General features: G+C 73.2%; 50 protein-coding genes, 1 other RNA gene, 4 pseudogenes and 1 riboswitch (2 of these 56 only partly in view). Of the genes and pseudogenes, 26 read left to right on the top strand and 29 right to left on the bottom strand.

Going from position 1 to position 56,375, the window contains the following annotated elements; genetic code table 11:
- The 8 genes and pseudogenes from ACFYW7_RS03695 to ACFYW7_RS03660 all read right to left on the bottom strand — a co-directional run.
- Window positions 1–49, bottom strand: partial view of a hypothetical protein gene (locus ACFYW7_RS03695; protein WP_389497407.1) — the start only. 1,625 nt of this gene lie to the left of the window's left edge; only the first 49 of its 1,674 coding nucleotides appear in the window; it begins with the start codon at window positions 47–49; its stop codon lies off the left edge, out of view.
- 10 nt (window positions 50–59) lie between these two features.
- Window positions 60–632 (bottom strand): hypothetical protein, encoded by a 573-nt coding sequence (locus ACFYW7_RS03690; protein WP_389497405.1) that lies wholly within the window; start codon window positions 630–632, stop codon window positions 60–62.
- A gap of 72 nt (window positions 633–704) precedes the next feature.
- On the bottom strand, window positions 705–1,388 hold the full coding sequence (locus tag ACFYW7_RS03685; protein ID WP_389497403.1) for an NPCBM/NEW2 domain-containing protein: 684 nt from the start codon (window positions 1,386–1,388) through the stop codon (window positions 705–707).
- 387 nt (window positions 1,389–1,775) lie between these two features.
- Window positions 1,776–2,189, bottom strand: an RNA gene (rnpB, locus tag ACFYW7_RS03680) — RNase P RNA component class A.
- A gap of 115 nt (window positions 2,190–2,304) precedes the next feature.
- Window positions 2,305–3,084, bottom strand: a pseudogene (locus tag ACFYW7_RS03675) (DMT family transporter); the annotation flags it as partial.
- 73 nt (window positions 3,085–3,157) lie between these two features.
- Window positions 3,158–3,976, bottom strand: a complete 819-nt coding sequence (locus ACFYW7_RS03670; RefSeq protein WP_389497401.1) for an AraC family ligand binding domain-containing protein — start codon at window positions 3,974–3,976, stop codon at window positions 3,158–3,160.
- A 321-nt stretch (window positions 3,977–4,297) separates the two neighbouring features.
- Entirely contained in the window at window positions 4,298–4,360 is a 63-nt protein-coding gene (locus ACFYW7_RS03665) for a hypothetical protein (protein ID WP_389498550.1), read from the bottom strand.
- A 25-nt stretch (window positions 4,361–4,385) separates the two neighbouring features.
- Window positions 4,386–4,643 (bottom strand): annotated as a pseudogene (locus tag ACFYW7_RS03660) (RNB domain-containing ribonuclease); the annotation flags it as partial.
- 183 nt (window positions 4,644–4,826) lie between these two features.
- Between ACFYW7_RS03660 and yaaA the strand changes: the two are divergent.
- Complete coding sequence (yaaA, locus tag ACFYW7_RS03655; protein ID WP_389497399.1) at window positions 4,827–5,627, top strand: peroxide stress protein YaaA; 801 nt, start codon at window positions 4,827–4,829, stop codon at window positions 5,625–5,627.
- Window positions 5,628–6,024: 397 nt separating this feature from the next.
- A complete protein-coding gene (locus tag ACFYW7_RS03650) occupies window positions 6,025–6,669 on the top strand; it encodes a bifunctional 4-hydroxy-2-oxoglutarate aldolase/2-dehydro-3-deoxy-phosphogluconate aldolase (RefSeq protein ID WP_389497397.1) in 645 nt (214 codons plus the stop codon).
- A 160-nt stretch (window positions 6,670–6,829) separates the two neighbouring features.
- On the opposite strand, the gene ACFYW7_RS03645 is transcribed toward ACFYW7_RS03650, so the two are convergent.
- Window positions 6,830–7,240 carry a zinc-binding dehydrogenase gene (locus ACFYW7_RS03645; RefSeq protein WP_389497395.1) on the bottom strand — a complete coding sequence of 137 codons (411 nt, stop codon included), beginning with the start codon at window positions 7,238–7,240 and terminating at the stop codon, window positions 6,830–6,832.
- Between the two features lie 140 nt (window positions 7,241–7,380).
- On the opposite strand from ACFYW7_RS03645, the gene ACFYW7_RS03640 reads away from it, so the two are divergent.
- A complete protein-coding gene (locus ACFYW7_RS03640; RefSeq protein ID WP_389497393.1) occupies window positions 7,381–7,593 on the top strand; it encodes a hypothetical protein in 213 nt (70 codons plus the stop codon).
- Between the two features lie 21 nt (window positions 7,594–7,614).
- On the opposite strand, the gene ACFYW7_RS03635 is transcribed toward ACFYW7_RS03640, so the two are convergent.
- From ACFYW7_RS03635 to ACFYW7_RS03625, 3 genes are read right to left on the bottom strand one after another with little or no spacing between them, the layout of a single operon-like run.
- Entirely contained in the window at window positions 7,615–9,051 is a 1,437-nt protein-coding gene (locus tag ACFYW7_RS03635; RefSeq protein ID WP_389497391.1) for a bifunctional RNase H/acid phosphatase, read from the bottom strand.
- 12 nt (window positions 9,052–9,063) lie between these two features.
- Window positions 9,064–9,807, bottom strand: coding sequence for a zinc ribbon domain-containing protein (locus ACFYW7_RS03630; RefSeq protein WP_389498548.1), 744 nt, complete (start codon window positions 9,805–9,807; stop codon window positions 9,064–9,066).
- On the bottom strand, window positions 9,804–10,664 hold the full coding sequence (locus tag ACFYW7_RS03625) for a Nif3-like dinuclear metal center hexameric protein (protein WP_389497389.1): 861 nt from the start codon (window positions 10,662–10,664) through the stop codon (window positions 9,804–9,806). Before ACFYW7_RS03625 ends, ACFYW7_RS03630 begins: the two co-directional genes overlap by 4 nt.
- 244 nt (window positions 10,665–10,908) lie before the next feature.
- On the opposite strand from ACFYW7_RS03625, the pseudogene ACFYW7_RS03620 reads away from it, so the two are divergent.
- The 3 genes and pseudogenes from ACFYW7_RS03620 to ACFYW7_RS03610 all read left to right on the top strand — a co-directional run.
- Window positions 10,909–12,066, top strand: a pseudogene (locus ACFYW7_RS03620) (hypothetical protein); the annotation flags it as partial.
- A 1,279-nt stretch (window positions 12,067–13,345) separates the two neighbouring features.
- The gene (locus ACFYW7_RS03615) at window positions 13,346–13,528 is read left to right on the top strand and encodes a hypothetical protein (protein ID WP_389498617.1); all 183 of its coding nucleotides are present in this window, start codon (window positions 13,346–13,348) and stop codon (window positions 13,526–13,528) included.
- Window positions 13,529–13,676: 148 nt separating this feature from the next.
- A complete protein-coding gene (locus tag ACFYW7_RS03610; protein WP_389497387.1) occupies window positions 13,677–13,913 on the top strand; it encodes a helix-turn-helix transcriptional regulator in 237 nt (78 codons plus the stop codon).
- Here the strand turns inward: ACFYW7_RS03610 and ACFYW7_RS03605 are convergent.
- The 3 genes from ACFYW7_RS03605 to ACFYW7_RS03595 all read right to left on the bottom strand — a co-directional run bounded on the left by ACFYW7_RS03605 (window position 13,882) and on the right by ACFYW7_RS03595 (window position 17,060).
- Window positions 13,882–14,838: a 3-oxoacyl-ACP reductase gene (locus tag ACFYW7_RS03605; RefSeq protein WP_389497385.1), complete on the bottom strand. Its 957-nt coding sequence runs from the start codon at window positions 14,836–14,838 to the stop codon at window positions 13,882–13,884. The two genes, ACFYW7_RS03610 and ACFYW7_RS03605, sit on opposite strands and share 32 nt — an antisense overlap.
- Window positions 14,839–15,091: 253 nt before the next feature.
- The gene (locus tag ACFYW7_RS03600) at window positions 15,092–16,168 is read right to left on the bottom strand and encodes a Zn-dependent alcohol dehydrogenase (RefSeq protein WP_389497383.1); all 1,077 of its coding nucleotides are present in this window, start codon (window positions 16,166–16,168) and stop codon (window positions 15,092–15,094) included.
- 34 nt (window positions 16,169–16,202) lie between these two features.
- Window positions 16,203–17,060, bottom strand: coding sequence for a MaoC/PaaZ C-terminal domain-containing protein (locus ACFYW7_RS03595; RefSeq protein ID WP_389497381.1), 858 nt, complete (start codon window positions 17,058–17,060; stop codon window positions 16,203–16,205).
- 662 nt (window positions 17,061–17,722) lie between these two features.
- Between ACFYW7_RS03595 and ACFYW7_RS03590 the strand changes: the two genes are divergently transcribed.
- Window positions 17,723–19,021 carry a sensor histidine kinase gene (locus ACFYW7_RS03590; protein ID WP_389497379.1) on the top strand — a complete coding sequence of 433 codons (1,299 nt, stop codon included), beginning with the start codon at window positions 17,723–17,725 and terminating at the stop codon, window positions 19,019–19,021.
- An 85-nt stretch (window positions 19,022–19,106) separates the two neighbouring features.
- A complete protein-coding gene (locus ACFYW7_RS03585) occupies window positions 19,107–19,739 on the top strand; it encodes a response regulator (protein WP_389498546.1) in 633 nt (210 codons plus the stop codon).
- A gap of 191 nt (window positions 19,740–19,930) precedes the next feature.
- Here ACFYW7_RS03585 and ACFYW7_RS03580 read toward each other — a convergent pair.
- From ACFYW7_RS03580 to ACFYW7_RS03565, 4 genes and pseudogenes are all read right to left on the bottom strand, one after another.
- Window positions 19,931–20,300: pseudogene (locus ACFYW7_RS03580) on the bottom strand (sigma factor); the annotation flags it as partial.
- Window positions 20,301–20,351: 51 nt separating this feature from the next.
- Window positions 20,352–21,770, bottom strand: a complete 1,419-nt coding sequence (locus ACFYW7_RS03575; protein WP_389497377.1) for an MFS transporter — start codon at window positions 21,768–21,770, stop codon at window positions 20,352–20,354.
- Window positions 21,771–22,082: 312 nt separating this feature from the next.
- A complete protein-coding gene (locus ACFYW7_RS03570; RefSeq protein WP_389497374.1) occupies window positions 22,083–23,276 on the bottom strand; it encodes a lipid-transfer protein in 1,194 nt (397 codons plus the stop codon).
- Between the two features lie 6 nt (window positions 23,277–23,282).
- Complete coding sequence (locus ACFYW7_RS03565; protein ID WP_389497371.1) at window positions 23,283–25,712, bottom strand: acyl-CoA dehydrogenase; 2,430 nt, start codon at window positions 25,710–25,712, stop codon at window positions 23,283–23,285.
- Between the two features lie 296 nt (window positions 25,713–26,008).
- Between ACFYW7_RS03565 and ACFYW7_RS03560 the strand changes: the two genes are divergently transcribed.
- The 5 genes from ACFYW7_RS03560 (at window position 26,009) to ACFYW7_RS03540 (ending at window position 31,828) form a co-directional block, all read left to right on the top strand.
- Complete coding sequence (locus tag ACFYW7_RS03560; RefSeq protein ID WP_389497369.1) at window positions 26,009–27,754, top strand: MFS transporter; 1,746 nt, start codon at window positions 26,009–26,011, stop codon at window positions 27,752–27,754.
- 305 nt (window positions 27,755–28,059) lie between these two features.
- Window positions 28,060–28,710 (top strand): class I SAM-dependent methyltransferase, encoded by a 651-nt coding sequence (locus ACFYW7_RS03555; protein ID WP_389497367.1) that lies wholly within the window; start codon window positions 28,060–28,062, stop codon window positions 28,708–28,710.
- A 22-nt stretch (window positions 28,711–28,732) separates the two neighbouring features.
- The gene (locus ACFYW7_RS03550; protein WP_389497365.1) at window positions 28,733–29,710 is read left to right on the top strand and encodes an N-acetylmuramoyl-L-alanine amidase; all 978 of its coding nucleotides are present in this window, start codon (window positions 28,733–28,735) and stop codon (window positions 29,708–29,710) included.
- 207 nt (window positions 29,711–29,917) lie between these two features.
- On the top strand, window positions 29,918–30,691 hold the full coding sequence (locus ACFYW7_RS03545; protein WP_389497363.1) for a hypothetical protein: 774 nt from the start codon (window positions 29,918–29,920) through the stop codon (window positions 30,689–30,691).
- A 126-nt stretch (window positions 30,692–30,817) separates the two neighbouring features.
- Window positions 30,818–31,828, top strand: a complete 1,011-nt coding sequence (locus ACFYW7_RS03540) for an LLM class F420-dependent oxidoreductase (protein ID WP_389497361.1) — start codon at window positions 30,818–30,820, stop codon at window positions 31,826–31,828.
- 182 nt (window positions 31,829–32,010) lie between these two features.
- Here the strand turns inward: ACFYW7_RS03540 and ACFYW7_RS03535 are convergent, their stop codons facing one another.
- The gene (locus ACFYW7_RS03535) at window positions 32,011–32,571 is read right to left on the bottom strand and encodes a hypothetical protein (RefSeq protein WP_389497359.1); all 561 of its coding nucleotides are present in this window, start codon (window positions 32,569–32,571) and stop codon (window positions 32,011–32,013) included.
- A gap of 160 nt (window positions 32,572–32,731) precedes the next feature.
- Here ACFYW7_RS03535 and ACFYW7_RS03530 point away from each other — a divergent pair, with 160 nt between their 5' ends.
- Window positions 32,732–33,025, top strand: a complete 294-nt coding sequence (locus tag ACFYW7_RS03530) for a hypothetical protein (protein WP_389497357.1) — start codon at window positions 32,732–32,734, stop codon at window positions 33,023–33,025.
- Between the two features lie 64 nt (window positions 33,026–33,089).
- Here the strand turns inward: ACFYW7_RS03530 and ACFYW7_RS03525 are convergent, their stop codons facing one another.
- The 3 genes from ACFYW7_RS03525 to ACFYW7_RS03515 are packed head-to-tail and all read right to left on the bottom strand — an operon-like array spanning window position 33,090 to window position 36,381.
- Window positions 33,090–34,169, bottom strand: coding sequence for a prenyltransferase (locus tag ACFYW7_RS03525; RefSeq protein WP_389497355.1), 1,080 nt, complete (start codon window positions 34,167–34,169; stop codon window positions 33,090–33,092).
- Window positions 34,166–34,936 (bottom strand): class I SAM-dependent methyltransferase, encoded by a 771-nt coding sequence (locus ACFYW7_RS03520; protein WP_389497354.1) that lies wholly within the window; start codon window positions 34,934–34,936, stop codon window positions 34,166–34,168. Before ACFYW7_RS03520 ends, ACFYW7_RS03525 begins: the two co-directional genes overlap by 4 nt.
- A complete protein-coding gene (locus tag ACFYW7_RS03515; RefSeq protein WP_389497352.1) occupies window positions 34,930–36,381 on the bottom strand; it encodes a glycosyltransferase family 4 protein in 1,452 nt (483 codons plus the stop codon). The genes ACFYW7_RS03520 and ACFYW7_RS03515 overlap by 7 nt, the downstream gene beginning before the upstream one ends.
- Before the next feature lie 241 nt (window positions 36,382–36,622).
- Between ACFYW7_RS03515 and ACFYW7_RS03510 the strand changes: the two genes are divergently transcribed.
- Complete coding sequence (locus ACFYW7_RS03510) at window positions 36,623–37,324, top strand: TetR family transcriptional regulator (protein ID WP_389497350.1); 702 nt, start codon at window positions 36,623–36,625, stop codon at window positions 37,322–37,324.
- Window positions 37,325–37,578: 254 nt separating this feature from the next.
- Here the strand turns inward: ACFYW7_RS03510 and ACFYW7_RS03505 are convergent, their stop codons facing one another.
- The 3 genes from ACFYW7_RS03505 to ACFYW7_RS03495 all read right to left on the bottom strand — a co-directional run bounded on the left by ACFYW7_RS03505 (window position 37,579) and on the right by ACFYW7_RS03495 (window position 40,214).
- Complete coding sequence (locus ACFYW7_RS03505) at window positions 37,579–38,442, bottom strand: tetratricopeptide repeat protein (protein WP_389497348.1); 864 nt, start codon at window positions 38,440–38,442, stop codon at window positions 37,579–37,581.
- Between the two features lie 78 nt (window positions 38,443–38,520).
- Window positions 38,521–38,754 (bottom strand): ferredoxin, encoded by a 234-nt coding sequence (locus tag ACFYW7_RS03500; RefSeq protein ID WP_389497346.1) that lies wholly within the window; start codon window positions 38,752–38,754, stop codon window positions 38,521–38,523.
- Window positions 38,755–38,756: 2 nt separating this feature from the next.
- A complete protein-coding gene (locus ACFYW7_RS03495) occupies window positions 38,757–40,214 on the bottom strand; it encodes an aldehyde dehydrogenase (RefSeq protein ID WP_389497344.1) in 1,458 nt (485 codons plus the stop codon).
- 208 nt (window positions 40,215–40,422) lie between these two features.
- On the opposite strand from ACFYW7_RS03495, the gene ACFYW7_RS03490 reads away from it, so the two are divergent.
- Window positions 40,423–41,502 carry an MBL fold metallo-hydrolase gene (locus tag ACFYW7_RS03490; RefSeq protein ID WP_389497342.1) on the top strand — a complete coding sequence of 360 codons (1,080 nt, stop codon included), beginning with the start codon at window positions 40,423–40,425 and terminating at the stop codon, window positions 41,500–41,502.
- A 73-nt stretch (window positions 41,503–41,575) separates the two neighbouring features.
- Here the strand turns inward: ACFYW7_RS03490 and ACFYW7_RS03485 are convergent, their stop codons facing one another.
- A complete protein-coding gene (locus ACFYW7_RS03485; protein WP_389497340.1) occupies window positions 41,576–42,238 on the bottom strand; it encodes a phosphotransferase in 663 nt (220 codons plus the stop codon).
- A gap of 113 nt (window positions 42,239–42,351) precedes the next feature.
- Window positions 42,352–42,415: riboswitch (cobalamin riboswitch) on the top strand.
- A 133-nt stretch (window positions 42,416–42,548) separates the two neighbouring features.
- Here ACFYW7_RS03485 and ACFYW7_RS03480 point away from each other — a divergent pair.
- The 7 genes from ACFYW7_RS03480 to ACFYW7_RS03450 all read left to right on the top strand — a co-directional run bounded on the left by ACFYW7_RS03480 (window position 42,549) and on the right by ACFYW7_RS03450 (window position 50,148).
- Window positions 42,549–43,778 carry a prenyltransferase/squalene oxidase repeat-containing protein gene (locus tag ACFYW7_RS03480; protein ID WP_389497338.1) on the top strand — a complete coding sequence of 410 codons (1,230 nt, stop codon included), beginning with the start codon at window positions 42,549–42,551 and terminating at the stop codon, window positions 43,776–43,778.
- Window positions 43,775–44,443 carry an SCO2322 family protein gene (locus tag ACFYW7_RS03475; RefSeq protein WP_389497336.1) on the top strand — a complete coding sequence of 223 codons (669 nt, stop codon included), beginning with the start codon at window positions 43,775–43,777 and terminating at the stop codon, window positions 44,441–44,443. The genes ACFYW7_RS03480 and ACFYW7_RS03475 overlap by 4 nt, the downstream gene beginning before the upstream one ends.
- Window positions 44,444–44,453: 10 nt before the next feature.
- Window positions 44,454–45,731, top strand: a complete 1,278-nt coding sequence (locus tag ACFYW7_RS03470; protein WP_389497333.1) for an energy-coupling factor transporter transmembrane component T — start codon at window positions 44,454–44,456, stop codon at window positions 45,729–45,731.
- Window positions 45,728–47,434: an ABC transporter ATP-binding protein gene (locus tag ACFYW7_RS03465; protein ID WP_389497330.1), complete on the top strand. Its 1,707-nt coding sequence runs from the start codon at window positions 45,728–45,730 to the stop codon at window positions 47,432–47,434. The genes ACFYW7_RS03470 and ACFYW7_RS03465 overlap by 4 nt, the downstream gene beginning before the upstream one ends.
- A complete protein-coding gene (locus tag ACFYW7_RS03460) occupies window positions 47,431–48,279 on the top strand; it encodes an ECF transporter S component (protein WP_389497328.1) in 849 nt (282 codons plus the stop codon). The genes ACFYW7_RS03465 and ACFYW7_RS03460 overlap by 4 nt, the downstream gene beginning before the upstream one ends.
- 375 nt (window positions 48,280–48,654) lie before the next feature.
- The gene (locus tag ACFYW7_RS03455) at window positions 48,655–49,074 is read left to right on the top strand and encodes a transglycosylase SLT domain-containing protein (RefSeq protein WP_389497326.1); all 420 of its coding nucleotides are present in this window, start codon (window positions 48,655–48,657) and stop codon (window positions 49,072–49,074) included.
- A gap of 387 nt (window positions 49,075–49,461) precedes the next feature.
- Entirely contained in the window at window positions 49,462–50,148 is a 687-nt protein-coding gene (locus tag ACFYW7_RS03450) for a YoaK family protein (RefSeq protein WP_389497324.1), read from the top strand.
- Between the two features lie 38 nt (window positions 50,149–50,186).
- Here ACFYW7_RS03450 and ACFYW7_RS03445 read toward each other — a convergent pair whose 3' ends face one another.
- Complete coding sequence (locus ACFYW7_RS03445) at window positions 50,187–51,356, bottom strand: steroid 3-ketoacyl-CoA thiolase (protein WP_389497322.1); 1,170 nt, start codon at window positions 51,354–51,356, stop codon at window positions 50,187–50,189.
- Window positions 51,357–51,720: 364 nt separating this feature from the next.
- Between ACFYW7_RS03445 and ACFYW7_RS03440 the strand changes: the two genes are divergently transcribed.
- Window positions 51,721–52,965 carry a cytochrome P450 gene (locus ACFYW7_RS03440; protein ID WP_389497320.1) on the top strand — a complete coding sequence of 415 codons (1,245 nt, stop codon included), beginning with the start codon at window positions 51,721–51,723 and terminating at the stop codon, window positions 52,963–52,965.
- Window positions 52,966–53,131: 166 nt separating this feature from the next.
- On the opposite strand, the gene ACFYW7_RS03435 is transcribed toward ACFYW7_RS03440, so the two are convergent.
- Complete coding sequence (locus ACFYW7_RS03435; RefSeq protein WP_389497318.1) at window positions 53,132–55,171, bottom strand: phosphatase PAP2 family protein; 2,040 nt, start codon at window positions 55,169–55,171, stop codon at window positions 53,132–53,134.
- A gap of 764 nt (window positions 55,172–55,935) precedes the next feature.
- On the opposite strand from ACFYW7_RS03435, the gene ACFYW7_RS03430 reads away from it, so the two are divergent.
- Both ACFYW7_RS03430 and ACFYW7_RS03425 read left to right on the top strand, forming a co-directional pair.
- Window positions 55,936–56,169, top strand: coding sequence for a hypothetical protein (locus tag ACFYW7_RS03430; RefSeq protein ID WP_389497316.1), 234 nt, complete (start codon window positions 55,936–55,938; stop codon window positions 56,167–56,169).
- Between the two features lie 33 nt (window positions 56,170–56,202).
- Window positions 56,203–56,375 carry the beginning of an O-methyltransferase gene (locus tag ACFYW7_RS03425; protein WP_389497314.1) on the top strand. It continues 499 nt past the right edge of the window, so the window shows 173 of its 672 coding nt (coding positions 1–173); its start codon is at window positions 56,203–56,205; its stop codon lies beyond the right edge, outside the window.

Here is a 56,375-nt window from a genome sequence, read left to right as displayed (position 1 = left end):
ACTCCTTGCCCAGTGCGGTCAGGACGACGACGTCGGCGGCTGGGTGCATGGGCGTTCCCTCACTCCGTCCGGCGCGGTTCCCGGCCCGTGCCGAGGTCCGCGTAGGTCGATATCTGGGCGGCCAGCACGACGACGGCCGCGCACTCGACGAGGGAGAGCGCCAGCAGTGCCGGGGAGACCGGGCCCGTTGTCCAGAAGACGGTCAGCGCGGCCAGCGAGGCGCCGCAGAAGGTCAGCAGGTCGACGAGGAGCTGGAGCACCTTGCGGGACCGGCGGCGGCCGTCGCTGCGGTGTGCCACCTCCCAGCCGAAGCATTCCTGCCGCTCCGGTGTCACGGCCGCGAGACGGTGTGTCAGTTCCGTGCTCACGTAGCGGCCGATGGCCGAGATCTTCTCGTCGTTGACCAGGTAGGTCCAGCCGAGGACGAGACAGACCGGAGGCAGGATCAGCAGCAGGCCGGCGCGCATCGGGCTCTGCAGGGTCGCGGCGACGACCGCGGTCACGGCGGCCAGCGTCGCGTAGAGGAGATTGTCCCGGAAGCCGATGCGGGCCCGCTGCTCGTCCTTCACCTGCGCGTACTCGATCAAGAGCAACTGGCTCACGGTGACGCCCTGTTCGTCGTTTCCGGGCATGGCCCCTCCTTCACGCGGTCACGTTCCTGCTCTCTGAGGATGCGACGGCCCGCGGCACGTGAAACGGCCGTGTCAGGACAGCGTCGCGTCGCCCAGACCGCCGTAGAAGTAGGTCGCCGTCTCCTCACCGGGCTTGGTCATCACGCAGGTGAGGCGGATCTGGTCCTGCCCGGAGATGTCCACCGAGAGGTCCTTGACGTCGCTGGAGCGGATGGACAGCGGCTTGCCGATCGGATTGCCCGCCGCGTTGCTGACCTGGACCGAACCCACCGATCCGATCGCGTTGGGCGAGTCGGCCAGGATGCCCACCTTCGCGGTCAGCCGCTCGTAGCCGCTGGTGCTGTAGACGGCGCTCCCGCCGGCGCTCGTGCACGAGAGCCGGACGCTCTTCGCGTAGTGCGTTCCGCCCATGGTCACGGGCTCGACGGCCGTGTCGCCGTCCCCGTCGATCACGTCCCGCTCCGCGAGGTAGACGGAGGAACCGGGGGCGGGCGCCTCCCCGTCCGACGACACCTGCGCGGTGTCGTCGGGCGTCGGCGTGGCCTCGCCGGTCGGGTCGGTCGTGGGCGCCGCGGTGACCGTCGCCGTCGCGGTGACGGTCACCTCCGGCTTCGGGCTGTCCGCCTGGACGACCGTCTGCCGCCCGCCGAAGAACCCCGCCGCGATCGTGGCGGCACAGATGCAGAGCAGTTCGAACCACTTCGGAATGACACCGAACCGGCGTCGAGCGCGCCGTTCCTGTTTGGTGAGATCCATTCCCGCCCCCTATGTGTCGATCGTTCCGGCCGGGGCCGGGAGCCGACGTCGTCGCGTGCCTCAGAACCTCGTTCGAGGTCCGTGAAGGAAAAAGCGATGGCGGACGTCGGCGTGCGATGGGTACGGAGGCGTCCTCGGTCCGCCGAGTGCACGTGTCCCCCTGGCAGCACAGCGCGCTCGACAGTTCCTCGGCCTCACACCCGCAACCACAGTAGGGAGCGGCCGGGCGAATATGCCTGAAGTACGAAGTTCCTGTTGTCAGCACGGAAGCGCGAGGCATTCGGAGGGCACCCGGTCCGAGCGAGCGCTCTTGCCCCGCGCCCCTTCACGCCCCCTCGGGCAGCACGGATCGCGGTGCCGGCGCACCACGATCGGGGGTGGGAGCGGCAGACGAGTCGGGCTGTACGCCGGGTTCTGTCGCCCGGTCGCCTCGCGGCGGCCGGGGAGACGGCCATCCATCTAGGACCGGCGTTGCCGCCGGCCTCGTGCGGTCTACCCGCGGACTCGGGCGGGCAGCCCTCGAACGTCCGCGCAGAGCCGCCTTCTCTTCCGAGGAGGCGGCTCCTCTTGACCTTGCTCCAAGTGGGGTTTACCTAGCCGCCTGAGTCGCCTCAGGCGCTGGTGGTCTCTTACACCACCGTTTCACCCTTACCGGGAACCGGAGTTCTCGGCGGTCTACTTTCTGTGGCACTGTCCCGCGGGTCACCCCGGGTGGCCGTTAGCCACCACCTTGCCCTGTGGAGCCCGGACGTTCCTCGGGAAGGTCCACAAGAACCTCCACGCGGCCGTCCGCCCGGCTCGTCTGCCGTGTCGACCATGCTACCGGGCGCGAGTCCCTCTTCGGTCCCGCGGCCGTGGCGAGCACCGAGCCCGCGAGGATCAGGGTGAAGGCGGCCAGGACCCCCGCCGTGAGGCGCTCGTCCAGGAAGGCCGCGCCCGCCGCCACCGCCACCGCCGGGTTGAGGTAGGTGATGACCGTCGACCGGGTCGGGCCGACCTCCTTGATCAGTTCCAGGAAGGCCACGAAGGCCAGCGCCGTGCAGACGGCCCCCAGGCCGGCCAGGGCGGCCAGGACCTCGGTCGACGGGGTCGTGGCGGGCCAGGTGGCCGCCGCGCCGGGGGCGTAGACCAGGGCGGTCAGGATCAGGCAGGGGGTGATGAGCTGGAGGGTCGGGACGTCCTTCAGGCGGCGGGCGGCTATCAGGGGGGCCGTGGCGTAGCCGATCACCGTCAGCAGGACCTCGACCAGGGAGCGGGCGTCGCCGCCGGTCAGGTGCGGGACGGTGAGGACACCGACGCCGGCCAGTCCGAGGGCCAGTCCGGTCACCCGGCGGGCGCCGAGCCGTTCCGTCTCGCCGAAGAAGCGGGCCAGCAGCACCCCCACGATCGGGACGCCGGCGATCAGCAGACCGGCCGTCGAGCTGGACAGGTGACGCTCGGCGTCGGTGAGGGTGAACCAGGGCACCATGATCTCGATGCACGCGAAGGCCAGCATCGGACGCCAGTGGGCCCGTACGGTCCGGGCCAGGCCGCCCTGACGGAGCGCGAAGGGCAGGAGCAGGGCGGCGCCCAGCGCACAGCGCGTGAACACCACCATGGACGGGGACAGGTCGTCCACCGCCACTTTGATCATCAGGTAGGGGATGCCCCAGACCACTCCCATCAGGGAGAACAGGAACCAGCCGCGTGCAGTCATACGGGCAGTCTCGGGCGTCGGACGGCGGAAAGTCTTGAACGCTGTTGCGCCGCGGGAGGGGCGGCCGGGTGCCCTACGACCGGGGGAGCACGCTCGCGCGGTACGCGGCCGGGGTCACCCCGAGCACCCGGCGGAACCAGCGGGTCAGGTGCGCCTGGTCGGCGAAGCCCACGCGTCCGGCGACCTCGGCGGGACGCAGTCCGGACTCCAGGAGCCGGCGGGCCCGGTGCACCCGGTGCTGGGCAAGCCAGGCGTACGGCGGGATGCCCGTCGCCGTGCGGAAGGCGCGCAGGAGCTGGTAGTGGGACAGGCCCAGTTCCGCGGCGAGGGAGGCCAGCGAGGGCGGGTCCTGGAGTTCGTCGGCCAGCCGGTCCCGTACGGCGTCGGCCATGTGCGCGGCGCCCGGGATCTCGTCGCGGTCCGGGCGGGCCGTGGAGTGGCGCCTGGCCAGCGCGGCGAGCAGCCACGGGAAGCGGGACTCGGCCTCCAACGGGTCGGGGCAGGCGCTCAGTTCGATGTGCGCGGCGCGCAGCGCGGCGGCGAGTTCGGGGTCGTCGAGGAGGGGTTCGCGAAAGTGCGGGACGCCGCCCACGGCGCCGTCGCCGAGGAGGGACGGCTCCGCGTACAGGGCCCGGTAGGCGTAGCCCTCGCAGGCGGCGGGACCGCCGGTGTGCATCTCCCCGGGGGCCAGTACGACGATGGAGCCCGGTCCGGTCCGGATGCGGTCGCCGCGGTAGTCGATGATCTCCGAGCCGCCGACGTTGACACCGATGGTGAACTCGTCGTGGGCGTGCGGGGCGTAGCGGTGCCGGTCGAAACGGGCCGTCAGCAGGTCCAGGGGCCGGCCGTCCCGGCCGAGGGTGGCCCGGGTCCAGAGCGCCTGTTCCCTCACGGGCCCGCTCCCGGAACCCCGCACCGGTCCTTGTATCGATCCCTGCAGGGAGCCCTTCCCGAATCCCGGCTCTGCTTCCCGCGCGGTCGCCGCGCGGGACGCGGTCTCCGTCGGCCCCGGCGGTACGGTCTCGGTCGCCCCACTCGGCCCGGTCATGGTCACCTCTCCCCCTCACCGCCGTGTTCGTCGTGCTCGCCGCTACGAGCGGCAACACGCGCGTCCGCCGTTTCATGCCGGGTCGCGGAAAATCGGGCGGGGCGGAGAACGCGCATGTGGCGGGGGTGGACTGGGCCGCGGGACCGTGCGGGTCCGGCGCCGTGCTCAGGCGGGCGCGAACCGCACCTTCGCCGTTCCGGGGTCCGCCTGGGTGAGCCGGACCCGCAGGCGTTCACCCAGGGCCGGCTCCGCCGTACCGCCCGCGGTAGCCGCCCCGCTCGCGGCGTGACAGGTGCATCGCCTGGTCGGGGTCGACGGACGTCGGCGGGTCGATGGTGATGAGGGGGACGTCCGTCGCCTCTTACGAGGGCGGCCGGGGCGGCCGCCCGGCCGCCGCGAGGACCTCGGCCGGGAAGGCCCCGGGCACGCCCGGCTCGGTCCGCAGGGCGCCGAGCGCGACCCGTAGCGGAGCCTCCGGTGCACCGGTGACACGGACGTGACGGCGGGGCATGGATCGAGCGTAGGCCGGGGGCCTCCGATGAGCCCGCCGAGCGGACGCCCGGCGGGGTCGCCGCCGTACTCCCGCCGTGCGGCCCGGCGGGGGCCGCGGCCGGGGTGGCGGCGGGCGGCGAAAGCGGTCCCGTCGCACCCCGTAGGCTTGCGCCGGGCCTGTCCACCGTGAGGAGAACCAACCGTGCTCGTGCTGCTGCCGCCGTCCGAAGGGAAGGCCCCCTCCGGCCGGGGAACCGCGCTCAAGCCGGAGTCGCTGTCCCTGCCCGGTCTCATGGAGGCACGCCAGGCGGTCCTCGACGAGCTGGTCGAACTGTGCGCCGCCGACGAGGACAAGGCCCGCGAGGTCCTCGGACTGAGCGAGGGCCTGCGCGGCGAGATCGCGAAGAACACGGAACTGCGGACCGCGGGTACGCGCCCGGCCGGGGAGATCTACACGGGAGTCCTCTACGACGCCCTGGACCTGGCCTCGCTGGACACTCCCGCCAAGCGGCGCGCCGGCCGCTCGTTGCTGGTCTTCTCCGGGCTCTGGGGCGCGGTGCGGGTGACCGACCGGATCCCGTCGTACCGCTGCTCGATGGGCGTCAGGCTGCCCGGCCTGGGAGCGCTGGGCGCGCACTGGCGTACGCCGATGGCGACCGCGCTCCCCGAGGCCGCCGGCGACGGACTCGTGCTGGACCTGCGGTCCTCGGCGTACACGTCGGCGTGGAAGCCCAAGGGCGAGGTGGCGGGGCGGACGGCGACGGTCCGCGTGCTGCACGCCCAGCTGGTGGACGGGGTCGAGAAGCGTTCCGTCGTCAGCCACTTCAACAAGGCGACCAAGGGCAGGATCGTCCGCAGTCTGCTCACCACGGGCGCGGCGCCGAAGAGCCCCGCGGAGCTGGTGGAGGCGCTGCGCGATCTCGGGTACGCCGTGGAGGCGGAGGCCCCCGGCGGGGCGGGCGGACCGTGGGCGCTCGACGTGGTCGTACGCGAGATCCACTGACCGACAGAACCTCCTCGCGGACCCGCCGCCCCTGGCCGGGCACACCCCACGAACCGCCACCCGTGACCGGCGGCTCTCGCCGAGCCCGGCGCCCCTGAGCGGCGGCGCCTCGCCGACCCCGGCACCCGTGACTGTCGCCACCTCGCCGACCCGCCGCCCCTGACCGGGCACCGCTCGCAGACCGCCACCGTGACCGGCGGCACCTCGCCGACCCCGGCACCCCCGGCCAAGCACCCCTCGCGGACCGCCCCTGAGCGGCGGCACCTCGCGGACGCGCCATCTCGACCGGCCACTTCTCACGGACCGCCTTCCCCGAGCGGCCGCATCTCGTCACGTCACGTTGCAGCATGCGCAACGTCCTTTGCGCACGGTGCAAACCCCGGGCAGGATGTCCGGCATGACCTCGCCGCCGCCCCCGTCTCCGCGCGCCTCCGTGCTCGATCTCGCGCCCGTCGTTCCCGTCGTCGTGGTCGGGGACGCCGCCGACGCGGTGCCGTTGGCCCGGGCGCTGGCCGCCGGCGGCCTGCCCGCGATCGAGGTGACGCTGCGGACCCCGGCCGCGCTCGACGCCATCCGGGCCATCGCGGCGGAGGTGCCGGACGCCGTGGTGGGCGCCGGCACGGTCCTGACCCCGGAACACGTGGCACAGGCGGTCGCGGCCGGCGCCCGCTTCCTGGTCAGCCCCGGCTGGACGGACGTCCTGCTCGACGCGATGAAGGCGTCCGGGGTGCCGTTCCTGCCGGGGGTGTCCACCACCTCGGAGGTGGTGGCGCTGCTGGAACGCGGGGTGCGCGAGATGAAGTTCTTCCCCGCGCAGGCGGCGGGCGGCACGGCGTACCTGAAGTCACTGGCGGGACCGCTCCCGCAGGCGCGGTTCTGCCCGACCGGGGGGATCGGACCCGACTCCGCGTCCGACTACCTCGCACTGCCCAACGTCGTTTGCGTGGGAGGCAGTTGGATGCTCCCGGCCGACGCGGTCGCCGCGCGGGACTGGCGTCGGGTGGAATCCCTGGCGCGGGAGGCGTCGGCGCTGCGCCGCTGACCCGGACGCCGGTGCACCTCCCCCCTCGGCCCGCACGCCCGACCCGCACATCCGGCCCGCACGCCCGACCCGCGACTCGCGACATGTGACTCGCGGCCCACGCTCACGGACAAGGCCGAAGCCCACAACGTACGGCGTGCGGCTCGCGGCGCGGTCACGCTCAGCCCACGCGGATGACCGCCTTGCCGAAGGCGGCGCCGCTCTCGTAGTGGCGGAACGCCTCCCGCACCTGGTCGAAGCCGAAGACGCGGTCCAGGACCGGACGGGTCCCGTGCAGTTCCAACGCCCTGTCCATGGAAGCGAAGTGGGCGCGGCTGCCCACGAACACCCGGCGGATCGTGGCCAGGCTCCCCGCGTACGCCGCGTGGGAGATCTCGATTCCACGCCTGCGCGGGTTGCCGGTGACCAGGAGCACGATCTGGCCGTACAGCGCGGTGGCGCGCACCGACTGCTCGACGGTGTCGGGCCCGTTGGTCTCGACGACGAGACTGGTCCCATGACGACCGGTATCTCCACCGACCTGGCCGCCGGGCCGCCTCCCTTCGCCCGGAAACCGCTGTGCCGGCGGCACGCTCGCCGGGTGAGCCAGCTGGAGCTCGCCTCCCGGGCGGGCACGACCCAGCGGTACGTCAGTTTCATCGAGCGCGGGCCCGGTCCGCGCGCAGCCCCGATCCTCGTCTCGGTTCGCTGGTGGAGGAGTTGGAGCGGTACGTGCCGCCGAGACGGCCGGACACCGACTGTCCCGGCTTCGCCGTCCCGCTGCGACTGCGGTGCGCGGAGGGTGAGTTGAGGCTGCTCACCACGCTCACGTCGTTCGCCACCGCGGTGGACGTCACGCTCGCCGAGCTCCACCTGGAGGCGTTCCTCCCGGCGGACGCAAAGAGCGCCAGGCTCCTTCGCGACCGTGCCGCCCGGCGCGGCTGACCGGGCCGGTCTCCCGCCCGTTCAGCGCAGGTGGGACGTGTCGTTGAACAGCCGGACGCTCGCGTTGCCGTCCCCGTAGTACGCGACCGCCGAGAGGGACGCCGCCGACAGTTCCATCCGGAACAGTGACTCCGGCGGGGCGCCGAGGGCCAGGCGTACGAGGGTCTTGATCGGGGTGACGTGCGTGACGAGCAGGACCGTGCGGCCGGCGTAGGTGGCGATCAGCTTGTCGCGGGTGGCCGCCATGCGGTGGGCGGTCGCGGCGAAGCTCTCGCCGCCGCCCGTCGGTTCGGCCTCCGGGGAGGCGAGCCAGGTGTTCAGGTCCTGCGGGTGGCGTTCGCGCACCTCGGCGAAGGTCAGTCCCTCCCAGGCGCCGAAGTCCGTCTCGCGCAGGCCGTCCTCGACGAGGACCTCGAGGCCGAGGCGGGCCGCGACGACGCCCGCGGTCTCCCGGGTCCGGGCCAGTGGGGAGGCCACGATCGCCTGGACCGTGCCGCGCGCCGCCAGCGCGGCGGCGACCCGTCGCGCCTGCTCCCGGCCCACGTCGGACAGGGACGGATCGCTGCCGCCGCTGCCCGAGAACCGCTTCTGCGGGGTCAGGGGGGTCTCGCCGTGCCGCAGGAGGACGAAGGTGGCGGGGGCGCCCATGTCCGGGGGTGCGCTCCAGCCTGCGGCGGGCGTGGGGGTCGGGGTGGCGGCCACGTTTCTCGCGGCCCGCCGGTCGTCGCCCGCCGTCCCTGCGACGCCCGCTCCCGCGGCTTCGCCGCCGGTGGACGGGGTGCCAGCCGTCGCGGTCGGCCGGGTGCCGCCCGGCGCGGGCTCGTCGCGCCGTTCCCCGCGCCCCTCACCGGGCGCCGGGATCGCGGCTTCGCCGCCGGTGGACGGGGTGCCGGCCGTCTCGGGCTCGCCGCGGGACTCCTTCAGGGCCGCTCGGGCCTTCGCCGCGCCCGCCGTGGCGTCGCCGGGCGGGCCCGACGGCTCGGGCGCCGCGGAGCGGGCCGCGCGCGCGTCCGGCTCCGCCGTCGACGCCGACGGCGACCACTGCTCGCCGCGCTTGCCCGCGTCCATCGCCTCGTTGGCCAGCCGGTCCGCGTGCTTGTTCCGCTCGCGCGGCATCCACTCGTAGGTGACCTGGGAGGCCGGGAGGACCCGGGCCGCCCGCGCCGCCAGGGGCTTCATGTCCGGGTGCTTGATCTTCCAGCGCCCGGACATCTGCTCGACGACGAGCTTGGAGTCCATCCGGACCCGGACCCGCGCCGCCGCGTCGAGGTCGCGGGCCGCCTCGAGACCGGCGACCAGGCCCCGGTACTCCGCGACGTTGTTGGTGGCGACGCCGATGTACTCGGCACGCTCCGCCAGCGTCTCCCCGGTGGTCGCGTCGATGACCACGGAGCCGTAGCCGGCGGGCCCCGGGTTGCCCCGGGAACCCCCGTCGGCCTCGACGATGAACTCCCGCACGCGCCGGACTCCCTACAGGCCGGACTCGGACGTGCGCACGAGGATGCGGTGGCAGTTCTCGCAGCGCAGCACGGTGTCGGGGGAGGCCTTCTTCACGTCGTTGACCTCGGTGATGTTGAGCTCCAGGCGGCAGCCCTCGCAACGGCGCTGGTAGAGGCGGGCCGCGCCGACGCCACCCTGCTGGTCGCGCAGCTTGCTGTACAGCTTGAGGAGGTCGGCGGGCACCGAGGCGGCGATGACCTCGCGCTCCTTGGTCACCGTGGCGGCCTCGCCGTCGAACTGCTCGAAGGCGGCGTCGCGGCGCCCGGTCGCGTCGTCGATCTTCGCCTGGACGGCGGCGTCGCGCTCGGTCAGCTCGGCGACCCGCTCCTGGGCGGACTCGCGGCGCTCCATGATCTCGAGGACGACGTCCTCCAGGTCACCCTGGCGCTTGGCGAGGGAGACGATCTCGCGCTGGAGGTTCTCCAGGTCCCGGGGCGAGGAGACGGCGCCGGAGTCGAGGCGCTTCTGGTCGCGGACGGCGCGCTGGCGCACCTGGTCGACGTCCTGCTCCGCCTTGATCTGCTCGCGGGCGCAGTCGCTCTCCTCGGTCTGCGCGGCGACGAGCAGGTCGCGCAGCTGCGTGAGGTCCTTGTTCAGCGACTCGATCTCGGCGTGCTCGGGCAGCGACCTCCGCTTGTGCGCGAGCTGCTGCAGGCGGGCGTCGAGGGCCTGGACGTCGAGAAGTCGGATCTGGTCGGCGGGCGCGGCGTTCAGTTGGGGGCTCCTGTGGTGGTGGGGTGTGAGGCCGCGTGGGCGGTCCAGGGGTCGGTGACCGTCCGGGAGACGTGGACGCGCAGTCCCCATCCCTTCCGGTCGGAGATCTTGTCGAGCTGCGCTGCCGCCAGCTCGCACCAGGGCCACTCGGTGGCCCAGTGCGCCGCGTCGAGCAGCGCGAGAGGTCGGTGGGATGCGTGCGCCACGGCCTCCGACACCGGGTGGTGCCGCAGGTCCGCGGTGAGGAAGGCGTCCACGCCGGCGGCACGCACGTCGTCGAAGAGGCTGTCGCCGGAGCCGCCGCTGACGGCGACGGTCCGCACCAGCGCGTCGGGGTCGCCCGCGACGCGGATGCCCTGCACGGTGGCGGGCAGCCGCTCGGCGGCCCGGGCGGCGAGTTCGCGCACGGTCAGCGGGTGGTCGAGTTCACAGACCCGGCCGAGGCCGCGGCGGCCCTCGGGATCGGTGGTGTCCGGCACGAGGGGCCGTACGACGCGCAGGTCCAGCGCTCCGGCCAGGGCGTCGCTGACTCCCGGGTCGGCGCGGTCGGCGTTGGTGTGGGCGACGTGCAGCGCGATGTCGTTCTTGATCAGCGTGTGGACGACGCGGCCCTTGAAGGTACCGGCGGCCACGGTCGTCGTACCGCGCAGATAGAGCGGGTGGTGGGTGACGAGCAGGTCGGCGTCCAGTTTCACCGCCTCGTCGACGATGTCCTGGACCGGGTCGACGGCGAACAGGACACGGGTGACGTCCTGGTCGGGGTCGCCGCAGACAGTACCGACCGCGTCCCATCCCTCGGCCCGCTCCGGGGGCCAGAGGGCGTCGAGCGCGGCGATGACTTCAGACAGACGGGGCACGGGGAAAGGCTACCTGGCTTATGTCCCTGTCCGACCGGTCGCGGACCACGGGGCCGGGGCCCGGGCGACGGACGCGCGGGGGTTCCGCCGCCCCCGGTCCCTTCTCCCCGCCGCTGTTCAGCACATCCGCCCCCGTTCCCACAGGCGAATCCCGACTTGGCCACCCCTTTGTGTGAAGCCACAGCCCGTCGCTCCCCCGTCTGTGCGTGCGAAAACTACCTTCGTCGCCGGAGGTGACCGAACGATGACGGCCGGTGCGACGGATCCCGTGGTGAAGAGCGAACGCGAGAACGGCGGCGAGTACGACGACGCGGGCCGGTGGCCCGCCCGCCCCGTCTGTGTGATCACCGCCGACGGCGCCTACGGGGCGCGGCTCGCCCGCGACGGCGAGTCCCTGTATCCGGAGCGCTGGACGCTGGACGGCCCCGAGCCGTACGCCGTACCGCTGCCGGGCCCGCAGCCCGAGGAGCCCGGCGCCGAGGTGCAGCCGCTGACCGACGGACGGGTGCTGATCCACCGTGTGGCCGACGGGCGCCACGCCTTCTCCCTCCTCTACCCGACCGGTCCGGGCACCGGCGAGCTTCCGCTCGGCGCGGTGGAGTGTCCCGACGCCGGCACCCGGCTGCGGCTGCTGCCGCCCGCGCCGGACGGGGAGCACGCGTACGCCCTCGCGGTGGGCCGGGGGTCCACGGCGGTGTGGCTGGTGGCGGGCGGCGCGTTCGGCCCCGAGCACCTGGCCGAGGTGCCGGGCCACTGCTCGGGAGGGGTGTGGCTGGACGCCACGGGACGCCTGCTCGCGCTGGACCGCTTCCAGGACGGCCGCACCAAGACCGTGGTCGTCGACCTGGAGCGCGGCGGAGAGGTGTCGCCGCTCCTCCAGATCGCCGAGGACAGCAACGACCGGCTGCTCCTCGCGGACGCGGACAGCGGGCTGCTCCTCATCCGGTCCGACGCGCCGTCCCCCGGCCGGGAACGGCTCGGCTGGGGCGTGCTCGGCAGCACCCTGCCCGTCCGCTTCCCGGACTGTCTGACCGCGACGGGCTGCTCGATCACGCCGTTCGCGATCCAGCCGGGCCAGATGCTGGCCCCGGAGACCTGCGCCGTAGCTCTGCGCATCGACGGGCCCGGCGGTACCTGGGTGGGTGTGTGGCGCCCGTCCGAGCGCCGGATCCACCATCACCCGGCGCCCGAGGGCTGGCTGCCCGGCACCGGACTGTGGACCGCTGAGGGGGTGCTCCAACTGCCGTACGCGACGGGGGTCGTACCGTGCGGTGTCGTCCGACTGGAAGCACCCCACGGGGCGGGGGAGCCGGACCTGGGTGATCCGGCTCCCCCGAGGCGCCCCGCGCCTCGGCCCGTTCCTCTCCAGAAGGCACCCCTCCGGAGCAGATCGGCCACCGCGCCGGACCCGGCCCGGGCCCCCGCGGCCGGCCCGCCCCGGACACCGTCGGTCCACCTGACCCTGAGAACGAACACGGCGGGCGCTCCGGGCCCCGGCGTGCTCCCCGAGGCCGCCCCCGGCCCCGGCCAGGCGCGGCACCACGGCGAGGCGCGGCACCAGGGCCCGCAGCTTGGTGCGCACCCCGACGCGGGTCCCGGGCCCGGAGGCACCCTGCCGCTACCGACCGTGACGAGCCTGACCGCCCGGATGCCGTCCGCCGAGGCGCGGCGGGCGGACACGAGTCCCGGCGGCGCGGCCTCGGCCTCGGCACCGCTCCCGCCCGTCGTCAGGATCGCCCCCGAGCAGCCCGGTCCGCTCCCGGCGCCCGCACCCGTCACCGACCTCCGCCCCAGGACCGGCGAACCACACCCACCCCAGCCCGACCCCTGGACCAAGATCGCCGAAACGCCGCCAGCCGGCATGAACCTCGGCCCCCGTACGGCGGCGGTGCTCCCGCCCGTCGTCACGCTCACCCCCGAGCAGCCCGGTCCGCTCCCGGCGCCCGCACCCGTCACCGGCCTCCGTCCCAGGACCGGCGAACCACACCCACCCCAGCCCGACCCCTGGACCAAGATCGCCGAAACGCCGCCAGCCGGCATGAACCTCGGCACCATGGGCGGCGGATCGCTGCTGGCCGGCACGGGCCTCGGGGCCGGTGACCGGGACGGGAGCGCCGAAGTGGCGCACGCCTTCGGGGAGTTCAGGGGCGAGGTGGCCCTGAGGCCCGCGGTCAGTGGTCCGGGGTTCGGCGCCGGAACCGCCTCGGCACTCCCCGGCGGACCGCGGACACCGGCAGGGTACGGAACACCCGCGGAACACGGAACGCCCGAGCCACACGGAGGGTCCGAAGGACACGGAACGCCCGAGCCACACGGAGGGTCCGAAGGACACGGAGCGCCCGGGGAACACGGAGCGCCCGCGGCGCCCCGAACCCCCGCGGAACAGCGGCCTCCCGTCGGCCAGGAGACTTCCGTGGGCCCCACGGAGGACGCCGGACCCCGTACCGCGCCGCCCGCCCGCAGGCCGCTCCACGCGGGTCCGGCCCTCGCGGGTCCGGTCCAGCCGGCCGTTCCCACCACCGTCGGCCAGGCCGCTCCCCCCGTCGGGGACCCGGGAGCGGCGGTCGCCGCGGACCTCGCGGGAGCGCCCGACGAGGGTGAAGAAACGTCACCCTCCGAGCCCCGCACGATGACGGCACGTTAGAATTCCCCGGCTCAAAGAAGGATCTTGTACACACGGGGTGAACATTTCGATGAACGACATCAACACCATGAAGGCGCCGGGCACTGACGTCCACGAGACGTCGGCGGCCCGGTCCGAAGGCCACGGCAAGCACCGGGGACCGGTCTCCGGCCACGACGGCGAGGCGACTCCTCGGGGCCGCCACCGCAAGCCGTCCGGCCAGCCGGGCACGGCGGCCTGACAGACCGAAGACACGCCGAACCGGTGGACGGCCCCGCTCGCACCATGCCGAGCGGGGCCGTCTCCGTGTGGGGTTCCCCCACGTCCCACGCGCGGGTGGCGTCCGAACTCCTCCTCGGCGCGTCCCTGGAATTCCGGTCCGCCGTGTCGTGGCCCAGCACGTGCTGCTGGGCCGCTCCACCGGCGAGATCACCACGCGGCCCGACATGTCCGGCTGCACGGTTCAGGACCATCTCAAAGAGATCTTCGACAAGGTGGGGGTGCGGAGCCGGCCCGAGCTGGTCGCCGAGCTGTTCCTCCGGCACCACCTGCCCCGGCTCGCGCGCCCTCCCCAGGCCACCGACGGCCGTCCGTTCAGCGGCGAGCGCCCTCCCGGTCCCGCTTGAGCCCGAGCACCTCCGCCGCCGCGAACGTCTCGCCGCCCGGCCGGTCCGCGTAGTACGGCGTGAGCAGCGCGTCCAGTTCGTCGAAGCTGAACGTGTCCTGCTCGCTGTCGAACTTGGCCGTCACCCGCGGCCGTTCGACGACCGCGACCATGCCGCCGTGCACCACGAGGAGCTGGCCGTTGACGTGTGCGGCGGCGGGTGAGGCCAAGTAGCCGACGAGCGGGGCGACATGTTCGGGGGCGAGCGGGTCCGGGCCCCCTTCGGGTTGCCCGAACCCGGCGAAGACGTCCTCCGTCATACGGGTGCGGGCGCGCGGGCAGATGACGTTCGCCGTGACGCCGTACTTGGCGAGCGCCAGGGCCGTCGAGGTGGTCAGACCGACGATCCCGCCTTTCGCCGCGGCGTAGTTGGGCTGCCCGGCCGAACCGGCGAGGAACGCCTCCGACGAGGTGTTCACGATCCGCCCGTACACGGGTCCGCCGACCGCCTTGGAGCGGGTGCGCCAGTGCGCGGACGCGAAACGGGTGGTGTTGAAATGGCCCTTGAGGTGCACCCGGATCACCGAGTCCCACTCGTCCTCGGTCATCGAGAAGACCATCCGGTCGCGCAGGATGCCCGCGTTGTTGACGAGGACGTCCAGTCTCCCGAACTCGGCCACCGCCGACTCGACGAGCGCGCGGGCCTGTTCGTGATCGGAGACGTCCCCGGTGTGGGCGAGCGCCCGGCCGCCCGCCGAGCGGATCTCGGCGGCGACCCGCTCGGCCGGGCCGGCCGAGGCCTCGCCCGAACCGTCCCTTCCGGACTGCCCGTAGTCGTTGACGACGACGGCCGCACCCAGCCGGCCGAGTTCCAGCGCCTCGGCCCGGCCGAGCCCGCGGCCCGCCCCGGTGACGATCGCGGTGAGCCCTTCGAGTGGCAGTGACATCAAGGTCCTTAACGGTTGTCGTGGAGGTCCTCGGCCGTTGTCGTGGAGGTCCTCGGCGGTAGTCCCGGTGGGACCCGGCGGTAGTCCCGGTGGGATCCGACGGCTCCCCCGCGGCCCGGGACGGTCACATCCGGGGCCCTCGCCCCGCCGGCCCCGAGATGCTCCGGCGGTCACGCCCGGGAACCGCCGGGCGATCGCGCCCGGGGCTTCCTGGCACGCGCGCCCGGAAACCCCTCGGCGGTCGCGTGCGGGCTCAGATCTCGATGCAGGTCCGCAGCGCGGTGCCCGAACGCATCTGGTCGAGCGCCTCGTTGATCCCGGCGAGCGACACCCGGTGGGTGATCAGGCCGGCGAGGTCGATGCGGCCCGCGCGCCACAGGGCGATCGTGCGCTCGTACGACCGCAGGACGTCCCCGCCGCCGTACATGGAGGGCAGGATGCGCTTCTCGTCGAAGAACAGCTCGAACATGTTGAGCTGGAGGAAGTCGTCCATCGCGCCGGCTCCGACGACGACCAGGGTGCCGCCGCGGCGGGTGTGATCGTAGGCGGTGCGCGCGGTGGCGGACTTGCCGACGACCTCGAAGACATAGTCGAAGCCCTCGCCCGCGGTCACCGACTGCTTGGCGTCGGCGAGTTCGTCGGGCGAGACCGCCTTCGTGGCACCGAAGCCGAGCGCCGCCTCACGGCGCGAGGCGACCGGGTCGACGGCGACGATCTCGGCGGCCCCCTTGAGACGGGCGCCCTGGATCGCCGAGATGCCGACACCCCCGCAGCCGATGACCGCGACCGACGAACCGGCCTCCACCTCGGCGGTGTTGAGGGCCGCGCCGAGTCCGGTGGTGACGCCGCAGCCGATGAGGGCGGCGATGTCGAAGGGCACGTCGTCGGGGATGGGGACCGCGCAGCCCGCGTCGACGACCACCTCCTCGGCGAAGGTGCCGGTGCCCGCGAAGCCGAAGACGTCACCGCCGGGCCGCTTGAAGTTGGGGGTGCCCGCGTTCATGAATCCGGCCAGGCACAGTTCCGTCTGGCCGCGCTTGCAGGCGGGACAGACGCCGCAGGCGGGCAGCCAGCAGATGACGACCCGGTCGCCCGGCTTCACGTGGGTGACGCCGTCGCCGACCTCGGTGATCTCGCCGGCGCCCTCGTGTCCGGGCACGAACGGCGCGGGCTGCGGCAGCACGCCGTTCATCGCGGACAGGTCCGAGTGGCACAGCCCGGTGGCCCGTACCCGGACGCGCACCTTGCCGGGGCCGAAGCCCACCGCCTCGACGTCGTCGAGGACTTCGAGCTTGTCCTGGCCTATCTCGTTCAGTACGGCTGCGCGCATGGTGCGGCTCCCCTCAGGACGGTTCGTACGAAAGTCAGGAGTGCTCGACGACGGTGTCGGCGAGGACCGGCGCGTCGTCCCGTTCGACCGCGCTCACCGCCACCCGGACCCCGCCGTCACGCCGCCACATCCGGATGCGCAGGGTCTCGCCGGGGAAGACCACTCCGACGAAGCGCGTGGCGTACGAGCGGACGCGGGTCACGTCGCCGCCGAGCAGGGTGTCGACGACGGCCTTGAGCGTCATGCCGTACGTGCACAGCCCGTGCAGGATCGGCCGGTCGAACCCGGCGAGCTTGGCGAACTCGGGGTCGGCGTGCAGCGGGTTCCGGTCTCCGGAGAGCCGGTAGAGCAGGGCCTGGTCCTCGCGGATCGGGCGCTCCACGGTTCGGTCCGGGGCTCCCGTCGGTGGCGCGAGGCGGGTGTCGGGGCCGCGGTCGCCGCCCCAGCCGCCTTCGCCCCGTACGAAGATCTGGGCGTCGTTCGTCCACAACGGCCCTTCGGCGTCGGCCACTTCGGTGCGCATGACGAGGACGGCGGCCTTGCCCTTGTCGTACACGGCGGCGATGCGCCCGGTGGCGGTCGCGGTGCCCTCGGCCGGGATCGGGCGGTGCAGCCGGACGGTCTGACCGCCGTGCAGGACGCGGGCGAGGTCGACGTCGACACCCGGCATGGACAGGCCGCTGATCACACCGGGCGAGCCGGCGCCCGCGACGGTGGCGAAGCTCGGCAGGACGTGCAGCCTGGATTCGAGGGTGTAGCGCAGCTCGTCGGGGTCGGTGGCGGGAACGCCCGCGCCCAGGCCCAGGTGGTAGAGCTGGACGTCCTTGTGGCTCCAGGTGATCTCTCCGGTCCGCGGCTCCGCCGCGACGGCCCTGGCGGCGTCAATGGGCATGGGACTCCTGACTCGACTGCGCGAAAGACCTCGGTGCGGCCGTCCGCACCGTCGGCCGCACCGAGGTCGACACCGGGCCGGGGAACCCGCTCGTTCTAGAACGCGTTCCAGTCCGGCGAACCCTTGTATAGCCCAGCGTCCATTACTTGTGAAGACTACTGACGTCATGTCAGATCCGAGTGGGCGACGGCCCGCCGAGGGCGCGGCGCGGCGCCCGGCCGTGACATTTGTCCCGGCCGATCCCCGACAAGTGCCTCTGCCGGAGCGTCCCCGGGGCCCCTAGCGTCGTACACATGACACAGACGACGGGGACAGGGACGACACGGACGACAGCGACGACGCCGGAAGCGCCGACGCCGGGGGCGCGGGGGACGGGAGCACCGACGGCGGGGACACCGGCGACGGGAGCGGCTGGGGCCGAGGCGGCAGAGGTCCGAGGGGCGGAGGCACCGGCGGCGGGGGCTTCGCCGGCCACGCCCTTCACGGGGGTCGAGGCCCTCGGCGGCGCGTCGCCGCGAGCGGCCGGTCCTGACGGTCGGGGGAAACCGGGTGCCGCCCCTCGGGACCGCGCGGCCGCCGGCTGCCGGACCGCCGGTCCCCGGTTCGTACGCTGTGGTCTCGTACCGTCGATCCGCAAGAGCGTTCTGAACGGGGAACGGGACATGTCCTGGACGAAAGGCATCGGCTGCCAGGTTCGCGAGTGGCGGGCCGAGCGAACCCGTTGGAAGGCCGACATGCGGCGGTTCAAGGCCGAGCGGCGGGCCGCGCGCGAGAACGGCACCGCGCTGCCCGAGAACCCCGGCCCGCCGCCCACCGGGTTCACGCTGCTGCCGTGGCTGCTGCTGGGGATGGGCGCCTTCTCCAACCTCTTCCAGGACCGGACGGAGCAGCCCTGGATCGCCGGCCTCGGCCTGCTCGTCTTCAACTCGCTGTACATCTACGTGACGTTCCGCGCGTTCGTGAAGGACAAGCGGGAGTCGCGCTCCACCCGGACGGCGCTCCTCCTGATGGGCCTGGTCACCTGCGCGCTGGCCCTCGGGTACGGCGGCAGCTGGCTGTACTTCTTCCCGCTGCTCGGGCTGGCCACCGGGGCGGTGCTGCGCGGCCCCTGGCTCGGGAAGATCGGCCTGGGTCTGACGGCGGTCGCCGCGGCGGTCTCCTCGTTCCGGACGGGCTGGGACGCGGTGAACGTCGCCTACGGCACGTTCCTGTCGACGATGGTGACAGCCGCGATCCTCTCCCTGTCCGAGGCGGTGCGCGATCTGCGGGAAGCGCGTGAGGAGCTGGCCCGCCGGGCCGTCGAGAAGGAACGCATGCGCTTCTCCCGTGACCTGCACGACCTGCTCGGGCACACGCTCTCCGTCATCGTGGTGAAGTCGGAGGCGGCCCGTCGGCTGGCCCCCCGTGACCTGGACGCGGCACTCGTCCAGGTGACGGACATCGAGTCGGTCGGCAGGCAGGCCCTCACGGAGATCCGCGAGGCGGTCACCGGCTATCGCGAGGGCAGCCTCGCCACGGAACTGGACGGAGCCCGCTCGGTGCTGTCGGCGGCGCGGGTGGAACCGGTCGTACGGCAGTCGGGGCCGCCCCTCGTCCCGCAGACCGAGGCCCTGCTCGGCTGGGTTCTCCGCGAGGCCGTCACCAACGTCCTGCGCCACAGTGACGCCACCCGCTGCGAGATCACCGTGGACGGCACCCCCGACCTCGTCCGCCTGACCGTCTCGGACAACGGCACCGGCCCCTCCCCCGCCGGTCCCGGACCGGACGCCGACGCCACGAGCGGCACGAGCGGCACGAGCGGCACCGGACTCAAGGGCCTCACCGAGCGCCTCGCCATCGCCGGCGGCTCCCTGCGGGCGGGCCGGACACCCCGCGGCGGCTTCGAGGTGCTGGCGGAACTTCCGGTGGAGGCTGCCGACCTGACGGAGCTGTCGGTCCGGGGCGCCACCGACGGGTCGTGAACGCGTCCTCCTCGCCACGGGGTTCCCTCGGGCGATCCGCGCCCTCCGTCCCCCGGCACCGGCCTACCCTGACCCCGTGAACGAGATGCCCCAGGACCACCGGCCCGCCAAGTCCATCCGTGTCCTGCTCGCCGAGGACCAGGGAATGATGCGCGGGGCACTCGCCCTGCTGCTGGGGATGGAGGCGGACATCGAGGTGGTCGCCCAGGTGTCCCGGGGGGACGAGATCGTGGACACGGCGCTGGTCCGACGGCCCGATGTGGCGTTGCTGGACATCGAGCTGCCGGGGATGAGCGGGCTGGACGCCGCCGCCGAACTGCGCGACCAGGTGCCCGACTGCCGGGTGCTGATCCTCACCACCTTCGGGCGCCCCGGATATCTCCGGCGCGCGATGGAGGCGGGGGCGGCCGGGTTCCTGGTCAAGGACGGCCCGGTGGAGGAACTGGCCCAGGCGATCCGGCGGGTGCTGACCGGGGAGACCGTGATCGATCCGGCGCTCGCCGCCGCCGCGCTGAGCGCCGGGCCCAGTCCGCTCACCGCCCGCGAGTGCGACGTGCTGAAGGCGTCGACGGACGGCGCCACCGTCGCCGACATCGCCGGCACGCTCCACCTCTCCGAGTCGACCGTCCGCAACTACCTCTCGTCCGCCATCGGCAAGACGGGCACCCGCAACCGCATGGAGGCGATGCGGGAGGCCCGTCAGCAGGGGTGGCTGTAGCCGAGACGGCCGGGGGCCGGCGCACCGGCCCCTCCCCGGGTCTGCCCGGGCCTCACCGGAGTCCGTTCAGCGCTCCGGAGCGGACCCGGCCTCGCGGTCCGACCCGCAGCGGCCTTCAGGGCTTCGTCACCGTCGCCTCCGCCGGCCGGGAGGCATCGCCCTCCGGCGCCGGACAGGAGAGGACCACCGCCTCGCGGCGGCCGTTGGGCGAGTGCGGTGATCAGGGCACCGCGGTCGTCGGCCCGGCCGATCGGGTCACCGGCGCCGGGAAGGTCCCGCGTCAGGCCCGAGTCGTCCTTCGGCGCGAGGAACTCCTTGAGTTCCCTGCGGTGTCTTCGGGGCGTGCGCGTTGATCATCACGTGTCGTACGTACGCGTCCGGTCCGTCGGCCGGGCCGCCCCTGCGCCATGCCCCGTAGACCTTTTCCGGCGTCGTCCGGACCAGGTCCTCGGCGGCGTGCCGCTCCCCCGTCAGGAGGAACGCCGTACGCAGCAGCCGTGGCCGGCGGCCGATGACGAAGCCCCGGAACTCCTCGTCCCGGGCCTGCTTCGCAACCCCCATGTGCGCCTCCTCGATGATGGAAGGAGTCCACGAGGGGCGGATTTCGTCGCCTCACGTCCGCGGGGTCCTGCGCGGCAGCCATACGAGCATCAGTACCGCCCCGGCCAGCAGCAGGACGCCGCTGACCCGGAACGCCAGGGCGTAGCCGGAGGTCAGCGCCTCCCCGGTGACGCTGCCTCCCGTACGGGCCGCCGCGATCGTGGACATGATCGCCAGCCCCAGTGAACCGCCCATCACCCGGGAGGTGTTGACCAGGCCCGACACCAGCCCCGCGTCCTCGGGCGCCGCCCCCGAGGTCGCCAGCGCGGCCAGTGGTGTCGCGGCCATGCCGGCGCCGGCCATCATCAGGACACCGGGGAGCAGGATCACCGTGACGTACGGGCCGTCCGCCGTCATCGTCGACTGCCAGCCGAAGCCGGACGCCGCCAGGAGTGTGCCGAGGATCGCCACGTTGCGGGCGCCGACGACCGGCATGAGGCGCGGCGCCAGTTTGGAGCCGACGACCACCGCGAGCGAACTCGGCACCAGGGCGAGGCCGGCGCCCAGCGGCGAGTAGCCGAGCACGTTCTGCGCGTACAGGGTCATGAAGAACCACACGCAGGACATCGCGGAGCCGGAGACGACCATGGCCGCGTTCGCCGAGGACACCGACCGCAGCCGCAGGAACTTCAGCGGCATCAGCGGCGCGCCGGTCCGGGCCTCGACGGCCAGGAAGGCCCCGATGAGGGCCACTCCCGCGCACAGCGGCACCAGCGTCTCCGCCGCCGTCCACCCCGCCTCCTCCGTCTGTACGATCCCGTACGCCGTGGTCGCGAGTCCCGCCGTCGCCAGGAGCGCGCCCGGCAGGTCGAGGCGTCGCTTGTTCCCGGCCCGGCTCTCCACCAGCCAGCGCGCCGCGCCGGCCAGCAGCACCGCGCCGACGGGCACGTTGATGAGCAGGACCCAGCGCCACGACAGCCCGTCGACCAGCAGTCCGCCGACGAGTCCGCCCGCCGCGCCGCCACCGGCGCCGACGGCGGTCCAGGTCGCGATGGCACGCGCGCGGGCGGCGCCCTCCGGTACGGCCGACGTGAGGATCGTCAGGGTCGAGGGCGCGAGCACGGCGGCCCCCAGCCCCTGCACGGCCCGCGCGACCAGCAGGTGGGTGCCCTCCTGCGCCAGACCGCCGCCGACCGAGGCGAGCGTGAAGATCGCGAGGCCCACCAGGAACATCCGCTTGCGCCCGTACAGGTCCCCGGCCCGTCCGCCGAGGAGCATGAATCCGGCGAAGGCGATCGAGTAGGCGTTCACCACCCCTTGCAGACCGGGCGCGCTCAGTCCCAGGTCGGTCCGCATCGACGGCAGGGCCACGTTGACGACGGACATGTCGAGGACGACCAGGAACTGCCCGGCGCACGCGAGCGCGACCACCACCCAGGTGGGTGGCGCGCTGCGTACGGATACCCGGGTGTCTTCAGCGGCACGGAGCATGGCTGTCATGCTCTCAACCGGCCCACGGTCCGTGCATCGGGATTTCGGCGCACGCGCGGGTGCGTCACGGGACCCGGGTCCCGTCGCCGCCTGCCCCGCGACGGCCCGTCACCGGTCCCGCGGGCCCGAGCGGACGGGACCGGCGACGGGGCGGGGCGTGCGGGACAGGCGGCGGGCCGGGGCGTGCCGGGGCGTGCCAGGCCGGTGACGGGACGGCGGACGGGGACCGGCGGCGGGACGGGGCGGGCGGCCGCCACGGGCCCGGCGCCGCGCCTGCCGGGTTTCTCCGGGCTCGGACGAGCTTCTCCGGGATCAGCCGCCCGCGCGCAGCAGCGTGACCACCGCCGCGCCGCCCAGTCCGATGTTGTGGGCCAGTCCGACCCGTGCCCCCGGCACCTGCCGTGCCTCGGCCTGCCCCCGCAGTTGCCAGACGAGTTCGGCGGCCTGGGCGATCCCGGTCGCGCCCAGCGGATGTCCCTTGGAGATCAGCCCGCCCGACGGGTTCACCACCCACCGTCCGCCGTACGTCGTCGCCCCCGACTCGACGAGCTTGCCCGACTCCCCCTCGCCGCACATGCCGAGCGCCTCGTAGGTGAGCAGTTCGTTGACGGAGAAGCAGTCGTGGAGTTCCACGACGTCCACGTCCTCGATGCCGAGGCCGGAACGTTCGTACACCTGTCGGGCGGCCTCCCTCGACATGGGCTGTCCGACGACGTCGACGCAGGAACCGGAGGCGAAGGACTCCTCGGTGTCGGTGGTCATCGCCTGGGCGACGATCTCGACCGCCCGGTCCCCCAGGGCGTGCCGCTCGACGAAGCGTTCGGACACGACGACGGCCGCGGCCGCTCCGTCCGAGGTGGGCGAGCACTGGAGCCGGGTCAGCGGCCGGTGCACGGTGCGGGCGGCGAGGACCTCGTCGACGGAGTACACGTCCTGGAACTGGGCGTACGGGTTGTGCGCCGAGTGGCGGTGGTTCTTGGCGCCGACGGCGGCCAGTTGGGCCTCGGTCGTGCCGTACCGCTCCATGTGTTCGCGGGCCGCGGCACCGAAGATCTGCGCGGTGGGCGGGGACGCCTCGAAGCCGTGCCGGGCCGCCATGATCCCGTAGTGGCGGGCCACGGGAGAGGTCGCGAAGTCACCGCCGTCGGCTCCCGATCCGAGTGATCCGCGTTTCATCTTCTCGAAGCCCAGCGCGAGGGCGCAGTCCGAGACGCCGCCCTCGACGAACTGCCGGGCCAGCATCAACGCACTCGCTCCGGTGGCGCAGTTGTTGTTGACGTTGTAGACGGGCACGCCGGTCAGGCCGAGTTCGTAGGCGGCGCGCTGCCCGGCGGTGGAGGCCTGGAAGCAATGGCCGACGGGCACTTGCTCCACGTCCGTGTACGAGATCCCCGCGTCGGTGAGGGCGCGGGTGCCGGCCTCCCGGACCATGTCCCAGTACTGCCACTCCCGGGTCTCGGGCTTCTCGAACCTGGTCATGCCGACACCGACGATGTACGTCTTCATGGCTTCCTAGTCTCGTGGCAGGCCGAGGATGCGCTCGGCGACGACGTTGAGCTGGACCTGGGTGGTGCCGCCCGCGATGGTGAGGCAGCGGGAGAGCAGGAAGCCGTGCACGGCCCTCTCGCCCGGGCCTTCGCGCAACGCGCCCTGGGGACCGAGGAGTTCGAGGCCGAGTTCGGCGACCTTCTGCTGGTGCGCGGTCTGCACCAGCTTCCGCACGGAGGCGCCCGCGCCCGGTTCCACTCCGGACACCTGCCGGAGGGTGGTGCGCAGTCCGATGCAGGCCAGGGCGTGCGCCTCGGCGAGGAGGGCGCCCAGCCGGGAGTCATCGACCGCGCCGTCGGCGTCGCTGTCGACGTCGCCCTCCGCGCCCGCGCCCGCCCGTATCAGTGCCTCCAGACCGGTGTCGAAGGTCAACTGGTCGGCCATGTGAACCCGTTCGTTGCCGAGCGTGTTGCGGGCGACCCGCCAGCCGTCGTCGACCTCGCCGACGACCGCGTCCGCGGGCAGCAGCACGTCGTCGAAGTAGACCTCGTTGAAGAGGGCGTCCCCGGTGATCTCCCTCAGGGGGCGGATGTCGATGCCGGGCGTGTTCTTCATGTCGACGACGAAGTAGGTGAGCCCCTTGTGCCGGGGCGCCGTCGGGTCCGTCCGGGCCAGCAGGACACCGTGGTCCGCCCACCGCGCCGCGCTCGTCCACACCTTCTGTCCGTTGATCCGCCATCGGCCGTCGTCCGTGCGCTCGGCGCGGGTCCGCAGCGCGGCGAGGTCGGATCCGGCGCCCGGCTCCGAGAAGAGCTGGCACCAGAGGAGGTCGCCGCGCAGGGTGGGCGGCAGATAGCGCTCCCGCTGCCGGCCGGTCCCGAAGGCGATGAGGGACGGTACGACCCAGGTCGCGATCCCCAGGTCGCTGATCCGCACGCCCGCCGCCGCCAGCTCCTGCTGCACGGCGAGCTGTCGGACGGGGCCCGCGCCGAGTCCGTGGGGCGGTGGCAGGTGCGGGGCGGCGTACCCGGTGGGTGCCAGCTCCCGGCGTACGGCCGCGGGAGCGAGTCCGCGCACCCCCTCGATCACCGCACGGGCCTCGTCCCGGTGGCGGGACGCCTCCGGCGGCAGCTCCAGGCGCAGTTCCCTGCGCACGCCGGCTCGCGCGAGCCGCGCGGCCCGCCGCAGGTGGCGGCTCCCGGCGCCGAGCAACTGCCGTGCCACGACGGCCCGGCGGAGGTAAAGATGGGCGTCGTGCTCCCAGGTGAACCCGATGCCGCCGAGGACCTGCACACAGTCCTTGGCGCAGGAGCAGGCCGCGTCGAGGGCGACACCGGCGGCGAGGGACGCCACCAACTCCCGTACGCGGGAAGGGTCCTGCCCGGTGCCGGAGGCCTCATCCCGTCCGGTGCCGGAGCCCTCCTTCGACCCGGCCCGGGAAGCCTCCCGCCCGAGCGGGGAAGCCTCCCGACCAGCCGGGGAAGACCCCGGTCCGGCTCCGCTCGGCTCCTGTCCGGCGCGCGCCGCGTCCCAGGCGAGCGCCCTCGCCTGCTCCAGCCGTACGAGCATGTCGGCGCACAGGTGCTTCACGGCCTGGAACTTCCCGATGGGCCGGCCGAACTGTTCGCGCGTCCTGGCGTGCCCGACGGCGGTGTCCAGCGCCCAGGCCGCGGTGCCGCAGGCGTCCGCGGCGAGGACGACGGCGGCGAGGTCCCGCACCAGCGACGGGCCGACCGCGAGGAGGCGGTCGGCGCGGACCCGTACCCCTTCCGCCCGGACCTCCGCGGTCGCCCGCGTCGGGTCGGCGCTCTCGTGCGGCCGGACGGCGAGGTCGGCGGCGTCCACGACCAGCCACAGGACGCCGGCGGGCGCGGCGTCCCCGCGGGCCGCCCGCCGCCTCCTCGTGGAGCGGTCGCGCGGCGCACCGGACGGTGCCGGCCCGGCGTCCGCCGCCGCCAGCACGAGGACGTCCGCGTCGGCGCCCGACAGCACGGGCGGCGCCGTCCCGTCGAGCACGTACCCGCCGTCCACGGCCCGTGACGTCAGGGAGCCCGCGCCGAACGCGACGGCCCCGATCAGTGCCCCGCACCCCAGGGCCCGTACGAGATCGCCGCGCCCGGTGGTGCCGCCGGGACCGTCCGGTCCGCCGGAGACCTCCGCCGCCAGCACGGCCGACGCCAGGACACTCGCGACGAACGGTCCCGGCAGCGCGGCCCTGGCGGCCTCCTCCACGACGACGGCAAGGTCGACGAGGTCGCCGCCGCCACCGCCGTACGCCTCGGGAAGGTGCGCGGCGAGGAGTCCCTGGGCGGCGAGCGCGTCCCAGAACGGCGGTCGCCCGCTGTCCGGGGCGTCCAGGAGTTTGCGGACCTCCCCGGGCGGTACGGCGCGGGCGATCCAGCCGCGTACGGCCTCGGCCAGCTCCCGCTGCTCGGGCGTGATCGCGATACCCATGCGCGCCTCCTCAAAGGCCCAAGGTGCGTGGATCCGCGCCAGACTAGAACACGTTTCATTCTGACGGTAGGTCAGATACCCATGGAACGGTCAAGCTTCCGGCCGCACCCCCGAGCGCCGGAATAGTTGCCCGGGCACACCGGGTTCCTCTTGCACGTATCCCGCACGGATCACCCGACCGAGGTCCCCGCATCCGCATGGATCACCCGACCGAGTCCTCGCATCCACCCCGGATCACCCCCTCACTCCGCTCCCGAGCGAGCAGTCACTTCTTCACGGCCTGGAGGCCCCCCGCAATGACGCAGACGACGACCGACCGGCCCGTGCGGAGGCCGAGCGGTGCGACCGTGCCGGTGCTCGCCTTCGCGGGCATCGTGGTCGCGGTGATGCAGACCCTGCTCGTCCCTGTCATCAAGGACCTGCCGGCCCTGCTGAGCACCGAGCCCAGCAACGCCACCTGGGTCCTGACCTCGACCCTGCTCTCGGGTGCCGTGGCCACGCCGATCATGGGCCGCCTCGGCGACCTCTTCGGCAAGCGCCGCATGCTGCTCACCAGCCTGGCCGTGATGGTGGTCGGCGCCCTCGTCAGCGCGTTGAGCAGCACCCTGCTGCCGATGATCGCGGGCCGTACCCTCCAGGGCTTCGCGATGGGCGCGATCCCGCTGGGCATCGGCCTGATGCGCGACATGCTGCCCCGCGAGAAGCTCGGTTCCGCGATGGCGCTGATGAGCTCCTCGATCGGCGTCGGCGGCGGCCTCGCGCTGCCCGCCGCGGCCCTCGTCGCGCAGCACGCCGACTGGCACGCCCTCTTCTACGGGGCCGCCGGCCTCGGCGTCCTCTCGATCGTCCTCACCCTCCTGGTGGTACCGGAGTCCCCGGCGCGCGCCGAGGGCACCTTCGACGTGCTGGGCGCGATAGGCCTGTCGGCCGGGCTCGTGCTCTTCCTGCTGCCGATCACCAAGGGCAGCGACTGGGGCTGGACCGCGCCCACCACGCTCACCCTGTTCGCCACGTCGCTCACCGTGCTCCTGCTGTGGGGCGTGATGGAGCTGCGCCTGAAGGCCCCGCTGGTCGACCTGCGCACCACCGCCCGCCCCGCGGTCCTCTTCACCAACCTCGCCTCGATCATGGTCGGCGTCTCCTTCTACGTCGTCTCGCTGGTCCTGCCGCAGCTCCTCCAGCTCCCGAAGTCCACCGGCTACGGCCTCGGCCAGTCGATGGTGAGCGCGGGGCTGCTCGTGATGCCGCTCGGCCTGACGATGATGTTCACCGCCCCGGTGTACGCCCGGCTGTCGGCGAAGTACGGCCCGAAGGTCACGCTGATCATCGGCATGGTGATCATCGGGATCGGCTACGGCGCGGGCCTCGGCCTGATGGACGCCGCCTGGCAGTCCCTGGTCATCGCGGTGGTCCTGGGCGCGGGCATCGGCCTCGCCTACTCCTCCCTGCCGGCCCTGATCATCGGTGCCGTCCCGGCCTCGGAGACCGGCGCCGCCAACGGCCTGAACACCCTGATGCGTTCCATCGGCACCTCCGTGTCGAGCGCCGTCATCGGCATGGTGCTGGCCGACACGGCGAACCACGTCGGCGGGGCCGCCGTCCCGACGATGCACGGTTTCCGGGTGTCCTTCCTGATCGCGACGGGCGCGGTCGTTGTCGGCCTGGCCATGGCCCTGTTCCTGCCGGGCCGGCGCCCGGCGACCAAGCCGCAGCTGATCGCCAGCAGCGAGGAGGACGCCGCGCTGGAGCGGGCGCACGAGGTGCTCGGCGGATTCCGCGGCCGGGTCCTGGACGCCGAGGGCGGCCCGGTCGCCCGCGCCAAGGTCACGCTGATCGACCGGCGCGGCCGCCAGGCGGGCGCCACTCTCTCCGGCGAGGACGGCGGCTACGCGCTCGCCGTACCGGCCCAGGGCGCGTACGTGCTCGCCGCCCGGGCCGCCGGTCACGGCCCGCTCGCCTCGTCGGCCACCCACACGGGCGACGACCGGCCCGTGGCCCTCGACCTGGCGCTGCCGGGCGAGAACGCCGACGTCACCGCCTGACGCCCTGGACGCCCCGGTCCCGGCCACCGGTCCCGGCTCCTGGCCCTGGTCCACGGTCCTGGTCCACGGTCCCGACCGAGTGATCATTCCCACCCCCGCCGCCCACGCGGCGGGGGCTTGGTGCACCATGGGGCGGCCAGGGACCCGTACGACCGGTTCGTTCGCACCGGACGTACGCACCCGCCGTCCACGCCGGACGTCCGCGCGGCCCGCTGTTCCGCGCCGGACGCGGGCCCCGGACGTACGCACCCGTTCCACGCATCCGCTCCACGCACCCGTTGCCCCCACCCGATGGAGGAGACCCCATGCCCGCGGCACCCAAGCCCGAGATCCTCGCCGCCTTCGAGGCCGCGAAGGGGTTCATGCCCAGGGGTGAGGGACTCGCGCTGTACGAGGCCGCCGTGGAGGCCGGACGGCTCGGGCTGCCGCTCCTGGAGGTCGGCACCTACTGCGGCCGCTCCGCGATCCTGCTCGCCGACGCGGCGCGCGAGGCCGGGGTGACCGCGATCACCGTCGACCACCACCGGGGCAGCGAGGAGCAGCAGCCGGGCTGGGAGTACCACGACCCGTCCACGGTCGACCCGGAGATCGGCCTCATGGACACGCTCCCCACCTTCCGCCGCACCCTCCACCGGGCGGGTCTCGAAGAGCACGTGGTCGCCCTGGTGGGCCGTTCCCCGCAGATCGCCGCGTTCTGGCGCACCCCCCTCGGTCTGGTCTTCATCGACGGCGGCCACACCGACGAGCACGCGAGCGGCGACTACGAGGGCTGGGCGCCGCACGTCGCCGAGGGCGGCCTCCTCGTCATCCACGACGTGTTCCCGGACCCCGTCGACGAGTTCACCGGCCAGGCCCCCTACCGCGTCTATCTCCGGGCCCTGGAATCGGGCGCGTTCACCGAGAGCGCGGTGACCGACTCGCTGCGTGTACTGCGGCGAACCGGAGCAGGGATCTGAGCGCCCGGTTAGAGTCGCTGACGTGTCGTACGTAGGCCCTGACTTCGAACCGCCCCAGCCGCGCCGCTCCCGGCGCGGACCGCTGACCGTCGCGCTCGCCGCGCTCGTACCGGGCGCGCTCGCCGGGTGGCTGGTGTGGCAGGCCGTGGGAGACGATTCGGGGGGCGCGTCCGACCGGGCCGTTTCCGGGTCCTCGTCCTCCGCGCCCGGCTCCGGTTCCCCTTCCGCGCGGTCCTCCGCCCCGGCGACGGAGGACGACAGGCCGAGCAAGTCGTCCGCCCCGTCGGCCTCCTCCTCGAAGCCCTCCTCGAAGCCCGCGGCCTCCGGCTCGCTCAAGGGCAAGGTCGTCGTCATCGATCCGGGGCACAACCCCGGCAACTTCCGGCACACGGCCGAGATCAACCGCCAGGTGGACATCGGCACGAACCGCAAGGAGTGCGACACCACCGGCACGTCGACCAACGCGGGCTACGCGGAAGCCCGGTTCACCCTCGACGTCGCGCACCGGATGCGCAAGATCCTCGAACAGCAGGGCGCCACGGTGAAGTTCACCCAGGACGGCGACCGCTCCTGGGGCCCCTGCGTCGACGAACGGGCCCGCATCGGCAACACGGCGCACGCGGACGCGGTCGTCTCCATCCACGCCGACGGATCGGCGGCCGGCAACCGCGGCTTCCACGTGATCCTCCCCGGATCGGTGCACGCGAAGGACGCCGACACCCGGCCGATCGTCAAGTCCTCCCGCGACCTGGGCGAGCGCGTCGCCGGTCTGTTCGTCCGCGAGACGGGCAGCGCCCCCTCCAACTACATCGGTGACGGCACCGGACTGGTGGTCCGGGAGGATCTCGGCGGTCTCAATCTGTCAACGGTTCCGAAGGTGTTCATCGAGTGCGGCAACATGCGCGATACCAAGGACGCTGCGCTGCTCACCAGTGGCGCGTGGCGACAGAAGGCGGCACGGGGGATCTCTGAGGGAATCGTGAGTTTCCTGCACGGGTAGTGATCTACGGACCGAACCCGGCGGACACCAGGATCGTACGGACGATAAGGTCGTCCGTACGATAAAAGGCTATCCCCCGAGCTTCACACCGCGTCCCGACGGCGGCACCATGACGGCGAGACGGTGAACAGCGTTGCCTCCATCGACGACGAGACGACTGACGAAGGACCTGAAGTGAATATCCGCTCCCTCACTCGAGGCGACGGCGTGGTGATCGGAGCAGCGGTGTTGCTGTTCATCGCCTCGTTCCTCAAGCTCTACTCCTACTCCTACTCCGGGTACAGCTCGCACGTGTCCGCGTGGGACAGCCTCAGCGAAGGCCTCGGCATCTACATGGGCGGGGTCATCGGTGCTGCCCTGATCGTCGTCAACCGCTGCCTCCCGCAGCCGCGCAAGGTCCTCGGGCTCGACCTGGGCGCGACCGGTGTGGCGTTCACGGTGCTTGTCGCGTGGATCCAGTTCTGGTCGCTGGTGGACGTCTCGGAGCCCGCGAGCGCCGCCGCCGGTCTCATCCTCGGCTTCATCGCGGCCCTCGTCATGGCCGCGGCGGCCGTCGCGACCCCGCTCGTCCCGGCCCTGCAGCCGGCCCTGATCACGGCCTCGCCCCGACCCGTCGCCCCCGCGCCCTACGGCGCCCAGCCCCCCGGTGGTTACGGCTACCCGGGCGCTCAGCCGGCGCAGCCCGGCCAGCAGCCCTACGGTGCCCAGCCGTCGCAGCCGACGCAGCCGTTCGGCGGACAGCCGAGCCAGCCGTCCGCCCCGCAGACGCAGCAGCCGGCGCAGGACTTCTCGCCGTTCTGGTTCGCCGTTCCGGCCGCCCGGCCGCTGTTCCCGGAGGGCGGCGGACAGACGCCGATCGCCGAACTGGCGCCGGGCACCTGGTACCTGGCCGTCGAGCAGCGCGGCGCGACCCTGGTGGCGCAGACGCAGGACGGCCGTCGTGGTGTGCTCCAGGACACGTCGGGGATCCAGCGCGGCTGATCCCGCTCGCCCCGTGACAACGGCCCCTCGCCCTTTGCGGCGGGGGGCCGTTGTCGTACAGTCACAGCACGCCAGGAACTGACGGATCGTCAGAATGCTCGTCGGACTGCTGCTTCGGGAGGCGCCATGCGGCTCGGTCTCGCGCTCGGCTACTGGGGGCGCGGCCCCTCGGCGGACCACGTGCCGCTCGCCCAGGAGGCGGAGCGGCTCGGCTACCACTCGGTGTGGACCGCCGAGTCGTGGGGCTCGGACGCGTTCACCCCGCTCACCTGGATCGCCGCGCGGACCACCCGTATCCGGCTCGGTACGGCCGTCGCGCAGATGGCCGCCCGCTCCCCCACCACCACCGCGATGCACGCCCTGACCCTGGACCATCTCTCCGGCGGGCGCATGATGCTCGGCCTCGGACTGTCGGGGCCCCAGGTCGTCGAGGGCTGGTACGGGCGGCCGTTCCCCAGCTCTCCGCTGACCGCGACCCGGGAGTACGTCGACGTCGTGCGCCAGGTCCTCCGCCGCGAGGGGCCGGTCGAACTGGACGGCCGCTTCCACTCCCACCCGTACCGGGGCGCCGACGGCACCGGACTCGGCAAGGCACTCAGGTCCATCACGCACCCGCTCCGGGCCGAACTGCCGCTCCTGCTGGGCGCCGAGGGCCCGAAGAACATCGCGCAGACGACCCGGATCGCGGACGGCTGGCTGCCGCTGTACTGGTCGCCGACGCGTCCCCAGGCGTACGAGGCGTCGCTCGCGGACCTGCCCGAGGGGTTCCTCGTGGCCCCGATGGCGCGCGCCCACGTCTGCGACGATCTCGCCGAAGGACTGCTGCCGGTCAAGGCGATGCTCGGCTTCTACATCGGCGGGATGGGGCACGCGGCCCGCAACTTCCACGCCGATCTGATGGCCCGGATGGGCTTCGAGGAGGAGGCCCGCAGGATCCAGCGGCTGTTCCTCGAAGGGCGCCGCGAGGAGGCCGTCCTCGCCGTACCGGACGCCTTCGCCGACGAGATCTCCCTCGTCGGACCGCGTGAACGCATCGCCGAGCGGCTGGAGTCCTGGCGCAAGGGCCCGGTGACGGACCTGCTGGTCCTGTCCCCGGACCGCCACACGCTCCGGGTCCTGGCCGAACTCAACTCCTAGGAACCGTTCTTGCCGGGAGGGTTCCGGGATCGGGTCCGGGACGCTTCCCCGGCCCGGACTGGTGGTCCCGGTCCGGCATAGGTTCCAGGATGGTTCCGGGCCCGGGGTCAGGGCAGCACGGGATCAGGCCGGCGTCCGGCGAGTCGGCGAGCGGGGCCGAGTCGGTGAACGGGCGAGTCGGGCTACCCCGCGCTGAGTTCGGAGGTCGAGGGGACCCTGTCCGTGACCTCGGCGCCCGCGCTCCTCCCGGCCTCCTTCACCTTGTTCACGACGTCGTCGAAGGTGCTCGCCACGGCGTCGGCGGCGTCGCCGTCGCGCAGTCCGGCGGGCAGGTCCTTGAGCGCCTCGATGCCCGCGGTCAGCGGGGCGATGGCCTTGGACAGCGCGGGGTCGCCCTGGGCGTTCCGGCCGGCGGCCTTGAGCCGGTTGTACGCGAAGGCGCCCGCGAGCCCGGCTTTGACCAGGGCGACCCTGCGACCGTCCGCGCCCTTCTTGAACGTGCCCGCCTTCCAGGGTTTGACGATCCACTGGTAGGTGGCACCGGCCGCGAGTCCCGCGTTCGCCACGAAACGGGCCTTGGCGAACTTCTGCTTCTCCGCGGAGGTGGTCGGGGTGGGAGTGGCCTGCGCCGCGGTGGCCGTGTCCTGCGCGGAACCACCGTCGCCGCCGCAGGCGGTGGCACCGCCGAGCAGGACGCAGCAGACGGTCAGCGCCACGATCAGGCGCCGTATCGGTACGGGCACGGGATCCTCCGGATGAGGGAACTGTTCTCCCCGGTCCGCCGGTTCCTCCCGGACCCGGGGAACGCGGCTCTCCCCGGCAGCCTCGCCCGGCCCCGGTGGCCGCGCCACCGGAGTGAACCCGTTCGGGTTTCATCCAGGATCGACGGGCAACACGTTGGACATGTCCCCTCGATATCGCAACGGCTCGAACTCCGCGGGAACGGTCATCGCGATCGTCGCGGACGTCATGGCCGTCATCCTCGGTCTCTGGATCCTGATGTATCTGCTCGACGCCAATCGTGGCAACGACCTCGTGCAGTTCATCCACAACCTCGCGAGCTGGCTGGCCGGCTGGTCGCGTGATCTGTTCACCTTCGACGAGCAGTGGGCGCGCGTCGTGGCCGGCTACGGCCTCGCCGCCGTCGTCTACCTGTTCGTGGGCCACGCGGTGGCCAACCGCATGCACCGGCACTGACGGCCCGGAACGACGGACGGTCCGGACCCCCGAGGACTTCGGGGGTCCGGACCGTCCGGGCGTTTCAGAGGGACTGTACGCAGCAGTCGGGGTCCAGGCCGTTCGGGAGGCGCTCGCCGCCGAAGACGACGCAGGTCGCCTCGTCGCCGCCCAACGCGGCGACCGCCAGCAGCAGGGAACCCGCCGTCCAACTGGTGAGCTCCTCGGGCCAGATGGCCCGGTCCTCGAAGACGTAGCCCGTCCAGTACAGGCCGGTCTTCGGATCGCGCAGGTGCTGGATGGACTGGAGGATCTCCAGGGCGCGGTCGGACTCTCCCACCACCCAGAGGGCGAGGGCGAGTTCGGCGGACTCGCCACCGGTCACCCACGGGTTGGGAGCCACGCAGCGCACCCCGAGGCCGGGCACCACGAAGCGGTCCCAGCCCTCCTCTATACGGGACTTGGCCTCGGTGTTCGTCAACGCGCCGCCGAGCACCGGGTAGTACCAGTCCATCGAGTAGCGGTCCTTGTCGAGGAACCGCTCCGGGTGACGCCGGATCGCGTGCCGCAGTGCGCCGGCCGCCAACTCCCAGTCGGGTTGCGGCTCCTCACGCTGCTCGGCGATGGCGAGCGCGCAGCGCAGCGCGTGGTGCACCGAGGAACTCCCGGTCAGCAGCGCGTCGTCGACGGCGGTGCCGTCGTCCTCGCGCTTCCAGCCGATCTGTCCGCCCGGCTGCTGGAGCCGCAGCACGAACTCCACGGCCGCGTAGACGGCGGGCCACATGCGGTCCAGGAACGCGTCGTCGCCGGTCGCCAGGTAGTGGTGCCAGACGCCGACCGCGATGTACGCGACGAAGTTGGTCTCCCGGCTGCGGTCCGTGACGTCCTCGAAGTCCCCGTCGGCGTAGGCCGCGTACCAGGACCCGTCCGTGTTCTGATGCCGTGCGAGCCACTCGTACGCCCGCTCCGCGGCCTCGTGCTCGCCGGCGGCGTCGAGCGCCATGGCGGCCTCGGTGTGGTCCCACGGGTCGAGGTGGTGGCCGCGGAACCACGGAATGGCTCCGTCCGGGCGCTGCACCGCGAGGATCCCGCGCACGGTGGCGGCGGCTTCCTCCGCGGTGAGGACCCCGGGCAGGACGAGGTGTTCCGTCCGGGGAGTGGTCACGTGGCGTCCGCCTGGGGAACGGTCGTGGCGGAGGTGGCCGCGGCGAGCTCCGGCAGGTGCGGCTTGGTCGCGTAGGCCACGAAGCTCTTGCCGATCAGCGGGTTCAGCGCCTGCTCGACGACCCGGGTGGCCAGCGGCTTCTTCATGATGTCCCAGACCAGCAGCTTGTGGTACGCCCGCACGGGCAGCGCCTTGTCGTTGTCGACGCCGAACGCGCACTTCAGCCACCAGTACGGCGAGTGCAGCGCGTGCGCGTGGTGGGAGCCGTAGGGCCGCAGGCCGGCGCCGCGGATCTTCGCGAGCAGTTCGTCCGCCTTGTAGATGCGGATGTGGCCGCCCTCGACCTCGTGGTAGGCGTCGGACAGCGACCAGCAGACCTTCTCCGGCCCGTAGCGCGGCACGGTGATGGCGATGCGGCCGCCCGGCCTGAGCACGCGGACCATCTCGGCGAGCACGCCCTTGTCGTCCGGGATGTGCTCCATGACCTCGGAGATGATCACGACGTCGAAGGACTCGTCGGGGAAGGGCAGCGCGAGCGCGTCGCCCTCCATGGCCGTCGCGGTGGCTCCGGCGGGCGCCTCCCCGGCCTCCTTCATCGCCGCGAACCACTTGGCGACCTCGCGGATCTCCTCGCCGTTCTGGTCCAGCGCCACGACCTGGGCGCCGCGCCGGTAGCACTCGAACGCGTGCCGGCCGGCACCGCATCCGAGGTCCAGGACACGATCGCCGGGGGCGAGCGGGAACCGGGAGAAGTCGACGGTCAGCACGTGGCCCTGCTTTCACGGTTGGCTGCAACTAGTTCTTCGGCGACGGGAGTCCCGTCCGCGGCCCCGGAGGGGTCCGGGTCCGGCGTGGTGGCGGGCCGGTCGGTGACCTCGGCGGGGGTCGCCCCGCGCGAGCGGGACCGGGACGCGGGAAGGGCCATCGCCTCGCGGTAGTGGGCCACGGTGCCTTCGGCGGCCTTGGCCCAGGTGAAGCGGGCCAGGACGCGTTCGCGCCCGGCGGCGCCGAGCCGCGCCCGCAGTTCCGGGTCGCCGAGGAGCCGGCCGAGGGCCGCGGCGAGCGCCCCCGAGTCGCCCGTCGGGACGGCCAGGCAGGTCTCGCCGTCCGGTCCCGCGACCTCCGGGATCGCTCCGCCGGTGGTGGCCACCAGCGGCGTCCCGGTGGCCATCGCCTCGGCGGCGGGCAGGGAGAAGCCCTCGTACAGAGAGGGCACGCAGGCGACTTCGGCCGAGCGGACGAGGTCGACGAGCTCGGCGTCCGAGATGCCCTTGACGAACTCGACGGCTCCGTCGAGGCCGTACCGCTCGATGGCCTGGGCGACCGGTCCGTCCTCGGCACGCCTGCCGACGACGACGAGGTGCGCTCCCGGGTGTTCGGTCCGCACCTTCGCGAGCGCCTCGACGAGGAACACGAGTCCCTTGAGCGGCACGTCGGCGCTGGACGTGGTGACGATGCGGCCCGGCACCTGGGGCACGGACGGGTCCGGCGAGAAGAGGTCGGTGTCCGCGCCGATGTGGACGACGTGGACGCGGTCCCGCTCGACCCGCAGGTGGTCGACGATCTCCTGGCGGGAGGTGCCGGAGACGGTGAGCACGGACGGCAGGCGGCGCGCGACGCGCTTCTGCATGCGGGTGAAGGCGTACCAGCGGCGGACGGACGCGCGGCGCTGCCAGCCCTCGGCGGCGTCCAGTTCGAGCTGCCGGTCGACGGTGATGGGGTGGTGGATGGTGGTCACCAGCGGGGCGCCGACATCCCCCAACAGGCCGTAGCCGAGGGTCTGGTTGTCGTGGACGACGTCGAACTCGCCGCGCCGGGCCCGCAGGTGACGGCGGGCGCGCAGCGAGAAGGTCAGCGGCTCGGGGAAGCCGCCGGTCCACATGGTGCCGACCTCGAGGGCGTCGATCCAGTCCCGGTACTCCCCGCGCGCGGGGGTGCGGAAGGGGTCGGGCTGGCGGTACAGGTCGAGGCTGGGCAGCTCGGTGAGGCTCAGCCGGGGAAGGCCCTCGTCGAGGACGGGGTAGGGCTGGGAGCCGATGACCTCGACGCGGTGACCGAGTCGGGCGAGTTCGCGCGAGAGGTGGCGTACGTACACACCCTGGCCGCCGCAGAACGGGTTTCCCTTGTACGTGAGGAGCGCGATGCGCAGGGAGCCGTCCCCGTCGGCTGGCGCGCCCTTCCCGGGGCCCGTCTCCATGGCCTCAGCGGTCACTTCCGGTCCCCTTCTCCCTGCACTTTCCCGCGAGATTACGCCGGGACGCTAATCTAGAACAAGTTTCAGACTTGATCGTTCAAGGAGCACTGAATCTACCGGCAGGTAGCGCCACTGTGAGCGGTGGATCAGGTGATTCACGCCACGACGAAGCGGCGAAGATCACCAGGTCCGCACGGCGGCGACACGCCCTGTCACGCCGACTCGTCGCTCCCTCTCGCTGATGTCACGGAACGGACCCATGCCTGCGGAAGCCAAGGCGGACACGAAGAACGCGCGACCGGCGCCGGGGGCCAGCACGCCCGCCTCGCCGTCCACCTCCGCGCGCTCCACTCCGCACTCCATCACACATACCGCCTCGCCCCCGCTCACCGAGCGCCAGGAGGCGCGCCGTCGCCGGATCCTGCACGCCAGCGCCCAGCTGGCCAGCCGGGGCGGTTTCGACGCCGTGCAGATGCGTGAGGTCGCGGAGTCGTCGCAGGTCGCTCTCGGCACGCTGTACCGCTACTTCCCCTCGAAGGTGCATCTCCTGGTCGCCACGATGCAGGATCAGCTGGAGCGCATGCACGGCACGCTGCGCAAGCGGCCGCCGGCCGGGGACACGGCCGCGGAGCGGGTGGCGGAGACCCTGATGCGGGCGTTCCGCGCCCTCCAGCGGGAGCCGCACCTGGCCGACGCCATGGTCCGCGCGCTCACCTTCGCCGACCGCAGCGTCAGCCCCGAGGTCGACCAGGTCTCGCGGCAGACGACGGTGATCATCCTGGACGCGATGGGGCTCGACGACCCGACCCCGGCCCAGCTCTCCGCCGTCCGCGTCATCGAGCACACCTGGCACTCGGCCCTGATCACCTGGCTCTCGGGCCGCGCCTCCATCGCCCAGGTCAAGATAGACATCGAGACGGTGTGCCACCTGATCGACCTGACCCGCCCGGACGACCGCTGACTCCGGTACGGGCGGAAGGGCCCGTACCCGTAGGAGCGCCGCTACGAGCGGGCCCGCCGGTACGAACGGGTGCGCCGCTCCTGGGGCGTGTTCCGAAAGTCCCGTCCGGCTCACGACGCCTGGCACGGCACCTCGCCGCGTCGTCGGGATCGCCCGAGTACGTCCACGCGGGCGGCCCTCCGCCCCGCGACGCACCGCACCGGACGCCGCGAGCCCCGTCCTCCGGGCGGACGACGCTCCTTTCGGAACACGTACTAGCCCACCCGCTCCAGGCCGCTCCAGCTCCGGCCGGTCGCCGTCTCTCCCGCCCAGCGCTCCAGCAGCCGCCGCGCCTGAGGCTCCGGGGCCGCCAGCGACACCGCCTGGGCGCCCGCCCGGACGTCGCGTTCGTTCTGGTGGGTGCCCTCGCTGCAGCAGGCGCACAGGACGCGTACGGAACTGGCGGGCTCGGCTCCGAAGCCGTGCTCGACGAACAGCGCGAGCAGGGCTTCCAGGTCCTCCCGCTCGCCCGCGTCGACCGTGACCTCCAGGGTCGGCAGCGGTGAGGGCTCGAAGAGCGTGAGCTCGTCGAACACCGGATACGTCGTGCCGTCGGAGACCCGCTCCCCCTTGGGTTCCCCGTCGTGCACGACGATCTCGCCGTACCGCCGCCCGCCCGTGACGGGCACGTTCACCACGCGCCCCCGGGTCGGGCACAACCGCTCGATCCACACGACCTCCCGCTCCCCGTCGGTGTCCAGCCGTACGCACGCGACGCCGAAGCGGCCCTCGATCGCGCCCTCCCCCTCGGGGATCTCGATGCCGAAGCCGGCCCAGGCGTCGCGGGCCGTCGCCCAGTCCCGCAGGATCGTGGCGGCGATGCCGAGGTTCCAGTACGCGGGATCGCCCTCGCCGCGCGGGGAGCGGGCCGCCGCCTCCCGTCCGAGGTCGAGGGCCTTGTCCCAGTTCCGCAGGAACTTGTGGCCGAGCGCGGCGTCGTACCACCACACCGCGCTCGGCCCCTCGTCGGGGAAATGCGCCAGCACCCGCTCGTAGAGGTCGGCGGAGCGCTGCCACTCCTCGGCCTCCCACGCCGCCACCGCTTCCCCGATCAGCTTCCTGGCCTCGGACTTCTGCACGCTTCCCGCCCCGGTCGATCCGTCGAAAGCCGGAGGATATCCGGGGACGCGGGCCGCCCGGGTGCCGGGCCCGCGGCCCTACTCCTCCGGCGGGAACACCGGCTCGCCGCTGCTCAGCAGGGAGATCATGACGGCCTCGACCGGACAGCCCTCGGCCGCTTCGAGGATCTTCTCGTTGGCGTCGGTCTCCGGTTCGAGCGGGTGGGACTGCATGCCGGCGTCGAGGCGGAAGGCGGCCGGGGCGAGGTGGACGCACTGGGCGGAGCCGATGCAGACGGAGCGGTCGACCTCGACCTGCCAGCGGTCGCCCATCCTCAGGCCTCCCAGCCGGCCGGCAGGTGGATCATCTTGTGCTCCAGGAACTCGCCGTACCCCTCGGGTCCGAACTCCCGGCCCAGGCCGGAGTTCTTGTAGCCGCCGAACGGGCCCAGCATGTCGAGGCTGAAGGTGTTGACCGAGTAGGTGCCGGTACGGACCTGCCGGGCTATGTCGATGCCGTGGGCGACGTCGGCCGTCCAGACGCTGCCGCTCAGCCCGTAGTCGGAGTCGTTGGCGATCTTCACGGCCTCGGTCTCGTCGCCGTAGGGGAGCAGGCAGATCACCGGGCCGAAGATCTCCTCCCGGGCGATGCGCATCGTGTTGTCGACGTCCCCGAAGAGGGTCGGTTCGACGTACCAGCCGCGGTCGAGCCCCTGCGGACGCCCGCCGCCCGCCAGGATCTTGGCGCCCTCCTCCTGGCCGATGCGGATGTAGTCGAGGTTGCGCCGCTGCTGCCGTTCGGCGACCAGCGGGCCGACCTGGGTGGCCGGGTCGAGCGGGTCGCCGACGACCAGCGCGTTCGCCGCCGCCGCGAAGGCCTCCGCGAACTCGTCGTAGCGCGAGCGCGGGACCAGGATGCGGGTCTGGGCCACGCAGGCCTGGCCGTTGTTCATCCAGGCCGCCGAGACGATCCCGGGGACCGCGGTCGCGAGGTCCGCGTCCGGCAGCACCACGGCCGCCGACTTGCCGCCCAACTCCAGTGTCACGCGGGTGAGACGGCGGGCGGCGACCTCCATCACGCGCTTGCCCGCCGCGACCGAGCCGGTGAAGGAGACCTTGTCGACGCCGGGGTGTCCGACCAGGTACTCGCTGACCTCGCGGTCCGCCGGGAGGATGGAGAGCACCCCCTCGGGCAGCCCGGCCTCCTTCGCGATCTCGCCGAGCAGGTAGGCGTCCAGGGGCGATTCGGGCGACGGCTTGAGGACGACGGTGCAGCCGGTCAGCAGCGCGGGCGCGAGCTTGGCCGCCGCCACGAACTGCGGGACGTTCCACGGCACCACGGCCGCCACCACGCCCACCGGCTCACGGCGCACCATGATCCTGCCGAGGACTCCGTCGCGCGTCTCCTCGTACGTGAAGCCGCGCGCGACCGTGATCGCCGCGTCCCACACCATCATCGCGCCGAGGGCCTGCGCGAGGACGCTCCAGGAGTAGGGGGAGCCGTTCTCCGAGGAGATGACCCGGGCGATCTCCTCGTGCCGAACGGCGATGGCGTCCTTGATGCGGGTCACGACCGCGATCCGCTCGTCGAGACCCATGCGCGGCCAGGGGCCGTGGTCGAACGCCTCGCGCGCGGCCGCGACGGCCCGGTCGACGTCGGCCGGGCAGGCGTGCGGCACCCGGCCGATGACCTCCTCGGTGTGCGGCGAGATCACCTCGATGACGTCCTTGCCCAGGGGGTCGGTCAACTCCCCGCCGATGAACAGCTGTCCGTGTTCCACGAGCTCGGTCATGGCCGACTGCCTCCAAGGACGCTCTCTGCCACCACTTCTGACGCTTCATCAGATACGAGAACTGATACCAGTTCCGGTGACATGAGTCCACGGCACGGACCCGACCGGCGCCCGGACGGGCACCCTCGCGCACCCGACGGTCGACTTGGGCTCCCATTGGAACTCGTTCTAGTTATAGTGACGGGAACTCGGCGATGGGTGGAAGCGCATGACGCAGGCGACCGATCACGGCGGGGGCGTCCGGTCGATCAGGGTCCCCATCCCGGACAACCCGCTCGGCCACACGCTGGTGTACCTCCTCGACACCGACGCGGGCCCCGTGCTCATCGACACCGGCTGGGACGACCCCGCCTCCTGGGACACCCTCGTCGAGGGACTCACCGGCTGCGGAACCTCCGTGGCGCAGATCCACGGCGTGGTCATCACCCACCACCACCCCGACCACCACGGTCTGTCGGGCCGCGTCCGCGAGGCGTCCGGCGCCTGGATCGCGATGCACGCCGCCGACACGGCGCTCGTCCGGCGCACCAGGGAGAACCGGCCCGAGCGCTGGTTCGCCTACATGGCGGCCAAGTTGGAGGCGTCCGGCGCCCCGGCGGACCACATCGCCCCGCTGCGCGACGCGAGCACCTCCGCGCGCCGCCCCAGCACGCTGCCCGGCTTCTCCCCCGCGCTCCCCGACCGCGAGATCGTGCCCGGCGAGTTCCTCGCCCTGCCCGGCCGCCGGCTCCGCGCCATCTGGACCCCCGGCCACACGCCCGGACACGTGTGCCTCCACCTGGAGGAGGGTCACCCGGCTCGGCTGCCCGGCAACGGACGCCTGTTCTCCGGCGACCACCTGCTGCCGAGGATCACCCCGCACATCGGCCTGTACGAGGACCCCGACACCCACGGGCGTCCTCCCTGGGCGAACGGGATCGACAGCCTCGGGGAGATCGCCGATCCGCTCGGCGACTACCTCGACTCCCTGGAGCGCGTCGGCCGACTCGACCCGGCCGAGGTGCTCCCCGCGCACCAGCACGCCTTCACCGACGCCCCCTCCCGTGTCACGGAACTGCTCACGCACCACGAGGAGCGGCTCACCGGCCTGCTCACCCTTCTCGCCACCCCGCGCACGCCCTGGCAGCTCGCCGAGCTCATGGAGTGGAACCGCCCCTGGGCCGACATCCCCTACGGATCGCGGAACATCGCGGTCTCGGAGGCCGAGGCCCACGTCCGGCGACTGGTGAAGCTGGGGCGGGCGGAGGCGGTGGCGGGCAGCGCCCCCGTGACGTACGTGGCGGTCTGACCGGCGCGCCCCACCGGGTCGCCGCCCGGCCGGCCCCCCGCCCGTCCCCGGCACCCGCGGCGGGGACGGGCCTTCAGTGCACCAGCGAGCGGATCAACTCATCGGCCTCGCCCAGGAGTCGGACCTCGTGGGCGCTCGCCGTCGGGTCGCCCGCCCGGCGCCGCCCCGCCTCCAGGAGACCGTCCTCGGTCACCTGGTCCTCGTTCCCGTCGAGCAGCGCGTCCAGGGTCTCCGCGGCCACGTCCCCGTCCTTCTCGCCACCGACGGCGACCCGGGCGAGGATCAGGGCGGACATCGCCCAGTCGAGACCCGGCGGTCCCTCCTCGGTGTCGGCCCAGCCGATGACCTTCGGCCCGTCCGGGGTGAGCATGACGTTGCCGGGGCGCAGGTCCAGGTGCAGGACGCGGACGGCCGGGTCGGCTGAGAGCCGGGCGGGCACGGCGTGCAGTCTGCGCAGCAGCCGGGCCAGGACGAGGCCCGCCTCCTGGGCGGAGAACAGGCCCTGGCCGAACGCCTCCAGCGCGGTCGGCCCGGACAGCCGCTCCATCACCAGATCGCCGCGGGTGGCCGCCCGTACCCCCGGCACCGGATAGCCGTACGAGCGCACGTGCTGCATCACCGCCGCCTCGGCCGCGGCGTCGCCCCGGCCGGCGCGGTCCCGCCGCAGCACCCACGCCTCGTCCACCTCGTAGACGTCCGCCGAACGCCCCGAGCCGAGCAGTCTCCCCGTTCGCATGGCCCGAACCTAGCGGATGTCGTCCGGGTCACCCCGGGCGCGTGCTCCAGGCAACACCCGGCGGCTTCCGCGCGGCCGGTACAGTGAGCCCGTCGTCATCACATCCGTACGAGGAGAAGCCGGTGCGAATCCGGCGCTGACCCGCAACCGTGAGCCACTTCGGTGGTGAGCCGGATCGCCTCGGACGGGACGTGACCGGCTCGCGCCCTCGGCAACCCGCCGACGGCCGGCACCGTCGAGGGACACGGGGCCCGAGTCGCCCGGATTCCTCAGTGTGCCCGGTGCTGCCCGGCTCCCCGCAGGGAGAGTCATGTCTGTTCGCCGCACCGCAGCGGTACTGGCCGCCACCGCCGTCATCGGAGCGGTCGTCGCCCCGGCCGCCTCCGCCGCCTCACCGTCGCCCTCGACGGCGATCCCGTCCGGTCTCTACGGCAAGACCGACCCGACCTACGACGGCGTCTGGCGGCAGTCGCTCGCGCTGCTCGCCCAGGACACCGTCGGCGTACGGCCCGCCGAGAAGGCCGTCGACTGGCTGACCGGACAGCAGTGCGCGAACGGGGCGTTCGCCGCGTACCGCGCCGACGCGAGCGCCGCGTGCGACGCCAAGACGCAGGTCGACACCAACAGCACCGCGGCCGCCGTCCAGGCCCTCGCAGCGCTCGGCGGGCACGACGACGCCACCCGCAAGGCCGTGACCTGGCTCAAGTCCGTACAGAACAAGGACGGCGGCTGGGGCTACATGGCCGGCGGGGCCGACGACACCAACTCGACGTCCGTCGTGATCGGCGCGCTGAAGGCGGTCGGCGAGAAGCCCGAGACCGTCACCAAGGGCGGCAAGTCCCCGTACGACGCCCTGGTGGAGCTGTCGACGCCCTGCGACGGAGAGGGCGGCGGCGCCTTCGCCTACCAGCCCGACAAGAAGGGCAAGCTGGCGGCGAACGCGGACGCGACCGCCGCGGGCGTGACCGCCGGCGTGGGCCAGGGCTTCGTGGCCCTGGCCGGGACCCCGCTCGACCTCACGGGCTGCGTCACCACCGACACCCCCAACAGGGCGGACGCGACGGCGAACGGCGCCGGCTATCTCGCCGACGAACTGGCCAGGACCCCGTACCTGAAGTCCGCGCTCCCCGGGGCGAAGGACCAGCCCGACTACGGCAACACGGCGGACGCGGTCGTGGCCCTGTCGGCGACCGGTGCGAAGAAGGCCGCGCAGAAGCCGCTCGCCTGGCTGGAGAAGAACTCCGCGGACTGGGCGGCCGAGTCCGGCCCCGCCGCCTACGCGCAGCTGATCTTCGCCGCGCACGTCACCGGCACCGACCCGCGTGACTTCGGCGGCCAGGACCTGGTCGCGCAGCTGGGCGCCACCGGGCCCGCCCCGATCGCGGCGGGCGCCTCGGCCACCCCGAGCGAGAAGAAGAAGGACGAGAAGAAGGACGACGGCAACGGGCCCGCCGTGTGGTGGATCATCGGCGTCGGCCTGGTCGCCGGCATCGGCATCGGTTTCCTGATCAGCGGCCGCAACAAGAAGCAGCAGCTGTGACGGCCCGTCGGACGGCCGCGCCCGCCCCGGCGCTCGCTCTCGCTCTCGCTCTGGCCCTCCTGCTCCTCCTCCTCGGCGGCGCGGGGCAGGCCCGGGCCGTGGGCTACCGCTACTGGTCCTTCTGGGACCTGACCGGCGGGAAGTGGACGTACGCCACTCAGGGTCCGTCGATCGCGCGGCCGTCCGACGGTGATGTCCAGGGCTTCCGCTTCGCGGTGAGCGAGGACTCCCAGCACGCCGTACAGCCGCGCGGGGAGCGGGACTTCGCCGCGATCTGCGCAGGAACGCCCGCCCGGGAGGGCGAGAAGCGCGTGGCCGTGGTCATCGACCCCGGCACGGCCGCCGACGCGCCGTCCGGCGAGAAGCCGCCGGCCCCGCGCACCGCCTGCGCCCGGGTCACCCCGGACGCGAGCGCCGCGGAGGCCCTGGCCACCGTCGCCAAGCCCCTGCGCTACGACACCAACGCCCTGCTGTGCGCGATAGCGGGCTACCCGGGAACGGGCTGCGGCGACCCGGTCGCGGCCGGCGAGCCGACCGAGTCCGCCCGGCCGACCGCCTCCGAGCCCGCCCACCAGGGCCCCTCGGTGGGCCTGCTGGCCGGCGCCGGCGCGGTGGCGGTGCTGGGCGCGGCGGCCGTCTGGCAGGCCCGCCGGCGCCGGGGCTGAGGCACCGATCATGACCAAGGGCGACCGTGACCGCCCCGCCGCGACCGCCGTGGGCCGCCGCCCCGCGGGGTGGCGGGCGTTCCCCCTGCCCCGGCGGGGCCAGGAGCCGGTGACAGGACGTACGCGGCGGCCCGCACCGGACTCCGCCGCGAGCGGGCGCCTCCCGCGTTCCCCCGCCCCCTCCCGCACGCCGGGTGCGAACCGGGCGGACTCCCTGCATCCGGGGGCCTGGTGGGTCTGGGCCCTGGGTCTCGGCACGGCGGCCTCCCGCACCACGAACCCCCTCCTGCTCGCCCTCCTCATAGGGGTCGCGGGCTTCGTGGTGGCCACCCACCGCACGGACGCCCCCTGGGCCCGCTCCTACACCGCCTTCGTGAAACTGGCCGCGGCCGTCCTCGCCGTCCGGCTGGCCTTCGCCGTCTTCCTCGGCTCCCCGATCCCCGGCACCCACGTGATCGTCACGCTTCCCGAACTCCCCCTCCCGCACTGGGCGCAGGGGGTCCGCATCGGTGGCCGGGTGACCGCCGAGGGCCTGATCTTCGCGTTGTACGACGGCTTGAAGCTGGCCACGCTGCTGGTCTGCGTCGGCGCGGCGAACGCCCTCGCGAACCCGGCACGGCTGCTCAAGTCCCTGCCCGGAGCGCTGTACGAGGCGGGTGTCGCGGTGGTCGTCGCGCTCACCTTCGCCCCGCATCTGATCGCCGACGTCCAGCGGCTGCGGGCCGCGCGCCGCCTGCGGGGCCGTCCCGACCGGGGCCTGCGCGGCCTGCTGCACGTCGGACTCCCCGTCCTGGAAGGCGCGTTGGAGCGTTCGGTCGCGCTGGCGGCGGCGATGGACGCACGCGGGTACGGACGTACGGCACAGGTTGCGCCCGCCGTCCGCCGGACCACCGGAGCCCTCACCCTGGGTGGTCTGCTCGGCGTCTGCGCGGGCACGTACGGACTGCTGACCGCCGAGGGCGGCACCTACGGCCTCCCGGTCCTGCTGGCCGGCCTCGCCGCGGCGCTCGGCGGACTGTGGCTGGGCGGCCGCCGCTCGCCACGGACGCGGTATCGGCCGGACACCTGGGGCGTACGGGCCTGGCTGGTCGCCGGTTCCGGCGCGGCGGTGGCCACCCTGATGATCGTCGCCGCGGCGGACGACCCCGCCGCGCTGAGCCCCGGCGTGGTCCCCCTGGTCGCGCCCGCCCTCCCCCTGTGGCCGGCGGCGGCCGTCCTGCTCGGCCTGCTCCCCGCCTTCGCGGCCCCGGCCCCCCAGCGAACCCCGGCCCCCGAGGAGCCATCGTGATCCGCTTCGAGGACGTCTCCGTGACGTACGCCGGGGCCGCCGAACCGACCGTGCGGGGCGTCGACTTCGAGGTCCCGGAGGGTGAACTGGTGCTCCTGGTCGGCCCGTCCGGGGTCGGCAAGTCGACGGTGCTGGGCGCGGTGAGCGGACTCGTCCCGCACTTCACGGGCGGAACGCTGCGCGGCCGGGTCACCGTCGCGGGGCGGGACACCCGGACGCACAAGCCGCGCGAACTGGCGGACGTGGTCGGCACGGTCGGCCAGGATCCGCTGTCCCACTTCGTGACGGACACGGTCGAGGACGAACTCGCCTACGGCATGGAGTCGCTCGGCCTGGCACCGGCCGTCATGCGCCGCCGTGTGGAGGAGACCCTGGACCTCCTCTCCCTCGCCGACCTCCGCGACCGCCCGATCGCCACCCTCTCCGGCGGCCAGCGGCAGCGGGTCGCGATCGGCTCGGTGCTCACGCCGCACCCCGAGGTCCTGGTCCTCGACGAACCCACCTCGGCGCTGGACCCGGCCGCCGCCGAGGAGGTCCTCGCCGTCCTGCAGCGCCTGGTCCACGACCTCGGCACCACGGTGCTCATGGCCGAACACCGCCTGGAACGGGTCGTCCAGTACGCCGACCGGCTCGCCCTGCTGGCCGCGCCGGGAGCCCCGCTGACGATCGGCACACCGTCCGAGATCATGGCCGTCTCCCCCGTCTGTCCGCCGGTGGTGGAACTGGGCCGCCTGGCCGGCTGGTCCCCCCTCCCGCTGACCGTGCGCGACGCGCGCCGCCGGGCGGTACCGCTGCGCGAGCGGCTCTCCACGGCATCCCGGGAATCCGTCACCGTCCCCGCCTCCGTCACCGCACCGCTGCCCCCTCCCCTCCCTCCCGCCCCGGCACCCCCCTCCTCCCCGTTCGCCCGTCTGCTGCGCAGGCGGAACACCGACAGCACCCCGGTCCCCTCGGACGTGGCCGTCGTCGAGTCGCTGGCCGTCCGGCGCGGGCGCGTCGAGGCACTGCGCCGGGTCGATCTGACCGTCGGGCCGGGCGAGACCATCGCGCTGATGGGCCGCAACGGCGCCGGGAAGTCGACGCTGCTCGGAGCACTGGTCGGGCTCGTGGAACCGGCCGGCGGATCCGTCCGGGTCGGCGGGGCCGTACCGCACCGCACGGCGCCCCCCGACCTCGTACGCCGGGTGGGGCTCGTACCGCAGGAACCCCGGGACCTGCTGTACGCGGACACGGTGGCCGCCGAGTGCGCGGCGGCCGACGGGGACGCCGGGGCCGCGGCCGGGACCTGCCGGGCGCTGGTGTCCGAACTGCTGCCGGACATCGGGGACGACACCCATCCCCGCGACCTGTCGGAGGGCCAGCGGCTGGCGCTGGCCCTGGCCGTCGTCCTGACCGCCCGCCCCCCGCTGCTCCTCCTGGACGAACCGACCCGCGGCCTCGACTACGCGGCGAAGGCCCGCCTGGTCGCCGTGCTGCGCGGGCTCGCCGCCGAGGGTCACGCCATCGTGCTGGCCACCCACGACGTGGAGCTCGCCGCCGAACTCGCCCACCGGGTGGTGATCCTCGCGGACGGCGAGGTCGTCGCCGACGGCCCGACCGCCGAGGTGGTCGTCGCGTCCCCGTCCTTCGCCCCCCAGGTCTCCAAGATCCTGGCTCCCGAGCCGTGGCTCACCGTCGCCCAGGTCAGGAAGGCCCTCGCGTGAGCACCCCCGAAACAGCCGTCCTCCCCTGCCGGCCCCAGCCCCAGGCCAGGGCCGTCCGCCTCGGCCCGCGCTCCGTCGCCGCCCTGACCCTGGTCAGCGCCACCGGCGCCGCCGGATTCGGCTGGCCGCTCTTCGCGGGGCCCGGATCGCAGGTCAGCGCACACGCCCAGGACGCCCCGTGGCTGTTCGCGGGGCTTCTCGTCCTGCTGGTCGCCGTGGTCGCCGCGTCGATCTCCGAGTCGGGACTCGGCCCGAAGGCGGTGGCCATGCTCGGCGTGCTGGCCGCGACCGGCGCCGCGCTGCGCCCGATCGGGGCCGGGACCGCGGGCATCGAGCCGATGTTCTTCCTGATGGTGCTGAGCGGGCGGGTGCTCGGCCCCGGTTTCGGGTTCGTGCTGGGGTCCGTGACGATGTTCGCGTCGGCGCTGCTGACCGGAGGGGTGGGGCCCTGGATGCCCTTCCAGATGCTGGCCATGGGCTGGTTCACGATGGGCGCCGGACTGCTGCCGGGCCAGGACCGGCTGCGCGGCCGCTGGGAACTGCTGATGCTGGCCGCGTACGGCTTCTTCGCGGCCTTCGCGTACGGCACCGTCATGAATCTGGCCGGTTGGCCCTTCATGGACGCGCTGGCCTCGAACGTCGCCTTCGACCCGCACGCCGCCGTCCCCGCGAACCTCGCCCGCTTCCTGGCGTACTGCCTGGCCACCTCCCTCGGCTGGGACCTGGGCCGGGCGGTCGTGACCGTCACCCTGACCCTGCTGATCGGCGGGACGCTCCTGAAGGCGCTGCGCCGGGCCACGCGACGGGCCGCTTTCGAGAGCCCGGTCACGTTCGTCCCCCGGTGACCGGAGGCCCACGTCACATCGCCCGGCGGCACCGCGTGACCACCCTCGCACCACCCGTCACCGGCGGGGTGAAGCGGGCCACAGGACCGAGGTCACATACGAAGCGGCTTAGTAGATCCAATACCCTGACATGCACTCGTCATTACGCCCTCTGACCTGGGGTTTGAGAGCCAGGTCACATCAGGGACCTTCGGCACGGATGCGACCACAACTAGTAAAAGGGGTCATTGCGGACGAGCCTCCGGGCTGTTTATCTAGAGCTGTCGCCAGGCGCCACGAGCCCATACGGGCCGCGGCGCCGACGTACGCCCCCTCCACACACCACGTGGTCACGGCGTGCGAGCGACTCCCTGTCCCCGAAGGAAGTGGTTCTCCGTGTCCGTCTCCGTCATCCGTCGCTTCGTCTCCTCCCCGAAGAAGGCCCTCGCAGGTGTCGCCGTGGCCGCCGCCACGACCGGTATGGTTCTGGCCGCCGCGCCCGCCCAGGCCGCCACACCCACCTCGGCCTCCTCCGCGAAGACGATCGCGCACAAGATGATCCCGGACGCCGCGCAGTTCAACGCCTTCAGCAACATCGTCGAGCACGAGAGCGGCTGGAACCCCAGCGCCACGAACGCCTCCTCCGGCGCGTACGGCCTGGTCCAGGCCCTGCCCGGCTCCAAGATGGCGTCCGCCGGCTCCGACTGGAAGACCAACCCCAAGACCCAGATCAAGTGGGGTCTCGACTACATGAACGAGCGCTACGGCAGCCCGGCCGGTGCCTGGAACTTCTGGCAGGCCAACGGCTGGTACTGATCAGCCCCACAGCTCCACCGAACACGTCAAGGCGGCACCCCGTTCCCGGGGCGGCCGCCTTCGCCGTACCCCCACCCGCCGCCTCCGGCACCCGGCGCGGCCACAAGCACCTTTCGCCCCCACCGCCCCCCCCTTCCCACCCCGGGGCTCCGCCCCGGACCCCGCTCCTCAAACGCCGGAGGGGACGGCCCCGGGCCGGAACCACCGCGTACCCGCGGCCGGGATGCGGCGGGAGGGGACGTGCCGGTGCGCCAACGCCCGTCGCCACCGACGGATCACGCCTCACGCAACGGCGACGGGCTGACGCACCGGCGCGGCCCCGACCCACCCACCGGACCGACACCGCGCCGCGAACGCGGACGCGGACGCCGTGATGGACTGACCTCCATGACCACGCGGACGGACACGTCTCACGACCCCGAGTCACGAGGCCTGCGACTCGTGCCCGCGCTGCTGGCGCTGACCGTGGTCAGCGGACTCATCGACGCGGTGAGCTACCTCGGCCTCGGCCACGTCTTCACGGCGAACATGACCGGCAACGTGGTGGTGCTCGGCTTCGCGGCCGCCGGAGCGCCCGGCTTCTCCGTGGCCCACACGATGACCTCGCTCGGCGGCTTCCTGGCGGGCGCGGTGACCGGCGGACGGAGCGTGGTCCGGTTCGGCGGGGGCCCGCGCCGCTCCTGGGCCCGCGGCACGTTCGCCGCGGAGGCGGTCCTGCTGGGCGCCTGCGCGGCGGCCGCCTTCGCCGCCCCGGACGCCCCCGCCACCGCGTACGTCCTGATCGCCGTGACGTCCTTCGCGATGGGCCTGCGCAACGCGACCGTCCGCAAGCTCGGCGTGGCCGACCTGACGACCACCGTCCTGACGATGACCCTGACCGGCCTGGCCGCCGACTCCCGCCTCGGCGGCGGCGCGGGCCACCACTCCCCGCGCCGCACCGCGTCGGTGTTCGCGATGTCGGCGGGCGCCCTGCTCGGCGCCTGGCTGGTCCTGCACCACGGCCTGGCCGTCCCCCTGCTGGTGGCGGCACTGGTCGCGGCGGTCCTGGCGCTGACGAGCTCGGGGCGGGAGTGAAGTCCCGCCCCGAGGCACCCGGACGCCCGCTGCGACCACTACAACCGCTGAATGATCGTCCCGGTGGCCAGCCCCCCGCCCGCGCACATCGTGATCAGCGCGAACTCCTTGTCCGCGCGCTCCAGTTCGTGCAGCGCGGTGGTGATGAGCCGCGCCCCCGTCGCCCCCACCGGATGCCCGAGGGCGATCCCGCCCCCGTTCACGTTCACCTTCTCCAGGTCCTGCCCGAAGACCTGCGCCCAGCTCAGCACCACCGACGCGAAGGCCTCGTTGATCTCGACGAGGTCGATGTCCTTCAGGGACATCCCGGCCTTGCCCAGCACCGCCCGGGTGGCGTCGATCGGACCGTCCAGGTGGAAGTGCGGGTCGGAACCCACCAGTGCCTGGGCCACGATCCGCGCCCGCGGCCGCAGCTTCAGCGCCCGGGCCATCCGCTTGGACGCCCACAGGATGGCGGACGAACCGTCCGAGATCTGGGAGGAGTTGCCGGCCGTGTGGACGGCCGTCGGCATCACGGGCTTCAACCTCGCGAGCGCTTCCATGGACGTGTCGCGCAGACCCTCGTCCCGGTCGACGAGCCGCCACATGCCCTGCCCGGCCCGCTGCTCGTCCTCGGTGGTGGGCACCTGCACGGCGAACGTCTCGCGCTTGAACCGCTCCTCCGACCAGGCGGTCGCGGCCCGCTCCTGCGAGATGAGTCCGAGCGAGTCGACGTTCTCGCGGGTCAGGCCGCGATGGCGCGCGATGCGCTCGGCGGCCTCGAACTGGTTCGGCAGGTCGACGTTCCACTCGTCGGGGAACGGCTTGCCCGGACCGTGCTTGGACCCCGACCCCAGCGGCACCCGCGACATCGCCTCCACGCCGCAACTGATCCCGACGTCGATCACACCCGCCGCGATCATGTTGGCGACCATGTGCGAGGCCTGCTGGGAGGAGCCGCACTGACAGTCGACCGTCGTCGCCGCCGTCTCGTACGGCAGTCCCATCGTCAGCCACGCCGTACGCGCGGGGTTCATCGACTGCTCGCCGGCGTGGGTCACCGTGCCGCCGACGACCTGCTCGACGCAGTCGGCGTGGATGCCGGTGCGGCCGAGGAGTTCACGGTAGGTCTCGCCCAGGAGATAGGCGGGGTGCAGATTGGCGAGCGCGCCGCCGCGCTTGCCGATGGGGGTCCGTACGGCTTCGATGATCACGGGTTCCGCGGCCATGGGGGCTCGTCCTCTCCTCAGGCCTGCCCGGCGGCCAGGCCCAGCTGACCCGCGCAGCGCGGGGCGTCCCGGCCCACCCACCGCGCAGAACTAGAACGCGTACCAGTTCTGCGTGCAGTTTGCTGAGCGAACCCCCCGCGCCGCAAGGGTCGTGCAGTCCCCGAAGTCGTGATCTGCACCAATCCCGCACGCAATTGGGGGGCCCGCGCCTCTTGCCACTTGTAGAACCCGTTACTACCTTCACGGCGATTCCCTGTTTCTGATGGGCCGTCAGAATCCCCGGGGAAACAGCCCGTCATCCCTCTTGGCGCCACCGAAAGCACCACCGCAGGCACCACCGTAGGCGCGAGACCTGGAGTTGCCGATGCCCTGTCCAGCGCTGCCCGACGGGTTCGATTTCACCGACCCCGACGTACTGCACCAGCGCGTTCCCCTCCCGGAGTTCGCCGAGCTGCGCCGGGCCGAACCGGTCCGCTGGATCCCGCAACAGCCCGGCGTGGCGGGCTTCCAGGACGACGGCTACTGGGCCGTCACCCGGCACGCGGACGTCAAGTACGTCTCGACGCACCCCGAGCTCTTCTCCTCGTTCCTCAACACCGCCGTCATCCGCTTCAACGAGCACATCCAGCGCGAACAGATCGAGGTCCAGCGGCTCATCATGCTGAACATGGACCCGCCCGAGCACACCCGGGTCCGCCAGATCGTGCAGCGCGGCTTCACCCCGCGCGCCATCCGCTCGCTGGAGGACGCGCTGCGCGACCGGGCCCGTTCGATCGTCGCGAACGCCCTCGCGGGGGCCGGCCCCGACGGCGCCTTCGACTTCGTCACCCAGGTCGCCTGCGAACTGCCGCTCCAGGCCATCGCCGAACTCATCGGCGTGCCCCAGGAGGACCGCGTCAAGATCTTCGACTGGTCCAACAAGATGGTGGCGTACGACGATCCGGAGTACGCGATCACCGAGGAGATCGGCGCCGAATCGGCCACCGAACTCATCTCGTACGCGATGAACATGGCCGCCGACCGCAAGCAGTGCCCCGCCAAGGACATCGTCAGCACGCTGGTGGCGGCGGAGGACGAGGGGAACCTCGCCTCCGACGAATTCGGCTTCTTCGTCCTGCTGTTGGCCGTCGCCGGCAACGAGACGACCCGCAACGCCATCACGCACGGGATGCACGCCCTGCTCACCCACCCCGAGCAGTGGGACCTCTACAAGCGGGAGCGGCCGAAGACCACCGCCGAGGAGATCGTCCGCTGGGCGACGCCCGTCGTCGCGTTCCAGCGCACCGCGACCCAGGACACCGAGCTGGGCGGACAGCGGATCTCCAAGGGCGACCGCGTCGGCATCTTCTACTCCTCGGCCAACAACGACGCCGAGGTGTTCGAGAGCCCCGAGGTCTTCGACATCACCCGTGACCCCAACCCCCACCTCGGCTTCGGCGGCGGCGGCCCGCACTTCTGCCTCGGCAGGTCGCTGGCCACCCTGGAGATCGACCTGATCTTCAACGCGATCGCCGACGCGATGCCGAACCTGCGGCTCGCGGGCGACCCGCGCCGCCTCCGCTCCGCCTGGCTGAACGGCGTCAAGGAACTCCAGGTCAGCCACGTATAGCGGAATGCGACGTACGGCCGTACGAGGCACTCGGCCGAACGCCGCGCACGGCCGGACACCGCACGCTCGGGCCGGCGGCCTCCCGGCACCGTCGGCCCGTCCCCGAGGGAGGCAGGGGCGCCCCCCGCCCGGCCCCTGCCTCCCCCGAGGCCTCCCGCGCCTCGGATCAGCCCGGGGTGCGGACCCTCGCCGGGACCGTCCGCGCCACACCCTCCCCGACCGGTGCCGGAGTCCGGGGCCGCGGGCCCTGGAGAATGCCGGTCAGGGCGAAGCCCGCGGCGACCACGGCCGCGCCGCCGAACGCGTCGAGGATCCAGTGGTTGCCCGTCGCCACGATCGCGGCGACGGTGAACAGCGGGTGCAGCAGGCCCAGCGCCTTCATCCACCACCCGCGCGCCAGCACCGCGATGACGAGCCCGCACCACAGGGACCAGCCGAAGTGCAGCGAGGGCATCGCCGCGTACTGGTTGGTCAGCGCGGTCAGGACGCCGTAGTCCGGCTTGGAGAAGTCCTGCACGCCGTGCACGGTGTCGACGATGCCGAGGCCCGGCATCAGACGCGGCGGAGCGAGCGGGTAGAGCCAGAAGCCGACGAGGGCCAGCAGGGTGGCCAGGCCCAGCCCGGACCGGGCCCAGCGGTAGTCCGCGGGGCGGCGGACGTACAGCACGGCGAGCACGGTGAGCGGGACGCCGAAGTGGAACGACTCGTAGTAGAAGTCGAAGAAGTCGCGCGGGAGGGCGGTCTTCGCCACCGCGTGGTTGGCCCAGCGCTCGATGTCGAGGTGCAGGAAGCGCTCGACGGCGAGGATCTGGTCGCCGTGGTGCTCGGCGGTGGCCCGGCCGCCCGTGTTGGTGCCGCCCGTCGCGGCGAGCCTGACCTGCTGGTACGCGGAGTAGCCGACGCGGATCAGGAGCAGTTCGAGGAGCAGGTTGGGGCGGGTGAGGACCCGGCCGGGGAACGGGGACCGCGGGAACCGCTTCCCTCGGGCGGGCGCCGCGCGCTCGGCGGGCACGGGCGCCCGGTAGTACGCGGACGTGCGGGACAGGAAGGGTACGGCGGTGGCGGCGGCCAGCGCCGCGATCAGCACCATGTCGTCGCGCACCGGGTGGAGCACCGGCATGTTCGGCAGCATCATCCTGGCGGGCAGCGTCATCACGAGGACGACGGCGACGGGCCACACGCGGCGGTCCGAGGCCTTCCGGCCGGCCCGGCCGACGAGCGCGAGCAGCACCCACAGCAACTGGTGCGGCCAGCTGGCGGGCGAGACGGCGACGACGACACAGCCGGTGACCGCCACGGCGAGCAGCGACTGCCCGTCCCGCGCGTACCGCACCGCTCGCCGGAGCCCGAGGAAGGCGACGGCCGCGCCGAGGGCGAGGAAGAGGCCGATCTCCAGCGGCCCGGTGAGGCCGAGCCGCAGCAGCGCGCCGTGCAGGGACTGGTTGGCGACGCCGTCGGCGTCCCCGCCGAGGCCGACGCCCGCCGGATGGTGGACCCAGTAGGTGGTCGAGTCGTGGGGCATCGCGGTCCAGGCGAGCGCGGTGAGGGCGGCGAAGGTGATCCCGGTCCAGGCGGCGGTGCGGCGGCGCCCGGTGAGCAGGAGCAGCGGCGCGAAGAGCAGCACGGTCGGCTGGAGGGCCGCCGCGAGGCCGATGAGGACCCCGCAGGCGCGCTCGCCGCGGACGCCGAGACAGCCGAGCAGGACGAGCAGGACGGGCAGGACGCTGGTCTGACCGAGGTACAGGGCGTTGCGCACGGGCAGCGACAGCATCAGCAGGCTGACGGCGACGGGCGCCGCGAGCAGCGACGCACGGCGGCTCACGGGGGGCGGCAGGGCGCGCGCGGTGACCAGTCCGAGCGCGACGACCAGCAGCAGGGTGCCGAAGGTCCAGCCCCAGCCGAGGGCCTGTTCGGCCGACCGGGTGAGGGGCTTGAGGACGAGTCCGCCGAACGGGGTGCCGGTGAAGCGCGTCGAGTCGTACAGCGAGCCCGCCACACGGAGGACGCCGTCGGGTCCGACCCACGTCTCCAGATCCGTGAGCCGCTCCGCCCTGGGCGTGCCGAGGACGGCGACGACCTGCCGTACGGCCAGCAGCGCGGCGAAAACCCACAGGCCGACACGGAGTACGCGAACCCGCGTTCGAGCGATCTCCGCCGTTCCGGTGAAGGCGTCGCCCGCTCGTCCGCCGTGCTCCATGTTCGCCACGCCTCGTCGACCCTCCCGACCCATTGGTCCCGTGTGTTCCGTCTGCCCCTGTATCTCCGTATCTATCAGACCCCCGGGGGGCTCTCGCCGCCCCCGGTCGAAAGCCGCAGGCCACCCGCCGGACCCCGCCGCACGCCCGGTTGACGACCTTCGTCCGAGGGCCTCCGAACCCCTTTCCGAGAGCCTCCGAACCCCTGCGGACCTCGCGACACAGATCGCAGACGGCCTCCCGGAGCGGCACCCCGGCCGTCTCGTCACGCCTGCGTACGCCGCCTTCATGCACACCGCGTGCCGGGTCACGCACCTGTCACGCGGACGGTCGGCCATAAGGTCGCTGTCCGGCCGTCCCCGGGCGGACCTCCGGCCCGTCCCCGGACGGACCCGTCCCCGTCCCCGGACGGACCCGTCCCCGTCCCCGGCTGAAGGAAGGCCTGTGCCGGCCGCGACCCCGACAGCCCCCTCGGCGCCCGCCCCGACCCCCGCACGCCCGACCTCCCCCGAGGTCACCGTCACCGACCCCGCGCCGGTCGGACGCGCCGTGAAGGCGGCGGCGCGGGTCCGGTGTCGGTCATGACCGCCCCGCTGCCCGACGAGGCCCCGCCGCCCCGGGGCCGGCGCGCGCCGTTCCTGATCGTGGGCCCGACAGGGCGTCGTCGACCTCTGCCTGTGGATGCGGCCGGAGGAGGCCCCGGCGTTCGCCCCGGAGATCGAGAAGTCCGAAGCCGACCGCCCGCGGTGCCGCTGCGCGAGACGATCACCGGCCAGTGGCGGACCTGCTCCTGCAGCCGTTCGCGGGCGCGCCGACCGGCCGGATCGGCCGCCGCCCGGTGATCGCCGCGGGCTTTCTCGCCCTGCCCGTCCCGGCGCTGCCGCCGATCCGCCAGGGCTCCGCCTCCGCGCGGGCGCCGACGCCGATCGGCCGGAAACGGACCACACGGCCCGAAACCCTCTGGCAGCCGACGACCCCGGCGACTAAGTTCGTCGGCGGAAGTCTTTAGCGCAACTAACTAGGCATATGAAAGGCCCGGTGCATGAGCGAGTCGCAGGTCTGGACCGACGTCGACGACCACTTCACCACCCTTCTGGCCCCCGCCGACGAAGTACTGACCGCCGCGCTGCGGGACAGCGACGCGGCCGGACTGCCCCCCATCAACGTCGCGCCGAACCAGGGCAAGCTGCTCCAGCTCCTCGCCGAGATCCAGGG

The sequence above is a fragment of the Streptomyces sp. NPDC002580 genome, from assembly GCF_042889485.1.
Classification (GTDB): Bacteria; Actinomycetota; Actinomycetes; order Streptomycetales; family Streptomycetaceae; genus Streptomyces.
Note: the sequence above shows the minus strand (reverse complement) of the source record. Positions and strands in the feature narration are given on the sequence as shown.

Excerpts from the sequence above, each read along its gene's own strand:
- ACFYW7_RS03560 (WP_389497369.1), top strand. The coding sequence starts at position 26,009 with ATGACGCAGACGACGACCGACCGGCCCGTGCGGAGGCCGAGCGGTGCG.
- ACFYW7_RS03570 (WP_389497374.1), bottom strand. The coding sequence starts at position 23,276 with ATGAAGACGTACATCGTCGGTGTCGGCATGACCAGGTTCGAGAAGCCC.
- ACFYW7_RS03605 (WP_389497385.1), bottom strand. The coding sequence starts at position 14,838 with ATGTCACTGCCACTCGAAGGGCTCACCGCGATCGTCACCGGGGCGGGC.
- ACFYW7_RS03485 (WP_389497340.1), bottom strand. The coding sequence starts at position 42,238 with ATGCGAACGGGGAGACTGCTCGGCTCGGGGCGTTCGGCGGACGTCTAC.
- ACFYW7_RS03575 (WP_389497377.1), bottom strand. The coding sequence starts at position 21,770 with ATGCTCCGTGCCGCTGAAGACACCCGGGTATCCGTACGCAGCGCGCCA.
- ACFYW7_RS03470 (WP_389497333.1), top strand. The coding sequence starts at position 44,454 with ATGACCAAGGGCGACCGTGACCGCCCCGCCGCGACCGCCGTGGGCCGC.
- ACFYW7_RS03495 (WP_389497344.1), bottom strand. The coding sequence starts at position 40,214 with ATGACCGAGCTCGTGGAACACGGACAGCTGTTCATCGGCGGGGAGTTG.
- ACFYW7_RS03565 (WP_389497371.1), bottom strand. The coding sequence starts at position 25,712 with ATGGGTATCGCGATCACGCCCGAGCAGCGGGAGCTGGCCGAGGCCGTA.
- ACFYW7_RS03690 (WP_389497405.1), bottom strand. The coding sequence starts at position 632 with ATGCCCGGAAACGACGAACAGGGCGTCACCGTGAGCCAGTTGCTCTTG.
- ACFYW7_RS03685 (WP_389497403.1), bottom strand. The coding sequence starts at position 1,388 with ATGGATCTCACCAAACAGGAACGGCGCGCTCGACGCCGGTTCGGTGTC.
- ACFYW7_RS03555 (WP_389497367.1), top strand. The coding sequence starts at position 28,060 with ATGCCCGCGGCACCCAAGCCCGAGATCCTCGCCGCCTTCGAGGCCGCG.
- ACFYW7_RS03500 (WP_389497346.1), bottom strand. The coding sequence starts at position 38,754 with ATGGGCGACCGCTGGCAGGTCGAGGTCGACCGCTCCGTCTGCATCGGC.
- ACFYW7_RS03445 (WP_389497322.1), bottom strand. The coding sequence starts at position 51,356 with ATGGCCGCGGAACCCGTGATCATCGAAGCCGTACGGACCCCCATCGGC.
- ACFYW7_RS03590 (WP_389497379.1), top strand. The coding sequence starts at position 17,723 with ATGTCCTGGACGAAAGGCATCGGCTGCCAGGTTCGCGAGTGGCGGGCC.
- ACFYW7_RS03440 (WP_389497320.1), top strand. The coding sequence starts at position 51,721 with ATGCCCTGTCCAGCGCTGCCCGACGGGTTCGATTTCACCGACCCCGAC.
- ACFYW7_RS03490 (WP_389497342.1), top strand. The coding sequence starts at position 40,423 with ATGACGCAGGCGACCGATCACGGCGGGGGCGTCCGGTCGATCAGGGTC.
- ACFYW7_RS03540 (WP_389497361.1), top strand. The coding sequence starts at position 30,818 with ATGCGGCTCGGTCTCGCGCTCGGCTACTGGGGGCGCGGCCCCTCGGCG.
- ACFYW7_RS03450 (WP_389497324.1), top strand. The coding sequence starts at position 49,462 with ATGACCACGCGGACGGACACGTCTCACGACCCCGAGTCACGAGGCCTG.
- ACFYW7_RS03510 (WP_389497350.1), top strand. The coding sequence starts at position 36,623 with ATGCCTGCGGAAGCCAAGGCGGACACGAAGAACGCGCGACCGGCGCCG.
- ACFYW7_RS03600 (WP_389497383.1), bottom strand. The coding sequence starts at position 16,168 with ATGCGCGCAGCCGTACTGAACGAGATAGGCCAGGACAAGCTCGAAGTC.
- ACFYW7_RS03480 (WP_389497338.1), top strand. The coding sequence starts at position 42,549 with ATGTCTGTTCGCCGCACCGCAGCGGTACTGGCCGCCACCGCCGTCATC.
- ACFYW7_RS03650 (WP_389497397.1), top strand. The coding sequence starts at position 6,025 with ATGACCTCGCCGCCGCCCCCGTCTCCGCGCGCCTCCGTGCTCGATCTC.
- ACFYW7_RS03595 (WP_389497381.1), bottom strand. The coding sequence starts at position 17,060 with ATGCCCATTGACGCCGCCAGGGCCGTCGCGGCGGAGCCGCGGACCGGA.
- ACFYW7_RS03530 (WP_389497357.1), top strand. The coding sequence starts at position 32,732 with ATGTCCCCTCGATATCGCAACGGCTCGAACTCCGCGGGAACGGTCATC.
- ACFYW7_RS03585 (WP_389498546.1), top strand. The coding sequence starts at position 19,107 with ATGCCCCAGGACCACCGGCCCGCCAAGTCCATCCGTGTCCTGCTCGCC.